69 protein-coding genes, 1 tRNA gene and 2 pseudogenes (2 of these 72 cut by a window edge) are annotated in these 53,588 nt (G+C 45.2%); 48 read left to right on the top strand and 24 right to left on the bottom strand.

The features are described 5' to 3' along the window. The 4 genes from recD to JHD45_RS13950 form a co-directional block, all read left to right on the top strand. Positions 1-99, top strand: the final stretch of a protein-coding gene (gene recD / locus JHD45_RS13965) for an exodeoxyribonuclease V subunit alpha (RefSeq protein WP_199477127.1). Its footprint begins 1,839 nt before the window's first position; the window shows 99 of its 1,938 coding nt (coding positions 1,840-1,938); its start codon lies beyond the left edge, outside the window; its stop codon occupies positions 97-99. Positions 100-243: 144 nt separating this feature from the next. Next, positions 244-1,251, top strand: coding sequence for a tryptophan--tRNA ligase (locus tag JHD45_RS13960; RefSeq protein ID WP_199477126.1), 1,008 nt, complete (start codon positions 244-246; stop codon positions 1,249-1,251). A 13-nt stretch (positions 1,252-1,264) separates the two neighbouring features. Continuing rightward, positions 1,265-2,134 carry a Tim44 domain-containing protein gene (locus JHD45_RS13955; protein WP_199477125.1) on the top strand — a complete coding sequence of 290 codons (870 nt, stop codon included), beginning with the start codon at positions 1,265-1,267 and terminating at the stop codon, positions 2,132-2,134. A 115-nt stretch (positions 2,135-2,249) separates the two neighbouring features. Next, positions 2,250-2,759 carry a chemotaxis protein CheW gene (locus tag JHD45_RS13950; protein ID WP_067014012.1) on the top strand — a complete coding sequence of 170 codons (510 nt, stop codon included), beginning with the start codon at positions 2,250-2,252 and terminating at the stop codon, positions 2,757-2,759. Positions 2,760-2,930: 171 nt separating this feature from the next. Here the strand turns inward: JHD45_RS13950 and JHD45_RS13945 are convergent, their stop codons facing one another. After that, on the bottom strand, positions 2,931-4,229 hold the full coding sequence (locus JHD45_RS13945) for an inosine/guanosine kinase (RefSeq protein ID WP_199477124.1): 1,299 nt from the start codon (positions 4,227-4,229) through the stop codon (positions 2,931-2,933). A 54-nt stretch (positions 4,230-4,283) separates the two neighbouring features. Here JHD45_RS13945 and JHD45_RS13940 point away from each other — a divergent pair, with 54 nt between their 5' ends. Beyond that, positions 4,284-5,027 (top strand): HesA/MoeB/ThiF family protein, encoded by a 744-nt coding sequence (locus JHD45_RS13940; protein WP_199477123.1) that lies wholly within the window; start codon positions 4,284-4,286, stop codon positions 5,025-5,027. Positions 5,028-5,161: 134 nt separating this feature from the next. Continuing rightward, positions 5,162-6,115: a thioredoxin-disulfide reductase gene (gene trxB / locus JHD45_RS13935; protein WP_067014018.1), complete on the top strand. Its 954-nt coding sequence runs from the start codon at positions 5,162-5,164 to the stop codon at positions 6,113-6,115. Between the two features lie 134 nt (positions 6,116-6,249). On the opposite strand, the gene ppa is transcribed toward trxB, so the two are convergent. Further along, positions 6,250-6,780, bottom strand: a complete 531-nt coding sequence (ppa, locus tag JHD45_RS13930; RefSeq protein ID WP_067014020.1) for an inorganic diphosphatase — start codon at positions 6,778-6,780, stop codon at positions 6,250-6,252. A 204-nt stretch (positions 6,781-6,984) separates the two neighbouring features. Between ppa and ihfB the strand changes: the two genes are divergently transcribed. The 5 genes from ihfB (at position 6,985) to JHD45_RS13905 (ending at position 10,206) form a co-directional block, all read left to right on the top strand. Further along, entirely contained in the window at positions 6,985-7,308 is a 324-nt protein-coding gene (gene ihfB / locus JHD45_RS13925; protein ID WP_325097300.1) for an integration host factor subunit beta, read from the top strand. Positions 7,309-7,383: 75 nt separating this feature from the next. Further along, positions 7,384-7,707, top strand: coding sequence for a lipopolysaccharide assembly protein LapA domain-containing protein (locus tag JHD45_RS13920; RefSeq protein WP_199477121.1), 324 nt, complete (start codon positions 7,384-7,386; stop codon positions 7,705-7,707). A gap of 5 nt (positions 7,708-7,712) precedes the next feature. Then, positions 7,713-8,891 (top strand): lipopolysaccharide assembly protein LapB, encoded by a 1,179-nt coding sequence (lapB, locus tag JHD45_RS13915; protein WP_199477120.1) that lies wholly within the window; start codon positions 7,713-7,715, stop codon positions 8,889-8,891. Between the two features lie 90 nt (positions 8,892-8,981). Then, positions 8,982-9,683, top strand: a complete 702-nt coding sequence (gene pyrF, locus JHD45_RS13910; RefSeq protein WP_199477119.1) for an orotidine-5'-phosphate decarboxylase — start codon at positions 8,982-8,984, stop codon at positions 9,681-9,683. 205 nt (positions 9,684-9,888) lie between these two features. After that, positions 9,889-10,206: a ComEA family DNA-binding protein gene (locus JHD45_RS13905; RefSeq protein WP_199477118.1), complete on the top strand. Its 318-nt coding sequence runs from the start codon at positions 9,889-9,891 to the stop codon at positions 10,204-10,206. 119 nt (positions 10,207-10,325) lie between these two features. Here the strand turns inward: JHD45_RS13905 and JHD45_RS13900 are convergent, their stop codons facing one another. After that, positions 10,326-12,068 (bottom strand): SulP family inorganic anion transporter, encoded by a 1,743-nt coding sequence (locus JHD45_RS13900; RefSeq protein WP_325097299.1) that lies wholly within the window; start codon positions 12,066-12,068, stop codon positions 10,326-10,328. A gap of 64 nt (positions 12,069-12,132) precedes the next feature. After that, positions 12,133-13,023, bottom strand: coding sequence for an MBL fold metallo-hydrolase (locus JHD45_RS13895; protein ID WP_199477117.1), 891 nt, complete (start codon positions 13,021-13,023; stop codon positions 12,133-12,135). Positions 13,024-13,210: 187 nt separating this feature from the next. Between JHD45_RS13895 and uvrB the strand changes: the two genes are divergently transcribed. The 3 genes from uvrB to JHD45_RS13880 all read left to right on the top strand — a co-directional run bounded on the left by uvrB (position 13,211) and on the right by JHD45_RS13880 (position 15,678). Next, entirely contained in the window at positions 13,211-15,241 is a 2,031-nt protein-coding gene (gene uvrB / locus JHD45_RS13890; RefSeq protein ID WP_199477116.1) for an excinuclease ABC subunit UvrB, read from the top strand. 92 nt (positions 15,242-15,333) lie between these two features. Then, the gene (locus tag JHD45_RS13885) at positions 15,334-15,516 is read left to right on the top strand and encodes a hypothetical protein (protein WP_199477115.1); all 183 of its coding nucleotides are present in this window, start codon (positions 15,334-15,336) and stop codon (positions 15,514-15,516) included. 85 nt (positions 15,517-15,601) lie between these two features. After that, positions 15,602-15,678, top strand: a tRNA-Val gene (locus JHD45_RS13880). A gap of 197 nt (positions 15,679-15,875) precedes the next feature. Here the strand turns inward: JHD45_RS13880 and JHD45_RS13875 are convergent. The 17 genes and pseudogenes from JHD45_RS13875 to JHD45_RS13800 all read right to left on the bottom strand — a co-directional run bounded on the left by JHD45_RS13875 (position 15,876) and on the right by JHD45_RS13800 (position 26,715). After that, on the bottom strand, positions 15,876-17,117 hold the full coding sequence (locus JHD45_RS13875) for a tyrosine-type recombinase/integrase (protein WP_199477114.1): 1,242 nt from the start codon (positions 17,115-17,117) through the stop codon (positions 15,876-15,878). Beyond that, positions 17,114-17,425, bottom strand: a complete 312-nt coding sequence (locus JHD45_RS13870; RefSeq protein ID WP_199477113.1) for a hypothetical protein — start codon at positions 17,423-17,425, stop codon at positions 17,114-17,116. The genes JHD45_RS13875 and JHD45_RS13870 overlap by 4 nt, the downstream gene beginning before the upstream one ends. Positions 17,426-17,472: 47 nt before the next feature. Then, positions 17,473-17,637, bottom strand: coding sequence for a hypothetical protein (locus JHD45_RS13865; RefSeq protein ID WP_199477112.1), 165 nt, complete (start codon positions 17,635-17,637; stop codon positions 17,473-17,475). Between the two features lie 9 nt (positions 17,638-17,646). Next, a complete protein-coding gene (locus JHD45_RS13860) occupies positions 17,647-19,149 on the bottom strand; it encodes a DNA cytosine methyltransferase (RefSeq protein ID WP_199477111.1) in 1,503 nt (500 codons plus the stop codon). A 2-nt stretch (positions 19,150-19,151) separates the two neighbouring features. Continuing rightward, a complete protein-coding gene (locus JHD45_RS13855; RefSeq protein WP_199477110.1) occupies positions 19,152-19,700 on the bottom strand; it encodes a hypothetical protein in 549 nt (182 codons plus the stop codon). A gap of 23 nt (positions 19,701-19,723) precedes the next feature. Beyond that, positions 19,724-20,191, bottom strand: a complete 468-nt coding sequence (locus JHD45_RS13850; protein ID WP_199477109.1) for a hypothetical protein — start codon at positions 20,189-20,191, stop codon at positions 19,724-19,726. Then, entirely contained in the window at positions 20,188-20,844 is a 657-nt protein-coding gene (locus JHD45_RS13845; protein ID WP_199477108.1) for a hypothetical protein, read from the bottom strand. The genes JHD45_RS13850 and JHD45_RS13845 overlap by 4 nt, the downstream gene beginning before the upstream one ends. Further along, positions 20,841-21,032: pseudogene (locus tag JHD45_RS22615) on the bottom strand (DNA translocase FtsK); the annotation flags it as partial. The gene JHD45_RS13845 and the pseudogene JHD45_RS22615, both read right to left, overlap by 4 nt. Before the next feature lie 66 nt (positions 21,033-21,098). Next, positions 21,099-21,989: pseudogene (locus JHD45_RS13840) on the bottom strand (recombination-associated protein RdgC); the annotation flags it as partial. Beyond that, positions 21,989-22,435 carry a hypothetical protein gene (locus JHD45_RS13835; protein WP_199477107.1) on the bottom strand — a complete coding sequence of 149 codons (447 nt, stop codon included), beginning with the start codon at positions 22,433-22,435 and terminating at the stop codon, positions 21,989-21,991. The pseudogene JHD45_RS13840 and the gene JHD45_RS13835, both read right to left, overlap by 1 nt. A gap of 10 nt (positions 22,436-22,445) precedes the next feature. Next, on the bottom strand, positions 22,446-22,889 hold the full coding sequence (locus JHD45_RS13830) for a carbon storage regulator (protein WP_199477106.1): 444 nt from the start codon (positions 22,887-22,889) through the stop codon (positions 22,446-22,448). A gap of 14 nt (positions 22,890-22,903) precedes the next feature. Continuing rightward, positions 22,904-23,287, bottom strand: a complete 384-nt coding sequence (locus JHD45_RS13825) for a hypothetical protein (RefSeq protein ID WP_199477105.1) — start codon at positions 23,285-23,287, stop codon at positions 22,904-22,906. A gap of 12 nt (positions 23,288-23,299) precedes the next feature. After that, positions 23,300-23,731: a helix-turn-helix transcriptional regulator gene (locus JHD45_RS13820; RefSeq protein WP_199477104.1), complete on the bottom strand. Its 432-nt coding sequence runs from the start codon at positions 23,729-23,731 to the stop codon at positions 23,300-23,302. Between the two features lie 141 nt (positions 23,732-23,872). After that, positions 23,873-24,184: a helix-turn-helix domain-containing protein gene (locus JHD45_RS13815; protein WP_199477103.1), complete on the bottom strand. Its 312-nt coding sequence runs from the start codon at positions 24,182-24,184 to the stop codon at positions 23,873-23,875. Positions 24,185-24,558: 374 nt separating this feature from the next. Then, positions 24,559-25,452 (bottom strand): hypothetical protein, encoded by an 894-nt coding sequence (locus JHD45_RS13810; RefSeq protein WP_199477102.1) that lies wholly within the window; start codon positions 25,450-25,452, stop codon positions 24,559-24,561. Beyond that, entirely contained in the window at positions 25,449-25,916 is a 468-nt protein-coding gene (locus JHD45_RS13805; protein WP_199477101.1) for a DUF6932 family protein, read from the bottom strand. The genes JHD45_RS13810 and JHD45_RS13805 overlap by 4 nt, the downstream gene beginning before the upstream one ends. 28 nt (positions 25,917-25,944) lie before the next feature. Then, positions 25,945-26,715: a helix-turn-helix domain-containing protein gene (locus JHD45_RS13800; protein WP_199477100.1), complete on the bottom strand. Its 771-nt coding sequence runs from the start codon at positions 26,713-26,715 to the stop codon at positions 25,945-25,947. 217 nt (positions 26,716-26,932) lie between these two features. On the opposite strand from JHD45_RS13800, the gene JHD45_RS13795 reads away from it, so the two are divergent. From JHD45_RS13795 to JHD45_RS13760, 8 genes are all read left to right on the top strand, one after another. Further along, positions 26,933-27,268 carry a MarR family transcriptional regulator gene (locus JHD45_RS13795; protein ID WP_199477099.1) on the top strand — a complete coding sequence of 112 codons (336 nt, stop codon included), beginning with the start codon at positions 26,933-26,935 and terminating at the stop codon, positions 27,266-27,268. Positions 27,269-27,462: 194 nt separating this feature from the next. After that, positions 27,463-28,497, top strand: coding sequence for a hypothetical protein (locus JHD45_RS13790; protein ID WP_199477098.1), 1,035 nt, complete (start codon positions 27,463-27,465; stop codon positions 28,495-28,497). A gap of 9 nt (positions 28,498-28,506) precedes the next feature. Further along, complete coding sequence (locus tag JHD45_RS13785) at positions 28,507-28,860, top strand: hypothetical protein (RefSeq protein ID WP_199477097.1); 354 nt, start codon at positions 28,507-28,509, stop codon at positions 28,858-28,860. A gap of 7 nt (positions 28,861-28,867) precedes the next feature. Next, positions 28,868-29,071 (top strand): hypothetical protein, encoded by a 204-nt coding sequence (locus JHD45_RS13780; protein ID WP_199477096.1) that lies wholly within the window; start codon positions 28,868-28,870, stop codon positions 29,069-29,071. Between the two features lie 38 nt (positions 29,072-29,109). Continuing rightward, positions 29,110-29,421 carry a hypothetical protein gene (locus tag JHD45_RS13775; protein WP_199477095.1) on the top strand — a complete coding sequence of 104 codons (312 nt, stop codon included), beginning with the start codon at positions 29,110-29,112 and terminating at the stop codon, positions 29,419-29,421. A 33-nt stretch (positions 29,422-29,454) separates the two neighbouring features. Continuing rightward, positions 29,455-30,327: an oligoribonuclease gene (gene orn, locus JHD45_RS13770; protein ID WP_199477094.1), complete on the top strand. Its 873-nt coding sequence runs from the start codon at positions 29,455-29,457 to the stop codon at positions 30,325-30,327. Between the two features lie 78 nt (positions 30,328-30,405). Then, the gene (locus tag JHD45_RS13765) at positions 30,406-30,906 is read left to right on the top strand and encodes a hypothetical protein (protein WP_199477093.1); all 501 of its coding nucleotides are present in this window, start codon (positions 30,406-30,408) and stop codon (positions 30,904-30,906) included. Next, the gene (locus JHD45_RS13760; protein ID WP_199477092.1) at positions 30,903-32,054 is read left to right on the top strand and encodes a tyrosine-type recombinase/integrase; all 1,152 of its coding nucleotides are present in this window, start codon (positions 30,903-30,905) and stop codon (positions 32,052-32,054) included. The genes JHD45_RS13765 and JHD45_RS13760 overlap by 4 nt, the downstream gene beginning before the upstream one ends. Positions 32,055-32,091: 37 nt before the next feature. On the opposite strand, the gene JHD45_RS13755 is transcribed toward JHD45_RS13760, so the two are convergent. Continuing rightward, on the bottom strand, positions 32,092-32,856 hold the full coding sequence (locus JHD45_RS13755; RefSeq protein WP_199477091.1) for a hypothetical protein: 765 nt from the start codon (positions 32,854-32,856) through the stop codon (positions 32,092-32,094). A gap of 115 nt (positions 32,857-32,971) precedes the next feature. Between JHD45_RS13755 and JHD45_RS13750 the strand changes: the two genes are divergently transcribed. Next, complete coding sequence (locus tag JHD45_RS13750; RefSeq protein WP_199477090.1) at positions 32,972-33,211, top strand: DUF1496 domain-containing protein; 240 nt, start codon at positions 32,972-32,974, stop codon at positions 33,209-33,211. Positions 33,212-33,535: 324 nt separating this feature from the next. Here JHD45_RS13750 and JHD45_RS13745 read toward each other — a convergent pair whose 3' ends face one another. After that, complete coding sequence (locus JHD45_RS13745; RefSeq protein ID WP_199477089.1) at positions 33,536-33,889, bottom strand: hypothetical protein; 354 nt, start codon at positions 33,887-33,889, stop codon at positions 33,536-33,538. A 79-nt stretch (positions 33,890-33,968) separates the two neighbouring features. Between JHD45_RS13745 and umuC the strand changes: the two genes are divergently transcribed. Further along, positions 33,969-35,237 carry a translesion error-prone DNA polymerase V subunit UmuC gene (gene umuC, locus JHD45_RS13740; protein WP_199477088.1) on the top strand — a complete coding sequence of 423 codons (1,269 nt, stop codon included), beginning with the start codon at positions 33,969-33,971 and terminating at the stop codon, positions 35,235-35,237. Positions 35,238-35,241: 4 nt separating this feature from the next. Here the strand turns inward: umuC and JHD45_RS13735 are convergent, their stop codons facing one another. Continuing rightward, positions 35,242-36,021, bottom strand: a complete 780-nt coding sequence (locus tag JHD45_RS13735) for a hypothetical protein (protein WP_199477087.1) — start codon at positions 36,019-36,021, stop codon at positions 35,242-35,244. 496 nt (positions 36,022-36,517) lie between these two features. On the opposite strand from JHD45_RS13735, the gene JHD45_RS13730 reads away from it, so the two are divergent. The 24 genes from JHD45_RS13730 to JHD45_RS13615 form a co-directional block, all read left to right on the top strand. Further along, positions 36,518-36,808, top strand: coding sequence for a phage holin family protein (locus JHD45_RS13730; RefSeq protein WP_199477086.1), 291 nt, complete (start codon positions 36,518-36,520; stop codon positions 36,806-36,808). Beyond that, positions 36,805-37,323: a hypothetical protein gene (locus JHD45_RS13725; RefSeq protein WP_233407838.1), complete on the top strand. Its 519-nt coding sequence runs from the start codon at positions 36,805-36,807 to the stop codon at positions 37,321-37,323. The genes JHD45_RS13730 and JHD45_RS13725 overlap by 4 nt, the downstream gene beginning before the upstream one ends. A gap of 2 nt (positions 37,324-37,325) precedes the next feature. Continuing rightward, the gene (locus tag JHD45_RS13720; RefSeq protein WP_199477085.1) at positions 37,326-37,631 is read left to right on the top strand and encodes a hypothetical protein; all 306 of its coding nucleotides are present in this window, start codon (positions 37,326-37,328) and stop codon (positions 37,629-37,631) included. Then, positions 37,624-37,842, top strand: coding sequence for a hypothetical protein (locus tag JHD45_RS13715; protein ID WP_199477084.1), 219 nt, complete (start codon positions 37,624-37,626; stop codon positions 37,840-37,842). Before JHD45_RS13720 ends, JHD45_RS13715 begins: the two co-directional genes overlap by 8 nt. Positions 37,843-38,075: 233 nt before the next feature. Then, positions 38,076-38,627, top strand: coding sequence for a terminase small subunit (locus tag JHD45_RS13710; RefSeq protein ID WP_199477083.1), 552 nt, complete (start codon positions 38,076-38,078; stop codon positions 38,625-38,627). Then, on the top strand, positions 38,578-40,569 hold the full coding sequence (locus JHD45_RS13705; RefSeq protein WP_199477082.1) for a phage terminase large subunit family protein: 1,992 nt from the start codon (positions 38,578-38,580) through the stop codon (positions 40,567-40,569). The genes JHD45_RS13710 and JHD45_RS13705 overlap by 50 nt, the downstream gene beginning before the upstream one ends. Before the next feature lie 2 nt (positions 40,570-40,571). After that, positions 40,572-40,772 (top strand): gpW family head-tail joining protein, encoded by a 201-nt coding sequence (gpW, locus tag JHD45_RS13700; RefSeq protein WP_199477081.1) that lies wholly within the window; start codon positions 40,572-40,574, stop codon positions 40,770-40,772. Next, positions 40,769-42,349 (top strand): phage portal protein, encoded by a 1,581-nt coding sequence (locus JHD45_RS13695; protein ID WP_233407837.1) that lies wholly within the window; start codon positions 40,769-40,771, stop codon positions 42,347-42,349. The genes gpW and JHD45_RS13695 overlap by 4 nt, the downstream gene beginning before the upstream one ends. Position 42,350: 1 nt before the next feature. After that, entirely contained in the window at positions 42,351-43,658 is a 1,308-nt protein-coding gene (locus JHD45_RS13690; RefSeq protein ID WP_199477080.1) for a S49 family peptidase, read from the top strand. 50 nt (positions 43,659-43,708) lie between these two features. Beyond that, positions 43,709-44,056, top strand: coding sequence for a head decoration protein (locus JHD45_RS13685; protein ID WP_199477079.1), 348 nt, complete (start codon positions 43,709-43,711; stop codon positions 44,054-44,056). 68 nt (positions 44,057-44,124) lie between these two features. After that, the gene (locus tag JHD45_RS13680; RefSeq protein ID WP_199477078.1) at positions 44,125-45,162 is read left to right on the top strand and encodes a major capsid protein; all 1,038 of its coding nucleotides are present in this window, start codon (positions 44,125-44,127) and stop codon (positions 45,160-45,162) included. Positions 45,163-45,242: 80 nt separating this feature from the next. Continuing rightward, the gene (locus JHD45_RS13675) at positions 45,243-45,713 is read left to right on the top strand and encodes a hypothetical protein (protein ID WP_199477077.1); all 471 of its coding nucleotides are present in this window, start codon (positions 45,243-45,245) and stop codon (positions 45,711-45,713) included. Positions 45,714-45,715: 2 nt separating this feature from the next. Then, on the top strand, positions 45,716-46,021 hold the full coding sequence (locus JHD45_RS13670; RefSeq protein WP_199477076.1) for a hypothetical protein: 306 nt from the start codon (positions 45,716-45,718) through the stop codon (positions 46,019-46,021). A 3-nt stretch (positions 46,022-46,024) separates the two neighbouring features. Further along, positions 46,025-46,210, top strand: a complete 186-nt coding sequence (locus tag JHD45_RS13665) for a hypothetical protein (protein ID WP_199477075.1) — start codon at positions 46,025-46,027, stop codon at positions 46,208-46,210. Then, positions 46,200-46,769 carry a phage tail protein gene (locus tag JHD45_RS13660; RefSeq protein ID WP_199477074.1) on the top strand — a complete coding sequence of 190 codons (570 nt, stop codon included), beginning with the start codon at positions 46,200-46,202 and terminating at the stop codon, positions 46,767-46,769. The genes JHD45_RS13665 and JHD45_RS13660 overlap by 11 nt, the downstream gene beginning before the upstream one ends. An 11-nt stretch (positions 46,770-46,780) precedes the next feature. Continuing rightward, positions 46,781-47,164: a hypothetical protein gene (locus tag JHD45_RS13655; RefSeq protein ID WP_199477073.1), complete on the top strand. Its 384-nt coding sequence runs from the start codon at positions 46,781-46,783 to the stop codon at positions 47,162-47,164. A 13-nt stretch (positions 47,165-47,177) separates the two neighbouring features. Next, positions 47,178-47,621, top strand: coding sequence for a hypothetical protein (locus JHD45_RS13650; RefSeq protein WP_199477072.1), 444 nt, complete (start codon positions 47,178-47,180; stop codon positions 47,619-47,621). 74 nt (positions 47,622-47,695) lie between these two features. Continuing rightward, a complete protein-coding gene (locus JHD45_RS13645; protein ID WP_199477071.1) occupies positions 47,696-48,070 on the top strand; it encodes a hypothetical protein in 375 nt (124 codons plus the stop codon). A gap of 187 nt (positions 48,071-48,257) precedes the next feature. Continuing rightward, positions 48,258-50,615 (top strand): phage tail length tape measure family protein, encoded by a 2,358-nt coding sequence (locus JHD45_RS13640; RefSeq protein ID WP_199477070.1) that lies wholly within the window; start codon positions 48,258-48,260, stop codon positions 50,613-50,615. A gap of 9 nt (positions 50,616-50,624) precedes the next feature. After that, positions 50,625-51,176, top strand: coding sequence for a hypothetical protein (locus tag JHD45_RS13635; protein WP_199477069.1), 552 nt, complete (start codon positions 50,625-50,627; stop codon positions 51,174-51,176). Positions 51,177-51,442: 266 nt separating this feature from the next. Then, on the top strand, positions 51,443-51,844 hold the full coding sequence (locus tag JHD45_RS13630) for a hypothetical protein (protein WP_199477068.1): 402 nt from the start codon (positions 51,443-51,445) through the stop codon (positions 51,842-51,844). Positions 51,845-51,847: 3 nt separating this feature from the next. Next, positions 51,848-52,594: a phage antirepressor KilAC domain-containing protein gene (locus JHD45_RS13625; protein WP_199477067.1), complete on the top strand. Its 747-nt coding sequence runs from the start codon at positions 51,848-51,850 to the stop codon at positions 52,592-52,594. A 57-nt stretch (positions 52,595-52,651) separates the two neighbouring features. Next, positions 52,652-53,041: a hypothetical protein gene (locus JHD45_RS13620; RefSeq protein WP_199477066.1), complete on the top strand. Its 390-nt coding sequence runs from the start codon at positions 52,652-52,654 to the stop codon at positions 53,039-53,041. 127 nt (positions 53,042-53,168) lie between these two features. Then, positions 53,169-53,588, top strand: the 5' portion of a protein-coding gene (locus tag JHD45_RS13615) for a hypothetical protein (protein ID WP_199477065.1). The gene runs 78 nt beyond the window's last position; only the first 420 of its 498 coding nucleotides appear in the window; the start codon lies at positions 53,169-53,171; its stop codon lies off the right edge, out of view.

Here is a 53,588-nt window from a genome sequence, read left to right as displayed (position 1 = left end):
TTTTCCTTGTGGGGCGCCGCCAGCCTAGTGATGGCGGCGGCTCAAACGCGTATTGAGCGAAACTCTGGATTGCCAGAAGAACTTTGGTCGCATGCTTGATATTGGAAAAAACAACTCCATTATCTGGTTAATGTCCTCGGTTTTAGGCGTGTATAACCGAGTTTGAGATTGAGCGCTAACGTTCTTGATATCACCTTTTTATGATAGGGTTAGCGCAATTTTTAACATGATTGAGTAGGAACAATGGCAAAAGAAATCGTTTTAACAGGTATCACAACTTCCGGCACTCCACACCTAGGTAACTATGTTGGTGCTATCCGACCTGCGATTGAAGCAAGCCGTCAAGAAGACACCGATGCTTACTTTTTTTTGGCTGACTATCACGCTTTGATTAAGTGTCAGGATCCAGCACGTGTTCAGCAATCTCGCCAAGAAATTGCCGCTACTTGGCTAGCATGCGGTTTGGACCCAGAGAAGGTAACGTTTTACCGCCAATCCGATGTGCCAGAAATTGCCGAACTGAATTGGCTACTCACTTGTGTTACGGCGAAAGGCTTGATGAATCGCGCTCACGCTTATAAAGGCGCGGTGGATGCAAACGCAGCAGATAATCAAGATCCTGACTTTGGTATCACAATGGGATTGTTCTGCTATCCTATACTTATGGCGGCCGATATTTTGGCCTTTAATGCCAATAAAGTGCCAGTGGGGCGTGACCAAATCCAACATATTGAAATGGCTCGTGATATTGCAGGACGTTTTAATCATTTATTTGGTGAGCATTTTGTGTTGCCTGAAGCGGTAGTGGGCGAAGAAGGGTCCATACTAAAAGGTTTGGATGGCCGCAAAATGAGTAAGAGTTATAACAATACGATTCCACTGTTTGAAACAGAGAAAAAATTACAAAAAGGCATTAATAAAATCAAAACGAATTTATTAATGCCTGGTGAGCCAAAAGATCCAAACGACTCGACGGTGTTTGATATTTATAAGGCCTTCGCGACCCCTGAACAAACAGAGCAAATGCGTAAGCATTTTGCGGAAGGGATTGCGTGGGGCGAAGCGAAGAAAGAGTTGTTTAAGCTTGTGAATGATCAATTGGCTGAACCGCGTGAAAAGTATTTAGAGCTGATGGCAAACCCTGCTCACGTAGAGCAAGTGTTGCAAGCGGGTGGAGAGAAGGCGCGTGTCCATGCACGCAAGCGTATCGCCGATTTGCGAAATGCCGTTGGTTTAGTGAATTTTAAATAACCGGAGAAGTTCCATGAAAACATCTGTATATGCCTTATTGATGGCATTTGTTCTGGCATTAGGCGTCGGTGGCTTTAGCGCCGACGCAAATGCCAAAAAATTTGGTGGCGGGGGAAGTTTTGGTAAAAGCTTTTCCAGTTCTAAATTTAAAAGTAGTAAAAATTCAGACGGAGCCTTTAGCAGTAACAAATCAACCAGCAATACCCAACAAGGTAAACGCGGTGGCTTTTTAGGTGGCCTTGGTGGTGGCTTGTTAGGCGGTTTATTGGTAGGTGGTTTGTTTGCGTCTATCTTCGGCGGCGCCTTTCACGGCATCTCCTTTGGCGATATTCTGCTGTTTGCCTTGATCGGCTTTTTGATTTACAAGTTTTTTATTGCGCCCAAACGTCGTGCTGCACAAGAATCAGCAGGCAACGGCATGTACCGTGATGCCTATAATGGCTCACAAGATGGCGTTCAACCAGGCCCTGGTGCTATGGGGGCAGGCTTTTCTGGTGAACCAGAGATCCAATTGCCACCAGGTTTTAATGAACAGGCGTTTGTGGCAGAAGCCAAAAACCACTATATTATTTTACAAAAAGCGTGGGATGATAATAACTTCAATACAATACTGGATTATGTCAGCCCTGAAATTTACAACATGTTGGTTAAAGAAAGGGCTAAATACGGCGATAACAAACCTCGTACAGAGGTCGTTTCTTTGATGGTAGAGTTGGTTCGTGGCGAAATCATCGGCTCTGTAGCTTCTATTTCCTTGAGGTTTACCGGCTGGATTAAAGAAGGCGATGAAACCTCTGATACTAATGAAATTTGGCACTTAGAAAAAAACATGTCAGATGCGAAAAGCAATTGGACGATTGTTGGTATCCAACAAGATCACTAAACAAGATAACCAATTGTTACATGAATCTGCACGAAAACCTCAGCCGATGTGTCTAAACTGGTCATATCGGTTGTTTCGTTTACTATCTTAATTTAATTGTATATGGATGTGAGCCATGTCTGAATTAGCGCCTATTAAAGAGTCCGGCAAAAACATTGCAGTGGAAGGAAAGAAAGGGGAATTACTACAGTACCTTACCTTTAAGCTTATTGACGAGACCTATGGTATTAACGTCATGCAGATTAAAGAAGTACTTCGTTACAGTGAAATTGCACCGGTACCAGGCGCACCCTCCTATGTACTTGGTATTGTGAATTTACGTGGTAACGTTGTAACGGTGGTTGATACCCGTGTTCGTTTCAGTTTGCCAGAATGTACCATTACAGATGACACGCGTATTATTATCGTTGAACACGATGGTGAGCAGATTGGTCTTCTGGTGGATGCCGTTCAAGAAGTCTTTTATTTATACCAAGGGGAAATCGAGCAAAGCCCAAGTGTGGGTAACGATGAAGCCTTAATGTTTATTCAGGGGGTTTACCAAAAAGATGAAGAATTGGTGATCTTGCTGGAATTGGATCGTATGTTTGAACGCAATGATGCCCTTGGCATCGAAGCCATGTAATAACACAGCGGTTAGACACAGAGTTCACGTCATATTGCGTGACATAGAAACCATGCTGACCAAGCATGGTTTTTTTATGTCAGACGTTTATGTGAGTGGTACCGTTTTCCGCGTTCGCTTTATTCGATCACATCGATTCTATATGTGTTCACATAGCCTATTGGGAACGACTTAACGTTCCCAATAGGCTTCTTCTAAGCTGTCTTCTCTTTCTGGTAAACCACGTGATAAGCGCGGCGCGTTTTGCGCCAAAATCTCATAGCTGACTCGGTTGGAATATTTACAAATTTGCGCAAACGATGAATACGCTAAGAAGGGCGCGGTGTGTTTGCTGGAATTGGGCAAGGTTTCTCGATGGAAATGATTGGCTGAGATATCGTGCAATAAGGCAGATAACGCGCCGTCTCCTGCGCCGTTAGTGTTACGTATTTTTTCGGGCCCACCCATGTATGGGTCAATGTGTGAAAAGACCTTAACTGGGTTCTTACAGGCTTTTAACGGCATCGGACGGCTGAATTCCCAGCGATTAAAATCCGCTATGCTGCCAGATTTTATGGGGTTAGTGGTTTCGCGCTTCAAATCGCTTTCTGTATGACCACATAGATATAAACCCTCAGGTCCCGCTGTGAGCAAGACAATATCGACGTAATCCAGAATCGCATCAGCGGCTTTGAGCGGATCAGAAAAGCCGGTGAGGGCTTCCGCTTCTAATTCATTCATGGCAAGAACATTAACGTACTTTTTGATGATCTCAAGCAGTTCATCGTGATGATCGACCACCACATGCTTCGTCCCTAAGGTTAGCACGGTGGGTATATGGTGACGATGGGCATACTCTAAGGCGGTTAACATGGCTTGTTTAATGGGCTTGCCATCATGACGTAGAGGGTAAGCACAGCTCACAAAGGCCGCCGCCCCTGCAATAATTTGCTCAGGGATATGGTCTGCGTCTAGCTCATCCATATCACCAGGAGCTATCGCGAAGGTGCGTTCTCCATCTGGGGTAATCAAGGTAATACCGCCACCAATGTTGCCAGGCACGCCTTGAAGATGGTTCATGTCTACTTTGCTGCTGGTATGACAAATATAATGGTAGGCGGGAGAGCCAAGTTTGATATTGGATGACATCACGCCTAATAAGACAGACTTATCATCCGCAAGGACCGAGTAGTTGTGAATGGTGTTGCCGATGGTGCCGCCAGCAAAATGATCTGAAATGCATTTCTTTTCAGTCAACTCGTGGTAGATAGCCGTTGCCGTTTTTTCATCCACAAGGTTGGATAATCCCTTGTGGATATTAAATTTGTCTAGGAATTCGTCTGTAACATTGGCAATAACGTCGACAATGGTTTCATCTAGCCCGACAATATAGGTATCTTTGTCGGGACGCACCTCGGAAGTAGGCAAGACGGGTTTGGTTTCAGAAACGGGAAAGTAGTGTTTGATCTTGCGTCTGCCAGGAAATTTCATTTAGGTGTCCGATGGTTAAATAAGCCCATAATTTTAGCAAAGAGTAAGGGAAAAATGAACGAATCTCAGCTTGAACGCTACAGTCGACAGTTACTATTGAGCAATTTTGACGTGGAAGGGCAGATGGCTCTTTTTGAATCGACCATTTTAGTGATTGGTCTTGGTGGATTGGGGAACATTGCAGCTACCTATTTGGCCAGTGCCGGTGTCAAAGAATTGATATTAGCGGATGGCGATACGCTTGAGTCCAGCAATTTGCCTCGTCAGGTACTCTATGCTGATACGCAACTAGGGTTAAACAAGGCGGCGGCAGCCAAGGCTCAGTTGGCGGCGAAAAATACTGATGTGACGCTTACCGTTTTACCCGATCGCTTGGAAGGTGAACCGTTACATCAAGCGATTGAACGGGCCAATGTGGTACTGGATTGTACGGATAATTACACTGCACGACAGGCCATTCACCGTGCTTGTTTAGCCGCTAAAAAACCACTAGTGAGCGCCGCGGCGATTCGCTGGGAAGGGCAGTTAGTGAGTTTTTTATACCATCAGAACAAGTTTCCTTGCTATGAGTGCTTGTATCCAGATATGTCAGACGCCCAGCTCAATTGTAGTCAAAGTGGAGTAATTGGCCCTGTAGTTGGTTCCCTTGGGGTGCTGCAAGCCTTGGATGCACTAAAAATAGCCAGTGGTTGTGGCCGTGTTGAGCATGGTTTATTGAAGATATTCGATGGTTTTGCAGGGCACTGGCGTGAAATGCGATTGACAAAAGATCCGCAATGCCAGACATGCCAATCTTGAAAACACATAGAACGCCCCTATGTTAGTTATTAACAATTTTTGCTAATAGTTTTGTTCTATATTGGTTAGAATTCGTCACATGAAAAGATGCTGGTTCAATAGCTAGCAGGATGTCCGTTTACAGGAGCAATGAAATGAGCGATGTGAAACACGCTAAGTTAATGATTTTGGGTTCCGGCCCAGCAGGCTATACGGCCGCAGTATACGCAGCACGTGCGAATTTAAACCCTGTAATGATCACTGGTATGCAAATGGGTGGGCAATTAACCACCACAACAGAAGTAGACAATTGGCCAGGTGATGATCAAGGTGTTCAAGGCCCTGAGCTAATGGAACGCATGCGCAAACACGCAGAACGTTTTGAAACAGAAATTATTTTTGATCATGTGAATAAAGTCGATCTGAAAAACCGTCCTTTCCGTTTAGAAGGTGACAGCGGCGTTTACACTTGTGACGCACTGATTATTGCCACCGGAGCAAGTGCTCAGTATCTGGGTATGGAAAGTGAAGCGAAATTCATGGGGCAAGGTGTATCGGCCTGTGCAACGTGTGATGGTTTTTTCTATCGTAATCAAGATGTGGCGGTCGTCGGTGGTGGTAATACAGCGGTTGAAGAAGCGCTATATTTAGCCAATATTGCGAAGACAGTGACGGTGATTCACCGTCGTGACAAGTTCCGCTCTGAGAAGATCTTGTCTGACAAACTGTTGGAAAAGGCCAAGAATGGTAATGTGAAAATTGAATGGTACTCTGAACTGGATGAAGTACTAGGTGATGATGCTGGTGTTACTGGTGTTCGCATTAAGAATAACCAAACAGGCGAAAAGAAAGAGTTGAATGTCGCTGGTTTGTTTGTTGCCATTGGTCACAAACCTAACACAGACATCTTTGAAGGCCAGCTGGACATGAAAGACGGCTACATCAAGGTACAAACGGGTTCTCACGGTAATGCCACTCAGACGAGCGTAGAGGGCGTTTTTGCGGCGGGTGATGTGTCTGATCATATTTACCGTCAAGCCATTACATCCGCTGGTACTGGCTGTATGGCAGCATTAGATGCCGAGCGTTTCTTAGATTCGCAAGCCTAATACGGCTTTTTTGCACACCCTGATGGGCTATGTCTTTGTCATGTTGTGTGTTGAGACCTAATGAAGCGTAAGCACTGAGCATAAAAAAACCGATCTTGAGATCGGTTTTTTTGTTTTAGCATTGTAAAAGCAAATTACTTAGCGTTAAACGCTTCGATGCCTTCAACAATGGCTTTTTTCGCTTCTTCGATGCCAGCCCAACCTTCAACTTTTACCCACTTGCCTTTTTCAAGGGTTTTGTAGTTTTCGAAGAAATGTTCGATTTGGTCGCGAAGCAGTTGAGGAATGTCTTGTACGTCTTGGATATGACCGTACTCTTTGCTTAGTTTCTCGTGAGGAACCGCAACCAATTTAGCATCCATACCTGCTTCGTCAGACATGTTTAGCACACCAACTGGACGGCAGCGAATAACAGAACCTGCTACCACTGGGTAAGGAGTGATAACCAACACGTCAACTGGGTCGCCATCATCTGACAAGGTGTTGTTGATATAGCCATAGTTGGCTGGGTAAAACATAGGTGCCGTCATAAAGCGGTCTACCACCAAAGCGTCCATATCGTGGTCCACTTCGTATTTTACAGGTGTGCTTTGAGCAGGAATTTCGACGATCACATTGATGTCATTTGGGGCATCTTTGCCCGCAGGAATTGTATTGTAGCTCATTGTTTTATCTTCCAATGGTTGTAAAAATGGTTGTAACTATGTCCGGCATTATAAAAGCTCACTATGTAGGATGCCAGTTATCAAATCCCCAGACTCGATAAATATTTGCCCAATATTGCAAAAAAAGCGCATTAATTGCCCTTTGATCTCTTTAAGTGATTGCTTTCTTTCTAAATTTAGCTAGTCTTACTATGTGATCAAAATATAGTCGCGGAGACGAGAATGACGAAATCTGAGCTGATAGAGTTGTTAATCGATCAGCAATCACATTTGCCAGTGAAGGATGTAGAGCAAGCCATTAAAACTATGCTTGATCATATGTCCGATTCTTTGGCGAATGGTGAGCGCATCGAGATCAGAGGTTTTGGTAGTTTTTCCTTGCACTACCGTGCACCTCGAATAGGTCGAAACCCGAAGACTGGAGAGTCTGTTGAGTTATCTGCTAAGTATGTCCCTCACTTTAAACCGGGAAAAGAATTGCGAGAGTTGGTAAACTCCCCGGATGATGGTGTTAACGAACTCAACTAAATTTACATCTTTATACCTCGAATTTTCTTAGCTATGACGGCATAATGTCGCCATTCTAATTTAGTAGGTTGCTTTATGCTTAAATGGCTGAAAAGGGTTGTATTAATCATTCTGATTGTCTTTTTTCTGGCTGTCGGTGTGTTTTTTGCCATCCGAAATCCACAGCTTATTCGCCTTGACCTTGTTTTTTGGCAAGGGCCAGAGTTGAGTGTTGCGCTTTATTCGATTTTATCTTTCTCTTTTGGGGCTTGTGTTGCCTTGTTGGTAAGTTCGATTAGTTATTTACGTTCAGAGCGTCAGGTTCGTTTGCTGAGCAAGCGCCTTGATAAGGCAACTAAGGAATTGGATCAATTACGCAAAGCGTCCATTACCCAAGAATTGTCTTCAGGGAAGGAGTAGCGGCGTTGACCGAAGTTGGGTTATTTATTGTTCTATTTGTCGCGCTTTTTATCGGCTGGGCAATGGGGCGAAAAAATCCGGCGAAAAAGCCAAAGCGTGAAAAGAAAAACGTTCCACCTGATTATTTCCGAGGCCTGAATCACCTTTTAAATGACCAGCAATCCGAAGCCATCGATGCGTTTGTTGAGTCGTTAGAAATTAACTCCGATACGTTTGATATTCATTTAACGTTGGGTAGTTTGTTTCGCAAAAAAGGTGAGATACAAAAAGCCATTAATGTTCATCAAAGTTTGTTAGCGCGTCCTGAAATATCGTCGCGAGAAATGCGCATGGTGCAATTAGAACTGGCCAGTGATTTTATGTCGGCGGGTCTATTGGATCGTGCCAGTCGATTATTGCTCAACATGGCAACTGCCTCTCGTAAAAGTGAGTTTCATCCCAAAATTTTAACCCTGCTGGTGGATCTATACGAATTTGAGCAAAGCTGGGATAAGGCTATTCAAATTGGTACCGAACTGGTCAAAGACTCGCCGAATAAAAAAGAAATCAAACGCTTGGCGCACTTTCATTGTGAGATGGCGCAAACGTTGTTTAAAAAAGATCAGCCAAAAGAAGCTTATCAACATTATAAACAAGCCTTGGGAGTAGACCCCAGTTGTGTTCGGGCAAGTATTGGAGCCGCTGATGTACTGAGTAGTCAGCGACGTTACCGAGATGCCATTAAAGAGCTAAAGCAAGTGGCTGAACAGGATGCGGAATACATTTCTGTGGTGATCCCTAAGCTAAAAGATTGTTATCAACGGGTGTGGGGCAGTAGTGGTTTTGTGAAGTTTCTACAAGAGCAAAACCAGAAAAAGCCTTCAGCGGCGCTTATCTTAGCATTGGCTGAACATTACATGGTAGACGACAAAGAATATGCCGAAATGTTTATGGTTGAGCAAATGCGCTCCCATCCCACGGTAAAAGGCTTTAAAGCGCTTATCAGCTTGCAAATGGATTTATCCCGTGGGCAGAATCAACAGCACCTTGAAGTATTGTATGAGCTGATTGACCAGCTTGCTAATTCCAAGCCGCAATACCAATGTCGTCAATGTGGTTTTTCTGGTTATCAACTGCATTGGCAATGCCCTAGTTGTAAAAACTGGGGGACGGTAAAGCCCATACACGGTTTGGAAGGCGAATAATTTTATTAAAAATGGGCGGATTTTACTGTTTGTCGCCAATCAATTAACAGACATTGAACCAATATCTAGTCGTAAAAAAGAGGATGATAAATGAGCTGCCAATCCCCGATAGTGGTTGCCCTAGACTACCCAACCATGGCGCAATCTCTTGAGATGGCGAAACGCCTCGACCCAAGCCAATGTCGAGTGAAAGTGGGCAAGGAACTGTTTACCACAGCAGGCCCTGCCATCTTAGACGAACTCCATAAACTGGGGTTTGAGATTTTCTTAGATCTGAAATTTCACGATATTCCAAATACCGTGGCTAATGCCGTGTGTGTAGCAGCAAAAGCGGGGGTTTGGATGGTCAACGTCCATGCTTCTGGTGGTCGCCGTATGATGGAAGCCTCAGCCAATGCCTTGCAAAAATTGGATCATAAAACCTTGCTGATTGCAGTGACTGTCCTGACTAGCATGGATCAGTCTGATTTAATCGAAGTGGGGATTGATCTAACGCCTGAGCAACATGTGAAACGTCTCGCAAGGCTGGCTCAGTCGTCCGGTATGGATGGTGTGGTTTGCTCAGCCCAAGAGTCTTCTATCTTATCATCAGAGCTTGGCAAGGACTTTGTGTTAGTGACACCAGGCATTCGTCCAGCGGGTTCCGAGCAGGGAGACCAAAAGCGCATTATGACCCCCACGCAAGCCATGGCAGCGGGAAGTCATTATTTAGTAATGGGACGACCTATTACTCAAGCAGCGGATCCGGTTGCGGTATTAACACAAGTCAACCGTGAGCTTGGTGTTTGTTAATATAGGTTGTGAATAATACATAACGCCTGTCTTGTCATCTTAGTGGTAAGACGAGGATTATAGAAAAGGGGCGGCATATTGCCCCTTGAATTGAATGAAAAAAGCTTTTACCCTAAAAACGATCCGGACGTTTCATCACGTTCAGGATCGTTTTTTTATTTTATTGGCTGGATGCCGAATATTAACCAACAAAAAGGATGTTATTATGACCTCGTTGTCTTTTTTACGCGCGCTACTTTTCCGTTCTCTGCTTCTGCTTGCTTTGTCTCCTATGGCTCTGTTTGCCGCAACCCCTTTAAATATTAACGTGGCAACGGCCGATCAACTGGCAGCCGTCATGTCTGGTGTGGGTGAGAAAAAAGCACAGGCAATTATTGATTATCGTAAAGAACACGGAGCGTTCAAATCGGTTGATCAGCTTGTGAAGGTGAAAGGTATTGGCGAGGTATTGCTAGAGCGCAATAAAGCGTTACTGCAAGTGGCGAGCCCAGCTGATACAAAAAGTGCGTCCTCTAAGCAGTAACCCATGAGGCTTTGTTGATCATTATCGACATTGCTAAAAAACCAAGCCCTGCATGGTTTGCAAATAACCGGAAGAGCTTGGTTTTTTTGTGTTGGTTAGGGCGGATAGTGTATGGGATTTTATTTGCCCTCTTGTTCATCTCCGCAGCATTTTTCTAGCTTCTGTATGGCTTGGTGTTGTGTTAAAAATACCTCACCAGTGAGAGTGTTAAGTAGCGGCGAGCCTTTTAATTTGTCCATGACTGGCCCTTTCACTTCCGATAGATGTAACTTCACCCCAGAGTCAGCTAAGCGGACGACGATTTTTTCTAAGCTTTGCATCGCACTGGCATCGATCATGTTCACAGCGTTACACATTAAGATTAAATGTTTAACGTCGGTATTTTGCGAAACGATGGTTTGTAGTCGGTCTTCTAATACGCGAGCGTTAGCAAAAAATAGATTCTCGTCGATGCGAATGGTCAGAATATGAGGGTGCTTTTCGACCGCAAAACGTTGTTCGTTACGGAAGTGTTCTGTTCCTGGCACTCGGCCGACAATGGCAATATGAGGATGGCTTGTGTGCCAAAGGAAGAACAAGAGTGATAAAACCACACCCGCGATTAAGCCCGTTTCCATGCCATCAAATAGCACAACAAAAAATGTAACCAATAAAAGAATGGCTTCTTTTTTAGAAAATCGCCAAAGGTGTTTTACATCTGCAATGCTAATCAGCTTTAACATAGAGATGGAGATAATGGCGGACAAAATCGCTGTCGGTAAGTAATAAAACAGCGGCGTTAAGAAGAGTAAAGTTAACAGAATTAATAACGCAGAAATAATCCCCGTCATCGGGCTTTTCGCCCCAGATTCTGCATTTAGTACTGTGCGTGAAAAGCCACCCGTGACGGGGAAGGCTCCGCACAGAGCTGAGCCAATATTCGCCATCCCAAGGCCCATTAACTCTTGATTCGGATCGATGTCTTGACGATATTTCGCTGCGTAGGTTTGGGCGACTGATACTGAGCCGACAAAGCCGACAATACTAATCAAAAACGCACTGGGGAGCAGCTCCTTAAGCATGCTGATATTCACTGCACTGACCTTGAGAGTGGGAATAGAGCTTGGTACCGCGCCAATAATGCTGACGCCTAATCGATCTAAAGAAAAAGCACCGACGGCAATCGTTGTACCAGCCACCACCAATATAGAGCCTGACTTACCAAAAAGCTGAACGGTTTTAGGAGAACAGCCAAGGGATTTCAGCAAGGAAGGGAAATACCGCTTCATCAGTACCAAAGAGGCAATAGAAGCAATGCTTAACACGAGTGTTGGAATATTTGTATTGTGAAGATGTTTAGCTAGGCTGCTTACGAGTGGAATGAGCGTATCGCCATAGGCATGAATACCAAGTAGATGTTTTACTTGCCCCAAGATGATTAACAGTGCGGAGGCACTAATAAAGCCTGAAATTACCGGGTGGCTCAGTAAGTTGGTTAAAAAGCCTAGTCGCAATATGCTCAATATTAATAACATCGTGCCTGATAGCAATGCCAGTAAAATGGCGATCGTGGCGTATTGATCTGTCCCGACGGTTGCAAAAGGCAATACGGCGGATGCCGTCATGACCGAGGTGATGGCAACGGGTCCAACCGCTAAGATGCGGCTCGTGCCAAAAAGGGAATACAAAATAGAGGGTAATATGCTGGCATACAATCCAGTGATCGCAGGTAGGCCAGCTAGCATGGCATACGCCAAGCTTTGTGGAATGACCATAATGGTAAAGATAATGCTGGCAATCGTATCAGCCTGCATATCTGCCGCTTTATAAGTCTTCAACCATTGCCAGGCGGGAAGTAATCGAACAAGTGTATTATTTTTCACAAAAAATATCCTTTATGGCAACGAGTGCCCTTTTTCACACTGCCTTTTTCATCAGCATTCCACACTACTGTGGGATGATGTCTTTAGGCAGATTGATCGGGATTTTTAAATAACCTATACCATTGCTTTCCTGGGGAGGCATATTGCCTGCACGCATATTGACTTGCACACTTGGCCAGATCAGTTTTGGCATATTGAGAGTGGCATCTTTTTGTTGACGCATCGTGCAAAACTCTTCCTCGGTAATCCCAGAGTGAATATGCAGATTATAGCTTTTTTGCTCAGCAACGCTGGTTTCCCAAACATACTCATGGCGGTTAGGGGCTTTGTAGTCATGGCATAAAAAGAGTCTTGTTGTATCAGGAAGGCTGAAAATCTTTTGAATAGACTGATATAAAACACGAGCATCGCCACCTGGAAAGTCACATCGTGCCGTGCCGTAATCGGGCATAAAGAGCGTATCGCCAATAAAGGCGGCGTCGCCGATTAAATAGGTCACACAAGCCGGTGTGTGGCCAGGCGTGTGCAGAACACGAATAGAATCTTGACCAAATGGAAGCATGCTGGACTCGCTAACGAGAAGGTCAAACTGCGAGCCATCATGGGCAAAGCTATCATCGGTATTTAATAGCTTAGAAAAAGTGCTCTGTACTTGGGATATGTGCTCGCCAATAACGGTTTTGCCCCCCAGTTGCTCTTTTAAATAAGAGGCGGCAGAAAAATGATCCGCATGGACATGGGTTTCTAAAATGTACGCTAGCGTGAGGTTTTTGCTCTTTATGAACGCAATGATTTTATCCGCATTAAGCGTGCTGGTATGGCCTGATGCTGGGTCAAAATCCAAGACGGAATCAATGATGGCACAGGTTTGCTGATGACGGTCTTCAACGACATAAGAAGCGGTAAAGGTGGTCTCATCAAAAAAAGCCGTAATGGTATGGGTAGAAGAGGGCATGCCTGTCTGCCTTTTTAAATATAAAGTTATTCTATAATGTTATATAAGGTTTGATAGTTAGTAAAGGGGCCGTTTGTTTAGTGTTACCCTTGAAATGAGTTACTGGAATAAATGGCATGATTTCTCGGACGACAAGGGGAAAATTTGTTAATCTAATGAGTCGTTCCCATCACGAAGGAAGAAGGTTGTGTCGCAAGAATTTGAAGTCGTTTCCTCTTATGCTCCCGCTGGTGATCAGCCAAAAGCCATTGCAAAATTAGTACAAGGGGTTGAGGCTGGCCTTGCCCACCAAACACTATTGGGGGTGACTGGGTCGGGTAAAACTTACACCATTGCCAATGTGATTTCGCAAGTTAAGCGGCCAACCATTGTTATGGCACACAACAAAACCTTAGCCGCCCAACTGTATGGCGAATTTAAAGAGTTCTTCCCGAATAATGCCGTCGAGTACTTTGTTTCTTATTATGACTATTATCAGCCAGAAGCCTATGTAGCAGCGTCCGATACCTTTATTGAGAAAGACGCCTCAGTCAATGAGCACATCGAGCAGATGCGCTTATCGGCCACCAAAGCCCTGTTAGAACGGGAAGATGTTATCATCGTGGCAACCGTCTCAGCGATATACGGTTTGGGGGACCCACAATCTTATTTAAAAATGATGCTGCACCTTGATCGGGGGGATCGTATCGACCAACGGGCTGTACTACGCCGTTTGGCAGAATTGCAATATAGTCGCAACGATATGGTGTTTGAGCGCGGTAACTTTCGTGTGCGAGGCGATGTGATCGATGTGTTTCCAGCCGATTCTGAAGACACCGCCATACGCATCGAATTGTTTGATGACGAAGTGGATAACTTATCTATGTTTGATCCGCTCACGAACAAAACGATTCGCAAAGTACCACGGGTGACGATCTATCCGAAAACCCACTATGTGACACCGCGCGAAACAGTAGAAAATGCCATTGCACGTATTAAAGTGGAGCTCGATCAACGATTAGAGCAGCTTAAGTCCATGAACAAACTGGTCGAATTACAGCGCTTAGAACAACGCACGCGATACGACTTAGAAATGATGCAAGAGCTAGGCTACTGTTCAGGCATTGAGAACTACTCACGCTATTTATCTGGCCGAGAAGAAGGCTCACCACCGCCAACTTTATTTGATTACCTCCCTGCGAATGCGCTATTGGTCATTGATGAATCCCATGTGACCGTACCGCAGATCGGTGCCATGTACAAAGGTGACCGATCACGGAAAGAGAACTTAGTGGAATATGGATTCCGCTTGCCCTCAGCTCTCGATAATCGCCCCATGCGTTTTGAAGAGTGGGAACAAATTAAACCACAAACGATCTTTGTCTCCGCGACACCTGGAAAATACGAAGAGGAGCATCAGGATTGGGTCGTTGAACAAATTGTTCGCCCAACCGGCTTGATTGACCCTATTTTAGAAGTGCGCCCTGTGGCCACACAAGTGGATGATTTGCTCTCGGAAATCAACAAGCGTGCCCCCATTGGCGAGCGCGTGTTAGTCACCACCTTGACCAAACGCATGGCCGAGGATTTAACTGATTACCTCAACGACCATGGCGTACGCGTTCGCTATTTGCATTCGGATATCGATACCGTAGAGCGTGTTGAAATCATTCGAGATCTACGTTTAGGAGAGTTCGACGTATTGGTGGGGATCAACCTATTGCGAGAAGGGCTTGATATTCCCGAGGTGAGTCTGGTTGCCATTTTGGATGCCGATAAAGAAGGCTTCCTACGCTCAGAACGCTCCTTAATTCAGACCATTGGCCGAGCCGCCCGTAACGTGAAAGGGATGGCGATTTTGTATGCAGATCGTATTACCGGTTCCATGGAGCGGGCTATCAGCGAAACCAACCGCCGTCGCGCCACCCAAGAAGCTTTTAATGCAGAGCATGGCATTGTACCAAAAGGGATTACCAAGTCCGTAGAAGATATTCTCGAAGGCGCTTACAACCCTGGCGCAGGGAAAGGCCGTGGTAAACAAACTAAGAAAGTGGCAGAAACCGCCAAAGATTATCAAGTTGAAAGCATGGAAGATGTGGCGCAAGTTCGTAAAGCCATAGTACAACTGCAAAAAGAAATGATCGTCGCCTCAGAAGAGCTTAAATTTGAATTGGCGGCGGGTTATCGCGATCAAATCCGTCAATTACAGAAAAAGCTGAAAGACGTGGGCGAAGGCTAAGGGAGAACCTGCTTGTCGCCTCTATGTATCTGAGTAAAATAGCATCAATCTGATGGCGCAAATAACAGTAACAACAAAAGAGGAAGTGGGGTATGGCGATAACATTAAGAAACTACAATATCGTTCGTGTGATCGACAACGGCGTTATCGTCAATTGCACAGTCATCAACATGTTCTACGACTACGTTACGGTTAAATTTAAAGGCCAAGAATACAAAGTGCCTTACCATTTGATTGACGAAGTGATCGGCCACGAACTACTGATCCCAGCCTAGTTTGTGTGTAAAAACAAAGATTTAAAAAAAATGAAACAAACCCTTGTCAAACCAAAAAGGCTGGGTATAATAGCCAACACTTTTTAGGACTATAGCTCAGTTGGTTAGAGCGCTACCTTGACATGGTAGAGGTCAGCAGTTCGAATCTGCTTAGTCCTACCACCGAATTTAGTAATAAAATTAAGGGCTTACATTCATTTGTAAGCCCTTTTTTGTTTTTCTTTTTCCATATATTTTCCTTAAATTTTCCAAACGCTTCCATTTTTTCTCTATGTTTTCAGTATTTTTGGCTGGATAAGCGTGTCTGTAAATTCATCTAAATTACTGTCATTTTCGTTCAGGCATAAAAAAGAGAGCGGTTAGCTCTCTTCTTCGTCGATGAGTTTGGCGAGCTCTCGGGGTATTCGATTGTCTTTCCAATTGATGTTTGTCATGTCTATTTTGCTGACGTCTAGCCCCGCCGCCACTTGCAGCGCTTCTTTTTGTTCGTGGCCGTCTATGTAGTGGTTGGTCATGTCTTCTGTCGCGTGGCCAGCCAGTGCCATGATGTATTCTTTTGGGTAACCGGCTTTAAAGTAGAGCATGATTCCGAGCGCTCGAATATCGTGGAAAGATGGGCGTTCGTTTGGCTTTAAGTGATCGTATGCGCCACTTTTGTCGCGCCACTCTCTAAATTTACGTGTTAAGTAATCCGGTAACACGGCGAATGGGTGGGGTTTTGCAGCTAGGTCGCGTCTGTCCATTCTGTTTGGCCGACAATGGATTAAGTAAGGGCAGTGTGTTGTGCTGGTGATTGCGTCGTTTACTGCGTTCCATAGCGGGTCGCCCATTGCGATATTGATATGAACAGGGGTTTTGTAGTTGCGGGTTTTGCGCTGCAATATTTTGATAGAGCGTGTTTTTATGTCGATGTCTCGCGCAATTTGAATGTCGACAAGATCACTGCGGCGCTGCAGACTATATAAAGCGATGTCCATAGCACGTTTTAGCCAGGGCGGCGCAATTTTGTAAATCTCCATATAGCTGTCGAAAGTGTGGCGTTGTCGCTTGCGAGCTTCTGGCTCTTTGGCTTTTAGCTGTTCAGCTGGGTTTAGATCACAATACCCTGCGGTGATCGCATAGCGAAATATGTCACGCATTAGCGGGACGTGTTTTTGCTGTGCGTGTGGTGTTTTTGTCTTGAGCAAGTTGTTTAGGTCAAACGTGCGAACGTCTTGTACTCGAATTTTTGACCACAGTTCCATGTATTCATCTAATTTGCTGAGTTTAATGTCTACCGTGCTTTTGCTCTGTTTTTTCGCTTCCAATGCGGCCAACAAAACAGAATGCTTATATTCATCTAGCACTTGAGACATAGGCGGGTTGCTTGGGTTGTAGTTATGCAGATCTTCAGCGCGGCGAGAAATGCGACTCACCAAGGATTCCGTATTTGTCAGTGCGATATTTAGCGCCGCAGTGGCGTCGATCGCTACGGACTCTGGAATGTTCTTCCCCAACGATTCAAGCTTGCCGTCGGGTAATCTGTAATAGTAATACGTGTCTTGCTTATGGCGTATTATCTTTAAATTACGTGCTAGCTGGTTGGGTCTTGGTGGGTTCATCGTAATTCTGTGCCTTGCTTAAGTTCGTATTTCAGTAACACTGCATCTGCAATGGGATTGCCAGTTTTTAATTGATCGATGCACTTTGATTTTGGTTTTTCCGGTGTGCTTTCGCTGTAGCCGTAGGCGGGTTGGCCATCTGGTAAAATCCAAACAAACCAAAGCTTGCCCTCTAGTTCACCAGGTAACTCGCCTTTTTTTAGCTGGCGACGAAGACGAGGGAGCTCGCGCTCTGGGTCGGTAAAGTTATTCTTTGCAAACTCTGCAAGGCGTTGCTTACGGGGCCATTTTGGTTTTATTAAGCTCATTGTGCTTTCCTTTTTCAATGATGATATTTATGGATTGATTGCTGTACTCAGTGGGTCTTACTGTTTTCCTCAATAATTTTTTTGATACAGGTTTGGCAGAGATGGCGCTGTTTGCCGTTTTCATCGATCCAGATCGATGTTGTACCGTCGTGTTCTGTCGTTGCCTGACAGCCTGGCGTTTCACATGGTATTGGTTTGGCTTCATTATTCATGGGTTCTCCTTATGCCACTTTCGCGCGCTTGGCGATTTGTGGTGTTGTGGTGTTTGCTCTCACCAGTGCAGCGCCAAGTTTTGGACAAACTGAGTTGCCACACATACGAACTTGTGCGGCTTTTGAAAGCTTGGTGCCGTCGCTGAGCTGGTCGATGATGTATGTATCTGGAAAGCTCTGAGCGCGGTAAAGTTCGCGGGGTGAAAGCATACGCATGCCGATATCAACAATCTGATAGTCTTCGCCGTGGATCGTGACAAGCCCGAAACGGTCTTTTGTGGTCACGGTGTGCAATGGCTCATCGATGGCGCAGCCTTCGCCTGTTCCGTAGTACTTCACTAGGAACGCGCGAACCTCGCCTATGTGATTGCCGCCAGCGGTGATGGTTGGCACTGGATCGGTAACAGGTGAGCCGTAATTGTTGTTGCGCAGCTTGATTAGGTGAGTTGTAACAATTCCTTGAGTATTCGCAGTGCCTGGTCTTTTTTGCTCTCCGCCAGCCGTAATAGTGTGTACTGGACTGCAAGCCTCATATCCAACACTGCCACTTCGAAATTTGGTTAAAAAAGCTGTTACCAGCCCAAAATGACCGCCTTTTACTTGAGCACAGATAGTGCGCAGTGGCTCGTCTATAGACATGTTGCGTTGATTGCTGGCGTTAGCATGCTCAGTGATAAATGATGGCACGATGAACGGCTTATCAGATTCAATAACAAAGCGCTGCAAGCCCTTGGCAATACGTTTTAATGTATTTTCAGCAAGAGGGCGCTTGCGTTCAAAAATACTAGGGCATGGCAATGACCAATCAATAATGTCAGCGGCAGTTTTCCACGGCTTTAAAAGCCCGGATTGAACCTCTAATGATTTAGGGTCTCCGTGGGTTGGCGTTGGCCAGCAAATTGGATTTCCATCACAGCGAGCAATTAGAAAGAAACGCTTGCGGGTTGTTGGTACGCCAAATTCAAACGCTTTTAATTCTTTCCATTCCACCTGGTAACCTAACTTGATCAGCTCTTTGACGAAGTTTTTAAAGGTTTTGCCTTTTTGACTTTCGCCTTTCTGATTTAAAGCCGGTTCACCGTCTTTTACTGGTCCCCATGTTTTAAATTCTTCGACATTTTCCAGCATGATAACTCTAGGGCGAACGGTTGCGGCCCAGCGAACGGCAACCCATGCAAGGCCGCGAATATTTTTGTCTACGGGCTTGCCACCTTTCGCTTTTGAAAAGTGCTTGCAATCAGGGCTGAACCACGCGATCGCAACAGGGCGACCTTTGCATACTTCAACAGGGTTTATATCCCATACTGACTCACAATAGTGCTCAGTATCAGGGTGGTTAGCTGCATGAAGACGAATGGCTTCTGGGTCGTGGTTGATGGCGATATCAACTGGACGACCTAACGCCATTTCTAAGCCTGTAGAGGCGCCACCGCCGCCTGCAAAGTTATCGACGATCAATTCTTGTGGTAGGTGCAAATCAAGCTGACCGTTTTGAGCGTTGAAAAAATGCATGGTTACTCTCCCTGTTTTTCAGTAAGCGACTGAATCCAGTTTCTCAGTTGCTTTGTTTCTTCTGCTAAATACAAAGAAACTCCATAGGTAAAGACTTCTGCGCTTTCGTGGTATCGGCTTGCGATAGCAAGAGCTTCTTTTTCTGTGAAGCATGTGTGCAGAACGACATCAATTTGTTGTACGGCAAGCTTTTTTATTTCGTCGTGAAAGTCTTCGATATCTTCAGATAGGTCGAATTTTTCTTGAAATAGCTCTTCAGAATCTCGGCCATCATTTAGCTCATCTTCGTGGTTTTGTGCCAACCAATCAGCACAAGCTTCTTCGTAAAAATCCAAGAGATAGTCTTTTGCTTCTTCTTCGTCTCCTGTGTCGCTGCGGAAGAATTCACCGTCGTCATCTGCAAGAATAAAGTGATGCTCGTTGTAGCCTTCCTCGGTGACAAAGTATTGATGTTGTTTAACTTCGTAGATGACATCAGACGTGCTGCGATTGTCTTGATTGTTCATCTGCTCTGACATATGAATTAAAAAATCTGGTAATTCAACGTTCATAATGACTCTCCCTGTTGGCCTTATTAGGCCGCTTGTTCTTTGTTTTGTTGTAGTACGGACATGGCGAGTTCGAAGCCGTGGAAGCCTTTAATAAAGACGTTTCTTTGGTCGGTTTTTAGGTCGCCATGTTCGTTGCGTGGGTTGGCCCAGCTGTGAGGGTTTGCATAGATAGCGAGGGCGGATAGCGCCGCGTCGTTTTGTATATTGGCATGTTCAGCAAGCAAGTTGCTGATGCGAGCGTATGTATTGTTTAACGCGCTTTCTAATGCGGCAATTTCACGCTGTTGTGATTCGCAGCGCATTGCCATGCGGTGGTTTTCCGCTGCCTGACGAGCGAGTGAATCGCGCATGTCGGGTGACAGTTTGGCGATGGCTTCAATGGCTTGAAAGCCCTCAATCGCTGCAACTAATTCGCGTACGCTGATTTCGTTGCCGTGTTTATCATGGCCAGCAAGGCCGCTTAAATTCCAATCGATTGATAGCGTGTTCATGCTGCTTGCTCCATTTTTTTACCGTTTAGCTCAATGATTTTGAATTCGACTACCCATGCCCACTGGTTGTTTTGATCAGGGTTCGGGTAAAGCTTTTCCCATGTTTCAATAAAAGCTTCTTTTGTTTTAAATCCTTCGGCCTTTGCGTCTTTTTCGGTGATGTCTTGTATGCGCTCTAAGCGAACGTTGGTAATTTCTAGAACAAGACGGCATGCCCAGCGAGGCATGTGGATTGATGGTTTCCATTTCATAGCCTCTGAATCGTCTGGCGCGTTATGCCAGCCTGCAGGGTGTGATTCGCTGTCTGATGGCGTTGCTCGATAGTCAACCCATTTGCCTCCGCCAAACTCAGTATCATCTACAGGGCAAAACGTCTCACGCACCCATAGGTGGTCGCCTGGCATTCCGTACGGTGAAACCTCTATGTCTGCTTCTGGAAAGTCAGTGCCAACCCTACGGCGCACAAACGCACCAAACTTACCTTTTTTCGGGTGGCTGGAAGTGATTCGTCCAAAAGCTCCGCCAGATTCCGCGCCTTCAAACGCCCAGCCATTTGATGGCTGGCTTTTCACTGGTCGGCGCGTTTGGGTTTTGCGGCCATCGAGGATGGCTTTCACCATGTCGGTGTTGAATAAGATAGGGCGCTCTTTCATGCTGCGTCTCCTTTCAGTACTTCGCGTTGGCCGTTTTGCGCCATGGCTGAAACTACGCCTTGTTTTTCCATTTCTTCTATTAATCTTGCGGCGCGGTTATAGCCAATTTTTAGACGGCGCTGAATGCGAGATATTGAGGCGATGCCTGCTTCTATGACGATTTTTACGGCCTCTGAATAAAGGTGGTCGAGTCCTAATTCCGCTTTAGGTGGTTCCTTATAATTCTCTTGGTTATCTTCCTGTTGTTCAGTTTTGCTCATGATGTCAAACCAGCTTGATAGGCTGTTGAATAGCTCGCGCATGGTGAGGGAAGCTATAGCGAAGTTGGCGTCTAGGTCTGACAAGGCGCCGCCGTCTGAATCGCTGAAAGCCGCCTCTTTGATGGCGTCGTCCCATTTGATTTTTCGAATGGTTAGGTCATCGTTAAGCACGAATGAAAGCTTGTCGCTGTAGCGTAGGGCTAGGCTTTTTACTGACATGCCTTGGTCAAGATGCCGTGTTACGTCTTCACTTAGGGGCTCTAGTGATTTGAATGCAATGCTTGCCTTGTCTTCGCTATGATCCTGAATATCGCAGCGGTCGCCCGTCTCTAGGCTGGCTGGCAATGCATTCATCAGTAACCATTCGCTCATGATGAATGAGGGGTTGGTTTGTGCTTGTAGTGGTGTCATTGGAAAGCGGCCGAGCATGGTTTGCAGGTGCTTGAACGCATGCTCGATCATGCTGGCTGTTGTGGTGTAGATAACAAGTAGGCCAGCGTTGTTGTCGATGTGCATCCACACGTCGGTGCGCTTGGCGTAGGCAGTTGGGCGCATGGTAAAGATCAGCTCGTCTTTGATGTCGGCTTTTTCTTTACGGCCTACTTTGCGACCTTCTAGCAGCTCGATTTCAGCGACTTTTACTTCGAGTGCTTCGCGAACAACGGAAGAGGGAAGGCTTTTTTCTTCTTTGCCGAAGCGGAATAAGCAACATTCGTCTGAACCTATCGCCCATGTGCCACTGTTGCGGATCAGCGGCAAGGCGCCAAATGTGAATTCATCGTTTGTCCCCACTTCTTTGAGGGGAAAAGCTGGAAGCGCGGCTTCCAATTCGTACAAATCGATAGGGTTTGAAAGCTGAAATAGCGTTGCGGTTTTGAAAAACATTATGCTGCTCCTTCAATCTGAGGTTGGTCTGTTAAAACAGCGTCTTCAAATTTCACGATTAAGCGGCTACTGCTTTGCGCTGTGTCGCCATTTTTAATGACTTTGTAGCGAGCTGCTTGATATTCGTAGACACCATCAATGATGCCGTCTTTGATTCTTGTGCCATTGCAAAGCGGTTGCTGTATGTTGTTTCGAGAAACCCATTCGTATTCAAGCGCTTTGAGCTTTTCTTTTGCTTCAAAGATGACCTCATCTAGTTCATCTACTGTTTCTCTGCTCGTATCCCAGTCGCAGTGTCTATCTAGATATTTTGCTAGATCATAGCCATCCATGTGGCCGCTATAGTTGTGACCTATTTCGTTGGCTTCACTCTCTGTCATGCCTTGGCTGATTGCTGCGGCGATTAATATATCGCTGGTCATTGTTGGGCGTTTTTCAGTAAACATAATTTTCTCCTTATCCTAAATCCGACCAATCAACACCGTCTTTAAGTCGCTCTGCATGCGCTTCTGGCGTTCCTGCCCATTCGATAACTTCTGCTTCAAGTGTTGGTGCGTATTTTGGATCTAGTGACTTATGGATTTCTTCGAAGTCTTTATTGAGCTTCCCTGAGCGGAATATGGCATCTGCTTTAGATGATGTAGGCAATACGCTATCAGGGCCTTTGACATGCACAGCCCAAAGTTTTTCAACTTTTTCTTGTGCGGCTTTTTGATCGCGTTCGATTAACTCATCACGCAATACTTTGACGTTGCTGCTGGCCTTGAAGCCGAGCTTTGTTTGTCGTCCAGAGACTCCCAAAGAGCACACTTGGACTTTTGTTTCTGTGGTGCTGGGTGGCACGGTAATGGTGATACCTTGCTTCGGGTTGCGGTTGAGTATTAAAAATCCTTCTGACATGGTCTTCTCCTTGGTTAACGCTGATTTCGTAATGGTTGTGTGTATTGCTGATGCTGGTTAAAGCCGTTTTGTGGCGCTGGCTGTTGAGGCGGATTGCCCCAGCTGCCGAATGATTGCGGCTGTTGGTCGTATCCCTGTGGGTAGCTTTCTTGCTGCTGGTTAGCGTCATCCCAGAAGATGAAAAGCTTTGTTGATCCGTTTAGGCCCACAGGCAGAGCGTCCAGATCAAGGCTGATTTGTGGCATGGTTGCGCCGTTTTCCGCTGGCCATGCGGTCACACGGCCAAGGGTGGCGTAGCGGTTTTTTTGTTTTGGCTGGCGGTTTTGGTCCAGTTCGTTGCTTGGGTAAGTTTCTGCAACGTAAGCCAAACGGCCGCGAGCTAATGGTTGTCTTGCCATGGTGGTGTTCTCCTAAACGATTTGGATATCAAGAAAATCGCGCTTTACGCCTCTCGAGCCTTTATGGCCCTTGACGTGTCTGCCAGCGCGAGAAAGTACGTGGTCTATGTCACCCACAAACGGGGTATCTTCGTAACAAGAAATGCCCGTCATGAGTAAGAAGGCAATGGCGCCGCAGCGCAGTGTGTTTGTGTAGTTGCTGACTGACTTGAATTTGATGTCACCGCGCGCCACAGCAATGGCCACGGCGTGAGTGGTGTTGCGTGCGTTGTAATGGTGACGCGCTGATACAAGATGGTGATTGATTGTTGGGTCGGCTTTTCCGAGTTGGTGCGAAATCGTTTTTACTGGAAAACCCTGAGCAAACAGAACCAATGGCTCTAATTGCGTGCTGTTTAGCGTGGCTTTTTTGGATGCATAAAACGTTATGTTTGTAGATGACATTCTTGTCTCTCCTGCGTTGATTTATTGAATATATACCTAAAAGATATTTTTACGCAATAGAGTTATAGAAAATAATAAAAAAAGCATTACTGTTTATTTATACAGTAATGCTTGTGTATTATAGAGGTCGAATGGTTATAGTTAGCTGATGAGATGGGTAATATTTTCTATTAGCGCAATGGCATGTTGACGCTTTTGGTTGGGTAATTTCTGAATGGCGCAGGTCAAAGAGCCAATCAGTTTTGCATGGCTAAGTGAGGTTGGGTTAGAAAAATAGCCTCGTTCTAGATGAAAAAATTGCTCAATTTTAGCGATAGTGAGTTCATCAGGTTTGTGTCGATCTAGCTCCCACGATTTAACTGTATGTACTGATCGCTTGATGTGTTTTGCGAATTCGCTCCGTGAAATGTGTGCGGCGTTCCGTGCGGCTTTTAGGTTTTTGCCGAACGTCATAGAGTGATTCTTTTTTAGTGAGTGACAAACCAATATTAACCGTTTGGTGTGTTTTTGGCTGTTACAAAATTGTTTATTCGTTGAGTGTGGATAGTGAGACTCTCCGCTTGTTGTGTAAATTGGGTAGTCTTTTGTCTCTAACGTGTAGGGAAAATGTCATATTGTTGTAATTTCTAATGAAAGGGCATAAAAACAGGGGCAGGAGGAAAGCCCACATGGAAAGAATGGAAATAAGTGAAATAGAGGAGCGCATTAGGCACTTCACGTGCCTGCTAATGCGCGCGAAAAACGACGGAATGCTCGGTATGGTGGTTTATTATCAGGTGATGATTGATGAGTTAATGGTTAATAGAGTGATGAAATATAGCAATACTTCACTCAAGCGAAGTAATGCTATTTAGATTCAGTTCTATTTTGTGAGTTTTAGTCTTTGATTTCTTTTTTCTGGCTTGGCATACAAATTTTGCATATTCACCCAGTCTAAGTTTTTTTATGTCGGCGATTTTGTCTGAGCCAACGTAAATAATAGTGGTCTCGTCAGAGATGTCTTTAACTTCAATTTTTCTTTCAGATATCAGTGATATAGATCCGAAAATCTCTTTCGGATCAGCTGGGCTTTCTTCTAGCTTGCTTAAAGTTTTGATTAATGTTCTAAGCTTGTCTTTGCTTGCTGTCCATCGTCTTTTTGGCCCAAATGGTGATCGCCAAACCATTTCAAGATCTGCCTTTTCTTGGGCTGATGCTCTGAATATTTCAAGCAGTGCAGTAGATGCACCAGATCCAAGTTTGCTGATTTCTTCAACTGAACCCATATGGGAAAAGACAGACTCTAAAGCTACAGACGCTATATTATGCTCAAACAGATCAGGTGAGGCTTTTGCTGAAATTATTAGTTTTGATGAGCCTGGCTGTAGAGCATTTAATCTTAGGTCAAGACCTTTTTCAATGTTAGCAAACAGTCCTTTCTTGTTGCTCTGAGTGTCTATTGTACTTAGGGCTGCTTCTAATATCAGCTTTTTAGTCGCTTTAGTCAGCCTGGCGACAAGGCTTAGTGGTGTTGATCCATCCGTTAAGTGCTCGGCGCTTAAGCGAAAATCTAAGAATTGGAGATCTGTCTCTTTAAATTCTGCAAGTGATTGGGCTTGAAGGTCTTCAACATGCTGTTTAAATGACATGAGGGTAATAACGTCCGCAAAGCTTCCGTCAGATTGTTTTTCCAGTCTTGCTAGCTCTTCATGCGCGCCTTTGAGTCTGATTAATGTACTCATACAGGCTCCTCCATGGTTAATTTTATAATGCCTTTGGCGTTATCTTTTCGGTCAAATCCATACCAGCCGCGCCAATAAGACATCATTTCTTGGTCACCTTTAGACACCCAATATACATCACAACTATAAAGTGATGAAAAACCTTTATTCGCTATAAGTTGCTTTAAGTCTTTTTGGTTGTTCTGGCTCATAGCATTTGCGCTGTCTTTATCGAATACTACAAGTATATCAATGTCTGCTGGGTTCTCTTTAACTGTAGTATAGGAGCCATCTATCCAAATTGTATCAGGCTTAACATGTAATTTATTGATAAGATGGTCAAGAAATAATGAAAATTTATTAAATAAAATGAGTCTAGTTTGAGAAAGTGGAAATGCATCTACCAGCTCACTTTTTATCTGACCAAGCGTTTTGACGTGGAAACCGCCATTATATAGCGGCTCAAAGGTTTCTTTCTGTGACATGAAGTCCCTTTCTTGATTAGTCGTTAAATTAAAACTTCCACAACCCTTCTTTCATTTTGAGCTGCATGGTGAGTTGATCAAATATGGTCTGAAATTGTGCGGCGTCGGTTTCTGGGTCGAAGCCGTCTCGCACTGCTACGCGGGCATTGTATAGCTGAACCACTGCGGTGAGGTATGGTACAAGCAGTTCGCTGTCGACATCGAACCCCGCTTGTTTGACGGCGCCTAATAACTGGCTGCTGGTTTTGCTGATTAGGTCGGTGTTAACTTGCTGGCCCTTTGGTGGGGATAGTGGCTTTCTGTCTAGCCATTCTTCGGGTAAGTCTAATCGTTGCTCTAGTACTCTACAGACACGGCCAATCAGCTTGGCTTTTCCAGACAAAACTCGACTTAACCATGCTTGGCTATATCCGCATTTTTCGGCAATATTCACTTGTGTATAGCCTTTGTCTGCTTCTAAGTGCGCAATATGTTTTGCGAAGTTTTGGCGACGCCATTGAAAGATCCATGCATTTTGGAACTCTTCATCTGACATATCGGCAATTTTTAGTGCATCGGTTAAAGGAATATCGACAAGCTTACAAATCATCAACGCTTCTTCTAGTGCAAACGATATAATGCCCCGCATTCTCTTATCCAGTGACTGAGTTGAGATACCTAAAAACTCTGCTACATCGCTCTTCTCATAGCGAGAGGCGTTGATAATGCGTTGCATAGCCAGCGAACAGGCAGCGGCAGTGCTGTTCTTTTCTTCTATGTTGCTTCTTGATGTTTTCGTTTTATCACCGCTATCGATCACTATCACACTCCGGTTACGCAAAAATATCGAATTAAGTAGTATTTTGGTATGACGAAAACTGCACAACAAAAATATTTTCTGTATACGTTGACTAAAAGTATTAGCATTATGCTATATTTAGGTATAATGTGACGGCTTAAACAATGATCAAGTTTGATCATATCAGGTTTGCTTTGTCTCCCGCTGTGAAGCGCCAGGCAAAGTTTTAGGAGGGGCGATGTCTTACCAGCTTACCACATTAGATCACAAAGTCATGGGGGTTTTGTTAGAAGCCCGTGGCGGTGTTGCGCTCCAAGTTTTGGTGCGTCGGTCTAAGACGACAAAATCTAGGGCGTTGAAGTCGATTGATAAATTGATGGCGCTAGGTTTTATTTGTCGCTGTGTTGAGGATGGCACGTCGCCTCTTTTTTCTGTTGTTCTGGGTTGTTCTTACTTTCCGCCCGTGTCTGATGTCGCGACGCGGGAGGGGTTGGATTGGGACGACGAGGAGTTGAATTCTCTCGTAGAGACGTTGGAGCCGGTATTAACTGGAACTGGCCAACAAGGTAGCTAATTTTTAAACTAATTTTCGAAGGATGTCGAAAACACGAATGTTTTTTGCTCATAGAATGTGAGCGATGTTCTTTATCTGTTTGACAGGTATAGAGCAATGATTAAACGTGATGGGAATCACACGAAACTTGGTTCGTTTAACCTCCTTGATGCAGTGGCACGTCACTGTGAGTATACGGATATTGGAGGTGATGTATGAGTATCACCCAAACTGTGGCGGCTATTGGTCGCCTTGGTTTCACTGGTAATGTGACGCCTAAAATTTGGTACAAGCAGATTTCTCTGCCTTCTGGTCGTCCTGACCATAAAGCGATTACGTTGTTGTCTGAAATCCTCTACTGGTATCGACCCACTGAAATTCGTGATGAATACACGGGGCAGGTTATTGGTCATCGTAAAAAGTTTTCAGAGGATAAGCTGCAGCGCTCTTATCAGTCGTTTGCTGATGATTTTGGTATGACTAAGCGAGAGGTTCAGGATTCTTTAAAGCGTTTGCGTCATGCGGGTTTGATTACGCTGGAACTTCGCTCTAAAACCGTTGGCGGGAACTATATCGCGAATCTTCTTTATATCGAACCTGTTGTCTTTGAGATTGATCGAATCACTTTTCCTGTTGCCGAGTTTGAACCTAACCCAGAAAGGGAACCTCTTACGTCTAACTGTAGGACTACCTCCGAAAATTCGGAGGTAGTCCTACAAAAAATTGTAGATGCTCCTACGCCGAAACGGGGGACGTATACAGAGATTACTACAAAGACTTCTACAGAGACTAAGAACTTAGATCTCTTGTCCGATTCGGTCGAATCGAACGTGCCTGCCGTGATTGATGATTCAGATAAATTTGATACGAAAGCCAAAACCGAGATGCTGAATCAGGCGTTTGAGCAGTTTTGGGAGCAGTATCAAAAAAAGACAGGTCGAAAGACCGCACTAAAATCCTTTCTAAAAATCAAATTGCCGAGAGATCGACCGACGGCGCTGGCGTTTTTACAAAACGTTATCGACCAGGCGAGGCGTTGGGGGGATTTGTTCGCCTCGGCCCCCGCTGACCAAAAACAATTTCAACCGCACCCAGCGACGTGGATCAATCACGAGCGCTGGAACGATGAGGAATTGCCGACGATTCGACGGCCACCCGCTTTTGATGGGGCGCAAGTACCTGCGATTACTGGAAACCACCGCGAGGGTGTTAACGATGCTCTTGGTAATATTCATGATACGGATTGGTAGGAGGCTGCCATGTTTGAAAACGATTTGTTTAACGAATTTCCAACGATGGCAGAGGCTTATCTCGAAGCGGCGAACCATGCCCATGATGTGGGTAGCTGGAAGCCTAGCCATTCGGTGGTGATGGAAGCGGCGCGGCGTGTGGGTTTTCAGGCATTACGCCGCCGTGATACGGGGGCGGGTAAACGTGCGTTTGGCAAACATTACAACGAGGTTTGTAAGGCCTATTTGCGCGGCGAACGATTTAAGCCCGTTATGATTGATAAGCCGAAATTCGCGGAAAAGCTAAGTGAGCATGAGTTGCTTGAGCGGCGAGTTATTGGTCGTGCTAGAGTTAGTGATTTGAAGCAGTTGTTAAGGGGTTAAAACGGTTATGACTAGTAAAAGTATTAATGAAGCAGTGAAAAGTGTGTCGGTAACAGATCTTGAGCAAGCGATCTCTCGCGCTGTTGCTGATCTCGTAAAAATAGGTGTAGAAGTTGAAATTTCATCCTTGGATTTGTCGTCGCACGGTATGGTTACGCTATCGATGACTCTAGGTGAGCCGTTCCTCATTGATCAAGATAATAGGTATTAAAAATTTCTTAAATCATCGCTGTGAAGCGAGGAGGTTTTATGATGAATATTCAAACGCCATCGGCGAAAGCTGGTGATCCAGAAACCAGCTATTTAGCGGCGGACGCTGTCACTAAAAGCGGCGCCCGTCAGGCTCAGATAGAGCGTGTCGTTGCCATGGTCCATAAGACCAATGGTTTAACATCTCGTGAGTTGGCCAGCAAGCACGGAGAAGATCGTTATATGGTTGCTCGTCGCATGAGCGAAGCGGAAACCGCGCAAGAAGTCGAAAAAGGCCCCGTTCGTATTTGTGAAATCGGCAAGTGCAAGGCTGTAACCTGGTGGGTAAAAGGGTCGGTTCCAAAGGTTTAATTTTAATCACTGTTGATAAATAGAGAGGGTTTTATGTCAAAAGTTATGTTGGTTGGGTGTGATTTGGAAACAGGCGGCTTGAATGGCTACGAGACGTTAGCGAGCGGTGAGCGGGTGCATGGGGCGGCGTATTACCCGATCCTTGAAATGGCATTTGTTGTCTGTGACGAACAGCTTAATGAAGGGTTTTCTTTCTCGGTTGGTATCTGGAATGAGTCGTTTTTAGAGCGTATGGGTCCATGGGCACTTGAGGCGCACACCAAATCAGGCTTGATTGATCAGTTGCGCAATCACTCTGGTAAGCATGATGCTGTGTTCTCTAATAATGCTGATGCTGAGCGTTTTGTTATTGAAAAACTGCAGGCTCTTGGCGTAACTAAGTACGATCGCAAGGCCAAAACAGGTGCGGTGATATTTGGTAATAGCATTGGGTTTGATGCGTCGTATCTCGATGCGCAAATGCCAGAGCTTAAAGACTTCTTTCATTACCGCACTATTGATGTGTCGAGCATTGACCTGCTTCGTCAAACGGCTTGGGCTCAATTTTGCTTGCCAAAAGCTGAGAAGCAATACAGCCATACCGCAATGTCTGACATTTATGAAACGCTTCTTGAATTGAGGGGATATACGGATTATTTGGAACGTCCTTCTGCAGATGTGTTGATGAGTCGCGATAATCCACTCGGTTGGAAGATGGAAGAGTTGCTTGGGAAAGTCGCGGCAGAGCTGGCAGTCAAAACTAAGCGACTGGAAGAATCTTTGGCGGGTGATTTGGCTGATGAAGTGATTCGCAATAATCTAAGAATTAGAGAGTCTCTTTTGAAAGCTCAGTCAATTCAGTTTTCTACTATGAAAAGTTTTGAAAAATTGGGCCCAGATCGCGGACCATCTAGCCCGCGCATTTAGTTTTCATTCTAAAGGGCGTTCGTTGAGCGTCTTTCGGAATGTAAACACTATCAACGTCGTGATGACGTGGAGGACATTATGCGCTGGAAAGATCGTAATAAAATGGGGTCGTTGGGTTGGTTGTCGTGGGCGATCATCAATAAGCACGTTGATACACTGGTGTCGTCGTCTGCGGATGCAGGCTGGGCTGGGGTCAGTAATACGGGCAAGATTTGCGATATGTTGGAGTCGGGCGTGGTGCCTGAGTTCGGCGGCGGTGGTGAATCTAACGCTAAGATGATTCGTGCGATTGAGTCGTTGACAGCTAAGTCGAGCGGCTATGGCTATTTGTTTGAGTCGTTGTCGCCTATGCAGCGTTTATGTTTGTTCGCTGCGGTGCTGTCGGATGGGCGCAAAGATGCGCGCGGTGTTGCTCCATCCAATAAAGCCATTGTTGGCTCCCTGCCTTTGTATGCGGCTGAGCTTCGGCTAAAGGCGCAGCATTTCAAGTTAACTGAAAATCGGTTTGAGAAGCACGTTGCCGAGGGGAAATCTCGGTTTGTGCATGCGTTAGCGGCGGCTTTGGGGGCCGCTGTATGACAAAACGCATTACTGATACTTCAATTAAGCAGTTTTTGGCAACGAGTGACAAAGAGTGGTGTTTTGATTCTCGTCGTGTTGAATTTCGTGCCAATAAGCTGCGAACGGGTGGGACGTTTTACGATGTGGTGTATAAGGGGCATCGTAAGATACGAACGCCACTGGGGAAGTGGCCAGCGCTGAAAGCGTCCGACTTGTTTAAGCGGTTGAGCGAGATTCGAGCGCAAGTGATGGCTGGGGAGCGAACGGGTAAGAAGTTTGACACGGTGACCGATTGCGGCGCGTTGCTGCTTTGGTTTGTTGAGCATATTCAGCATGATAAGACGTTTAGTCATGGCTATATAGAGACGGCGCATTCGTTAATTAGTAATCATCTTTTGGGGTGTTTTGAGGGGCTTACGGTTCGTAGTTTAACGCGCAATGCGGTGTATAGGCGTTTTTATAAGGAAAAGATGCTCTGTTTGGAGTTGTCTTCTATTCGTACGGCATGGGCGGTGTTAAAGCGCGCCTGTTCGCTGGCGGCAAAGCTGGAAGTGATTGCGGTGGACCCGCTGTCGGGTGTGGGCTGGAAGGATTTTTCTAGTGCAAGTGAAAAGCCTAAGTCGGGGCGTTTAAAAGTGGATGATTTACCCACTTTGGCGGCTGAGATTAATAGGGCGCAGTTTAACCGGCGTTTGTTTTTCACGCTGCAGTTGTGCCATGCAACACGCATTAATGAAACATGCCTAGCGAAGTGGTCGAATTTGTATTTGGATCGGGGTGAATGGGTCATTCCAGCGGAGGACACGAAAACAGGGGTTGAGTTGCGTTTGCCGCTGGCGACAATGGTGGTTGATCTGTTGCGCCAGGCGAAAGCAAGAGCGCGAGGTGTTTTTGTGTTTAGTCGGTGCGGCAAGAAGCCGATTGCGATGGCGACTGCGAGCGGCTGGTATAAAGATTTACGTAATAATATGGATGTGTATTTTACGTCTCATGACATGCGTAAGTTGGCGAACGATTATTGGATGCAAAGCGGGGTGGATAGCACTGTTCGTAAAATGCTGCTTAATCACTCGCGTGGCAATTTGGAAGGGCGCTATGAGAGTGAGTATGCATGGCCTCTAATGAAAGAGGCCGTGGAGCGGTTGGCGGGTGAGGTAGTTTTGTAGGTATGGAGTTAATAAAAAGCCCTCGCGAGGAGGGCTTTTATAAATTACAAAGCCCATACATCCATTGTTTTTCTATGACTTCATGCTGTGCTTTGCATGATGAACATGTGAAAATGTATCCGATATCGACTTTAGAAGAATTTATATACTCTTTTTGCTCGCATTGTTGACATGTGAACATGACATTATCGATTATTAATTGTGTACCATCGCCTCCTGGCTTCTTTTTGTATACAGCTTCGCAGGATGGGTTTGGGCAAACAAACTCATGAATGTTTTTGGTCCCTTCCTCATTATAGTGAATTGGGGTACTGCATTTTTTGCACTCGAACGCAATAGTTAACGCCAAATCTGACATTAAGGTGCTTTGGTTTACTCTTGTTAAATCGCTTAAAGCTGAATTTAATAATTTCTTCAATTTATTGAGATCGGTATCGTTTCTGTAGTGCAAATATGACCCTAACTTGTGGAAGTAATCTGTTGTCGATTTTAAGCTTAGCGACTCGTGTTTGCCTAAACTAATCCAGTTTTTCTCCTCTGTATCTTGCCCTTCTCTAGAAATCATTAGCTCATACGATTGATCTGCTTGAGGCTCTATTTGTTTTAGGAGCTTAATTGCTTTGTTAGGTTGCCAATGCTTATTGAGTAATTTCGTGTTGTATCGTTTGCAATAAAAATCGATTTTCTTTTTGGATACTATTTCTATTGCCATTCTGCATTCGAGCACCGCATAAATTAAGGCGTCTTCAGAATCTTCTTTGATTAAGTCTTCAATCTTTTTAATTTTGTTTGTTAATTCCATTCTGAGAAGCTACTCCTTATTGGGTTTATGAGTTTAATTATACGATAAATACCGTTACCATGCCTTCACTATGTGTGAATGGACACGCATGTTAACCAATGGATAAGGACTATTTATGTTTAAAGAACTCGTTTTAGCTGGTGTTGCGATGATTTCTGTTAGTGCGTTTGCTGATACGTCTAGTCAAGCTAGTCATGAGCCACGCTATGATGCAAAGTCGTTTTGCACGTACGAAAATGAAGCGTATAGCATTGGTGCTAAGATTAAAGTGGATAGTGGCGATACGCTAGAGTGTTTCAAGCCTGAATGGGGGAAAAGTGGCACCGGTAATATTAAAACCGCTCACTGGGAGTAGTCTTTAAAACCGCTTGTATAAATAGGGGCTTGGCATTTCCTGTTTAAAAAAGGGTATTTTTGCTAAAAATACACAAAGCTCTTTAACAATCAAAGAGTGAATGCTACTTTTATCTACTTGACCGCCGAACAGGCGGCTTAGAAAATATTCTCATAGTTTCGATATGACGTTTAGATCTTAACCGCCGAACAGGCGGCTTAGAAATGAGATAATTTGTGAGCAATACTACTATTTTCCTTCACCGCCGAACAGGCGGCTTAGAAATAAGATCCATTAAGCTGTACTCGCTCAGTGAAAATAGCGTCTATTGGGCGCTATTTTTGCTCATCGAACTCTGTAGTGTTTTTTATGGTAAGCAAGTAGGTCATTGGATAGGTGTTTTGTTACTTTTCCCTGACTGCGTAAGGTATTTTCGTAGTTTCGAATCGTGTGATCTTTAAGTCTTCTTGACCACCATTTCACCTCACATAACATTCTTGATGCTTTAGCGCGTTGGTTATCTGCGTTTTTAGATACCGCTGTTAGCGAGCATTGGGGCGGATCAATGCCTTGTTGGGTGCAGTAATCAATACCTGCTTTTAGTCCTTTGTCATTAATCAGTTTAACGCAATTTCCTGCGTGTGTTTCTGCTGCCTTGATGGCTTCTTTTACGGCATTTTCGACGTCTTCTAATGACATGATGTCAACCTCTCCCTGTTGTTGGTGATTTGTATTATACTGTATATATATACAGTATTTTTCAAGGGCTATTTTTCTCATGAGTGTCTTTGCTTTAGTTGATTGTAATAATTTTTACGCAAGTTGCGAGAAGTTGTTCCGTCCTGACTTGGCGCATGCGCCTGTTGTTGTGTTGTCTAATAACGATGGTTGTGTGGTTGCACGGTCGCGTGAGGTGAAAGCGCTGGGTATTAAAATGGGTGTGCCTGTTTTTCAGTTAAAAGATGAAATCGTCAAGCATGGGATTGTGTGTTTTTCGTCAAACTATGCCTTGTACGCGGATATGTCTAGCCGGGTAATGAATATTCTGGAAGAAGAAGCGCCAAGGCTGGAAGTGTATTCCATCGATGAGGCATTTATGGATTTAACTGGCGTTGATCATGTCACGGATTTGTTGACGTTTGGTAAGCAAGTAAAGGCGAAGGTTGATAAGTGGACGGGTATTACGGTGGGCGTGGGAATTGCGCCAACAAAGACGCTGGCGAAACTGGCCAATCATGCTGCAAAAAAGTACCCCGCAACGGGTTCGGTCGTGGATTTGATGGACCCTAATCGACAAAGGCGTTTGTTGGCATTGGTCGAGGTGGGTGATGTGTGGGGTGTTGGCCGTCGGATCTCTGAGAAACTACGATCAAGGGGAATCAATACGGCGTTGGATTTGGCGAATGCGAATCCTAAAGCCATTCGAAGTGAGTTTTCTGTGGTGTTAGAGCGGACGGTGCAGGAGTTGAATGGGGTGTCTTGCCTTGATCTTGGGTGTGTGCGGCCCACGAAACAGCAGATCATTTGCAGTCGGTCGTTTGGTCATCGTATTACAGAAAAGCAGGAATTACGGGAGGCGATTGCTAAGTATACGACCCGCGCGGCCGAGAAACTACGTGGGGAAAAACGCCTTTGCCGTGTGGTGAATGTGTTCATTCGCACCAGTCCACACGCTAAAGACGAGCCGCATTATGCGAATTCTTTGTCTGTTGAATTGCCTAATCCCACTGACGACACGCGGGATTTGTTGGAAGTCACCGAGGTGTTGTTTCGTCGCATCTGGCGTGCTGGTTTTCGTTATATGAAAGCGGGGGTAATGTTGGCTGATTTCTACGAACACGGCACATATCAACAGGATCTATTTCGAGCAGATGGTATGAAAGCCAATTCAAAAGTGTTGATGAGCGTTGTGGATCAAATCAACCACAGTGGCCTTGGTAACGTTTTCTTTGCTTCGCAGGGTGTGTCACCACAATGGTCAATGAAACGCGAACATTTATCGCCTGCTTATACGACCAGGTGGGAAGACTTGCCTGTGGTGAAGTGAGTAGTCATTTTTGAGTATTATCGATACCATTCAGAGTTAACATTAAAAATTCAATTTCTTTGCGTTGTTCGATCATAAGCTCTTCGTAATTGATAAAATCTTTTTCAGTCATCGACTTTCTATTGTCAATTACTTGATGAAAGCTGATATTGGAAAAGTCCTTATAAAAGCCGAGCTCGTAACATATTGATTCGATTTTATGAGTAAATGTTATTAATTTTTCTTTCGCTTGAAATTTTAAGGAAAAGCTATCTCTTGCAATTTTATTGTATTGTTCTGCTTTTTCTTGGACTTGCTTTGCTTCATTAATTAAATCTTTTTCTTCTTTAATAATTAGTAATCCTTGCTCTTCAGGGTAAATACCGTATGATCCACTTCCAAAGGTTTGGATTTCTCTGTGCAATTCAAGTGCTTTACTTTGTAATACCTCAACATCTCTTATAAAACTTTCAGCTTCCTTAGATCTGAAATTGATTTCTCTATTCAATTGCATAATTTTGTTGTCAATATCATGAGCGCTATATATAGCTTCTTTTAGACGTTTTTTTACTTCCTCAGTGACTTGCGCGTTATGTTGTTCTCTCCACTGCCCGTATGAATATACTGCTAAGGCGAAGACTCCTAGGCTAGCCAAGGACGTAATAACATCAGTAAATTTTATACCTGAAAAATTATTATCGATTGCTAAGCCTATTCCAAGGATAAATGAAAAAAATAAATAAAATATCTGAAACCCAATGTCAGTTTTTGGTGGTTTTGATTGGTATTTCCTGTGTTTGAGCATTTCTTTATCCTAAAATATCCGTCACCATACCGTCACTGTATGGTATTTTATAGTGAGTTAAAAGCCTTATTTTTTAATGGTTTAAATGATGTTACGTTACTTTTCTAATAAGAAAATAAAGTTAGCTTTTCGCGCGCGCAAGGCTTGCGAGAGGGGAAGTTAGGAGGTACATTTTGTTCATGCTCTGAGTTTTGCGCTTGGAGACAACACATTATCAAGAACCCGCCAGTATTTCGTATTGAGCGGGTTTTTTTCGTTTCTGGGGTTTGGAGGTTGTCATGGGTGATTAGCGATTAGTGTTGCTATAGCGTGTTAGGTCGCACGTTTTATCAGTTAGTACCGCATGTGATTTCGACGTATCCCGCATGAGAGCGCCAATTGAGGTAGGGATTAGGTAGGGTTCGCGCCCCTTTAGTGAATAAGTTAGCGTTATTTATCTATTTTTTAGAGCCTCGCATTCGCGGGGCTTTCTTGTTTCTGGAAAGGATCGTTGCTTATGAAACCGTTGCCAGACGATCTTTTGCAGCTTTTGACGTTGGTGGCGGTTGGCGTGATCGGTGGTGCTGTGAAGTATCTAAGAGGGATAGAGCAGGGCGTCAAGAAGTTTACCGCAAGTCATTTGTTTATAGCTGTTTTCACTGGCGGCTTTCTTGGAATGCTCACGATGTTTTTGTGTCGGTCGGCAGGCGTTGACGGCAACTTGACTGGGTTCATGGCGGGCGTTGCTGGGTTGATGGGTGATGAGGCTATTAAGCTGTTTATTAATAGATTTAAACGGGGGCTATGATGAGCGGTTTAAACCTTTCTCAATTCCGTGAATACGTTGTGATGCCTGCGTTACAGCAGATCGGCGCGTACTCATTAGCGGCTGATCAGTTGGTAATGGGGACGCTGTCTCAAGAGTCACACGGCACATACATCAAACAGCTTGGGAAAGGCCCAGCTATGGGGCTGTTTCAGATGGAGCCATTCACTCATAAAGATTTGTGGCTCAAATTTATTAAATACAAGCCTGCATTGTGTGACGCGCTGCTTAATATGACGTCTGACAGTGTTGATGAGAATTACGATGCCTGCGGCTGGCCAGACCATAACGCGTTGGTTTGGAACAATCGATACGCTGCTGCAATGTGTCGTACGCACTATTTAAGAGTGCCGGAAGTATTGCCTAATGCTAATGATATCAGCGGCTTAGCGAGCTATTGGAAACGATTTTATAACACTATCCATGGCGCTGGTGCTATTGACGAGTTCATTAAAAACTTCCCGTACGAACTGTATGGGCTAGAGAGAGAGGTGTGATTATGCGTGTATACCGTATGTTTGTGGAAATGATTGTCATGTTGTTTTTTATGCCGTTTGCTGCTTATGCAGCGGATGCCGTGGCAACCGATAATGGCGGTGTTATCGCCATGATTGTTGGCGCCTTACCTTCACTGGTTGAAATGCTGCCCGCTTGGGTTGGTGTGGTGATTGGTGTGCTGTATGCGGTGGCTCACGCTGTTGCGATGTTGCCCAAGCGCTTTACAGATAGTTGGCCTAATTGGTTGAAAGCATTGATTAATTTGTTAGCCGCTAACTATGGCAAGGCTAAGAATAAAGATGGTTAGTTGGCTGAAATTTCTACTCATTTTGGTTGAATGGGGTGTGCAGTTAAAGAGGCGTGATGATGAAGCACAGAAGCAAGAGCGACTCAATCAAGCGCGCACTGATCCTGCTAACTATCTGCGCCAGTTTGGGCGGGTGCGGCGTAAGCCCGACGAATCAAAGGCAGACATGCACGACAGTGGAGCCAGCGCTGATCAACACGACAGTCAATGACGTGGCGTTCACTGTCCCGATCGATGAGATGGGGCAGTTAACGGCGTATATCGAGCAACTGAGGCAGTGTGCGGGGATTTCTCTACCCTAGTTTAAAAAATAGGTTCTTCTGAGCTAATCAACTGTGTACGGGTCAACTGCGCGCGGGCTTTCTGTATTTACGAAATTTCTGAAAGCTGAAGTTGTTGTTTAGTCGGATTTTTAGTCAGGTTGGTGAAGTTGGTATATTTGGTATGTCGAGCAAGAAAAAAGAGCTTGGGCTCATTAATAAATCAACGCTTGTTGCCAGCCTTGGTATTAGCTCACAAGCCTTTGACAAATGGGGTGTAGAACCCAGAGAGAAACGGGGTCGAGAGAATTTTTACTCTATTCACGATGTTGTGCAAAATCGTGTCGACAATGCCCTTTCTAATGTGTCTAAACCCGGTGTTAAAAAGCCATCTAAAAACCCATCAATAGACCAACTTGGAGAAGAAGTTTTACGCACTGAAAAGCTGGCGGAAGAAGTCAGAGCCCTTAAGTTAAAGAACGATATTTTAGAGGCTCGGTCTATTCCTGTTGATATCGCTGTTGGCGTGTTAACTGGCATCATTTCAGAGCAAGTTACCATCTTAGAAACCATTCCATTGTTAGTAAAACGGCATAATCCAGATATGCCGAGTCACGCTATTGATCAGATTCAGCGTGATATTTCAAAAATAAGCAACATCGCGGCTACTCTCGGAGACAAACTAGATGACACAATCGCTAGTCTTATCGCCGATGCAGAGGGCAAGGTTAAGTAGCGAGTTACGTCGTTCATTAAGCTTTCTGAGAATGAAAGAACCGCTTACGGCGGTTGAATGGGCAGACAGGTATTTTTATCTATCAGCTGAATCCAGCTACATAAAAGGCAAGTGGACAACTCGCCCGTATCAAATCGCCATTTTGAACGCGATGGGCCACTCAGACATTGAGGAGGTGAACTGGGAAAAATCTGCACGGGTTGGTTACACAAAGTTGATTGTTGCGGTGATCGGTTATTTCATCGAGCACAAAGCGCGAAACATTGCACTTTGGCAACCAGATGATGGCGCAAGGGATTCATTTAGTAAAAAACATGTCGACTCGATGATTCGAGACGTTAAACCAGTTCGAGCGATTTTTCCTTGGTTTAACGCAAAGCACAAAAACAACACAATCGCGTCCAAAGTATTCGAGACGCAAAACCAAATTTATTTACTCGGTGGTAAAGCGGCTAAGAATTACCGCGAAATATCCGTCGATGTTGGTATTTACGACGAGCTCTCTAAGTTCGACAACGATGTCGAAAAAGAAGGTTCGCCCTTATCACTAGGTGATAAGCGTCTTGAAGGGTCGGTGTTTAGAAAATCGATAAGAGGCAGTACACCAGGTGAGCATGTCAGTGATGAAGTGCCGTGTCTGATTCATGAAGCAGCAAGCAAAGCCGCGCACTACATGCGCCGTTATATTCCTTGTCCTCATTGCAATGTATTTCAGACTCTAAGTTTTGGTGGTAAAAGCAAAGACTTTGGCCTGATATTTGATGATGAAGGAACGGTTGAGCACAAAGCATCTTCAACACGTTATCGCTGTTCTAGCTGCAAGCAAGACTTCCATTATAAAGATTACATAAAAGCAGATGAAAATGGCTTTTGGGCGAGTGAAGAGGGTCTAAAAACCTACGATGGAATCATCTACTTTGATGATAATGGTGAAGTGGTCCCCGCTCCGCGCTCCATCTCATTCCATTGTTGGTCGGCTTATTCCCACGATTCGCCGTGGTCGCAAATTGTCCGCGACTGGGTGCGTTATCACGGCACCCGTGAAGGTCTTAAGTCCTTTGTAAACACAACACTTGGCGAGGTGTGGGTAGAGGATCAAGGCGGGCTTGAGCCTAATGACTTGTACCGTCGCCGTGAGCATTATGCTGCACAAGTGCCATTTGATGAGTGCATCATCACGCAATCGGTTGATACCCAAGATGATCGTTTTGAGATTGAGACAGTAGCTTGGATAGAAGGCGAAGAGCGATATAGCGTTAAGTTCGAAAAACTCTATGGGGATTTGACTCAGCCGTTTATCTGGAAACAGCTGTATAAGCGCCTTACAGAGCAGTTTAGAACGCCCAACAACTCGATCATTGAACCTACCATTAGTTTTATAGATTCAGGCGGTCATTATACAGACCAAGTTTATGCGTTTTGTAAGCGCAATGGTCCACGGCGTTTCGTTGCAATAAAAGGGGCAAGTACAAAAGGCCGTGCCATCGTCACTTTCCCCAAAAAGCGCAATGAACACGGCGTTTATCTTGCTCTCATTGGCACCGATACGGCGAAAGATACGCTTTATTCTCGACTTATTCAGACGCTCGAAACAGACTCGGCTCATGCAGCAGGCATGTTTCATTGGCCGATTAACGACGAATACAGCTTGCAGTTCTTCGAGCAACTCACGAATGAAAAGCGCAAGCTTAAATATGTCAAAGGTCGTCCTGAAATTGTTTGGGATGCTGGCGGTCGACGTAATGAACCGTGGGATTTGGCGGTTTATAACCTCGCAGCAATTCGCTATTTGCAACAGCGTAAAGGCATTGATCTTTCGCAATACAAAAACACTCAGCGCGTCGATTCCGACGACGAGCAAGACGAAATCGAAGAAACCACTCCGAAGCAATCTGGGCGCTCGCTCAAAGAGATTGCTGCTAGCATGAAAAATAGAGGCTAACCATGACAGTAGACGAACGCATCAGTGAAGCAGAGGACGCGTTACATGAATTAATGCTGGGGCGGCGCGCTGTTACAGTCACTAGAAGTGGTAAAACGGTGACGTTTACTCAAACAAATCGTGTTGATTTGGAGTTATACATTGCCAAGTTAAAGCAATCTAAATCTGGCGCTAGACGCCGCCCAATGAGGCCGTTTCTATGAGTGAAATAAAATTACTCGACCGATACGGTAAACCGATGGCCAGCAGCTACGAAGGGGCTGGGCACGGAACAGCGGGGCAATTGCGAGACTGGCACCCGCAGGCGCGCACTGCCGATGCGGCGATATTGCCAACGCTAGCAGAGGGGAATGCTCGAGCTGACGACATCGTTCGTAATAACGCTTTTGGAGCGAATGCGGTCCAGCTACATGTTGATAACATCGTTGGGCATCTCTTTCGATTGTCTTACAAGCCAAACTCTCGCCGTCTTGGCATCAATGAAGACGATGCGCGCGACTTTGCGAAAGACGTTGAGCAGGTGTGGAAAGAGATCAGCGATGATCCAAACTGTTATCTGGATGCAGAGCGTAAGCGTACCTTTACCATGATGATTCGCGAAGGGGTTGCCACGCATACCCGCTGCGGTGAAATCATGCAAAACCCATTATGGATTGATCGCAAAGATTCGCCTGTAAAAACGGCGTTCCAGATGATCAACCCCATGCAAGTCAGTAACCCAAACGGGATGGATGATACAGACCGTATAAAAGGCGGCATCGAGCAAGATAAATATGGTGCCGCAATCGCGGCCCATGTCCAAGTCTCGTCAAGCATGGGAGTGGGAAACGGTCTTGGTTGGACGTGGCAGCGGATCCCCACTCAAACCCCGTGGGGGCGAACGGGTTTCATTCAGATTTTTGAACCCTCGGCTGCGGGTCAAACCCGTGGTGCTAACCAGTTTTTAACTGTGCTTGAGCAGATGAAAATTCTGCCAAAAATGCAAAATATTAAACTGCAAAACGCAGCGGTGGGAGCCATGTTTGCCGCCACCATTGAAAGTGCGTTGAGTCCTGAAGATGCTTTTGAAGCTCTTGGTGGCTCTGCAGATAGTCAAACATTGCAAAATATTTTGAGTCGTGTTCAGGACTATCATAGCGAAGTAGGACTAAAGCTTGGCGGGGTAACTATTCCTCATCTTTTGCCAAACGAACAGCTTAAACTTCACACATCGGGCAATGTTGATAACGGCTACACCGATCTTGAATCCAGCGTTTTGCGCTGGGGTGCTGCGGGGCTGAATGTTGCTTATGAGCCGTTTTCGAAGGACTGGAAAAACACCTCTTACTCGACTATTCGAGCATCCATTTTGGAAAACTGGCGCTACTTCATGGGGCGTCGAAAAATGATAGCGGCGCGTCTAGCGACCATCATGTTTCGTCTGGTATTTGAAGAGTTCGTACATCGTAAATTAATCACGCTACCGAAAGGGGCGCGTTTTGGTTTGTACGATGGTGGTCTTGCTGCGTGGACAAACTGCGAATGGATCGGAACAGGTCGCATTGCAATTGACGGTCTAAAAGAAGTTAAAGAGGCGGTTTTGCGTATTGAATCAGGTTTATCCAGTTACGAAAAAGAATTTGCCATTATGGGCGAAGATTATCAAGAAACCTTTGCTCAGCAAGTACGCGAAATGAAAGAGCGCAAAGAGGCGGGTTTGCCATCGGCAAGCTGGGCGGCGGCGGAGAAATTTGCACCCGCTGAGCCACAAGAAATAACACCACAAAAGGTAGGGGCGTAACATGCCAACAAACTTAACAAATATTGAGGGCAGATTTCTTAACTCTCCTCTATTTCTAGAGAGAGCAGCAGCGCGCACCTTTTTTTCAACGCTGTCTAAGCAGCTAAACATAAAGCAAATGTTGGATGAAGAAGGTGAGGTGCCGCTTGGTGAGAAGATCCACCTTGCTGCGTCTAGTTTTTCTGTTTCGAGAGAGCATGAGCGATGTTATGAAGTAGTTGATGGTGTCGCCGTTATTCCAGTGTATGGAACCCTGATTAATAAATTAGGCTTTCTAAAGCCATTTTGGGGAATGACCGGCTACGACGGCATTGTTGCGAGGTGTAAGTTCGCCTTAAGTGATGTTGATGTTAAGGGCGTCTTGCTCGATATGAACACTCATGGTGGTGAGGTATCGGGCTGCTTTGATGCTGTTGAAACAATCAAATCTATGTTTGCTGGTTCGGGTAAAGCGCTTTGGGTAATTATTGATGCTATGGCGTGTTCTGCAGGTATGGCGATTGCCAGCGCGGCAGAACGTCGTCTTATCACACAAAGCTCGAAAGCAGGCTCGGTCGGTGTGGTTATGGCGCATCATTCATACGGTGAGTATCTCAAAGAAAGCGGAATAGAAGTGACATTAATACACTCAGGTTCGCATAAAGTGGAAGGCAACCCATACGAATCTTTGCCAAAAAATGTGCTTGCTGATTTTCAAGCAAGCACAGATAAGCTACGCGATGAATTCGCTACGCTTGTTGCTGTAAACATGGGCCTTTCAAAAGAGGCTGTTTTAGCCACTGAGGCGGCGGTGTATCGCGGCCAAGAGGCCATCGATATCGGCTTTGCTGATCAACTGGTAAACGGCAACGAGGCAATAGCCATCTTTGCTGATTACTTAAAAAAACAATCTAAAACAACTTTATCAGGAGTGACTATGTCAGCCCAACCAAACGCAACACAAACAGCGGAAACGCAACCAGAATCAGCGCCAGTAGCGACGAACCCAGTGACAGAACCTGTTGCCACTGCGCCAGCCGTAGACGAAAAGGCGCGTATTGAAGGCATCCTAACGAGTGCGGAAGCCAAAGGCCGCGAAGCGCAAGCTAATCATTTGGCATTCAAAACAAGCATGAGCGTTGAGGATGCTGTATCTCTATTAGCTACCGCACCGATCGCTGCTGCTTCACCAGAAGCTCACGGCACCAAACTCGATGAGCTAATGGCATCTCATCAAAACCCAGTGATTGAGACGGGGCCAGAAGGTTCGGCAGAAGTAAGTGAGGTTGATCAAATTATGGCGGCATACAACATGGCGCGCGGAGAATAGCTTCACATTCTGATTTACTTTTTCAAACCCTTTTATTGGAGATAGTCACCATGGCTAAAGAAACTTATACACCAAACCAAGAGCTAGCAGGCTCAGAACAGCCGCACTTTGCCTCCGCAACAGTGGAAAGTGGTATCACATGTGCTCGATTGACGCCACTTGGTCAAGTTACGGCAACAGGCTCGCTAGCAATTTGGGCACCTGGGGCAAGTGATGGCTCAGAGAAAGCCGTTTATTTGGCAGGCTATGCAGTTGATACGTCAGGGGGGGCAAAACGACACAAAGTTATTAAATCCGGTCACTGGAATAGTGACGCGATTCAATGGCCAGATGGAACAACCGACTTACAAAAAGCCCTTGCCTTTGTTGGTACGCCAATCAGTCACGAAACGCTTTAATCCTCCCTTCAAATCTTACATAAACCCTTTTTTTAAATTTAATGCCGTTTGCTCGGTAGGAGACTGCTATGTCTTTATATTCTACAACAACGCTTTTAGGTGTGAAAAAAAATCAAAAGCCATTTACTAGCTTTTTTAAAACGCTCTTTTTTAGTCGCGAATCATTTTCTGATTCTGAAAAGGTCGCCATTGATGAAGTGGTGCCAAACCTTCGATTAGCCCCATTTGTATCACCAATGGTTGCGGGAAAGGTTCGCAAGCAAGACGGTTATTCGACAACCTTATATGCTCCGCCTTACTTAAAACCTAAAGATGTGGTTAACCCTAAAAAGATGCAGTCTCGTATGGCGGGTGAAGCATTGAATGGCTCAATGACCGCAGCTCAGCGTCTTAATGCCACGGTTGCGTTTTTGTTGGATGACCAAGAAAAGGCGATTGAACGTACAGAAGAAAAAATGTGCGTCGATGCTGTTCTGACAGGTAAATTCATCGTAGAAGATTCAGAAGAGCATGAAGCGATGGAGGTTGACTATAGTCGTTCGGCTAGCAACAACGTTGCTCTTGTTGGTGCTGCACGTTGGTCTCAGCTAGATAAAGACACAACGGATATGGCAACCATCATTAATGATTATGCTGAGCTGTCTAGCGGCCTAGCAAGCATCATTATTTTTGATAAAAAGGCGTTTTCTCTATTTACTAAATTCAAAGGCGTTCAAGACTCTTTAAACAAGACTGTGGCAAATGGCGATAGCGATATCATGTTAGCGCCACAGCTTAAGCGTGAAGTTCAGTTTAAGGGGCGTTATGGCGAGTATGCCATTTATGTTTATGCTGGTTACTACGAGTTAGAAAACAAAACTAAAAAGTACTTTATGCCAGACAACACCATGGTTTTGGCTCCAGCCCAGTATGATGGCGTGATGGCCTATGGCGCTATTCAAGATGTTGAGGCGGGGTCAGACGGTATGGCCATGGTTAAGCGTTGGCCGAAAAGCTGGATTACTCCAGAACCAAGCGCACGCTACTTAATGACCCAGTCTGCACCTTTGCCAATTATGCCGGATGCGGATGAATTTGTTGTGGTTACGGTCGACGGTCCAGTATAACCATCCCTAAGAATTAACACGAAAAGAGGCGCTTAATTGCGCCTTTTTCGTTTCTGTCATTTGAAAAGTTAGGAGTCACCATGACTGCGAAAAAGATAAGCGCCACAGCCAAGGCTACAGCTCAAAAAACAGCAGCAGAAATCAAGGCCGACGAAATTGCGGCCATGATGGGGGATGATATTGAAACGCCAGCCACTCAAAAGCCAACCCCACCGCCAACTCTAAAAGGTGCGGTTAAGCCCGAACTAGAAGCCGAAGAAAAGACGCCTGAAGAAACCGAAGATCAGACCGAAATAGTCGATCAAACGGGCAATGAAAGCGGTGATGAAAATGATGGCCTTGATACGGATGAAGGTGAATCCGACGATGAGCAACCTGAATTCCAGCATGCCAAAGTTGGCCACATGGTCATTCTTTCTAAAACCATTCATACCAAAGACGCCAGCGGTAATGATGTGAAATTCATCGCGTCAAAAGACCCTCAAGACCTGGGTGAGTACTCTGAAATGGCGATCAAGGCAGGTTGTGCTAAACCGCACAAAGCGGGTTAGTCATGGCTGATCCATTTTCCGAATTAGACGCTGTGATTCACGCGCAACTGGGGGCGGATTTCATTGTTGAGCGTGCGAATGCTCCTACGGGCGACACGGTGCGCATTTGCATAGATGAAAGCCCCGATGAGAACCACTACGGTGGGAACCGAGCACCAAACGTCCAAGTTATTGGTGAAATATTGCCCATCGATTATGCCAAAGTGCGCGAGGGGGATTATCTCAGTGATAGCGAAAGCCGCTACAAAATCACAGAGATCATGCCCGCTGTCGAAGGCAGTAAAGACCTCTATTTGAAAAAGGTGTAAATCATGAAAGTTAAATTACATTCCACGTCTGATGTCATCATTAATGACAAAGTAGAGACGCTAAAAGCGGGTGAGCATAACGTATCTGACCATGTTGCCCGAAAGTTAATTAAAAATGGGGTGGCAAGTGAAGTGTTGGCCACCCCAGTAAAAGCCACGAAAACCAAGGCTTCGGGCGATGAAACTTAAAGGTATCGATAAGTTTCAGCGAAAGCTAAAACGAATCGGTGGTACAGAGCTGCGACGCGCAGCGTCTTCGGCACTAAACAAAACGGGGGCACTGGCCAGAACTCGTATTATAAAAGGGGTAGCGGCGTCAGCTAAGGTGCCAGTTGGTCAAGTTCGTAAGCGTGTTTATTTGGCTCGATCAACAGCCAGAACGCTAAAAATTGTTCAAATTGGCTACGCTAGGCCCATTAGTCTCGTTGCGTTAATAAGAAACCCAATGCCGGACCAAGGGCAGCGCCGCAAACGTCAGCTAAGAGTGAATAAGAAGGCGTACCCCAACGCCTTTATTCGCCAAGGTGTTGGCGGTAAAACTCAAGTATTCGAGCGAAATGGAAAAAAAGGACGGCAAGGAAAAGGCCGCTGGGCAAAATATAAAAACTTAGAGCGATTGGACAAAGTAGGTATTGAAATACAGCCAACCGTTGAGAAGGTGCTTCCGAAAGTGCAACGACGAGTCTATAACGCCAATTTTCGGCGTCTTTTTGCTCATGAATATAATTTCCGCCTGTCTAAACTCTAAGCGAGTCCACCATGTTTGATCAGTTACAGCCAATTCGAGAGGCGTTGGTCGCCGCGATTGAAGAGCTGGGCGTTGACGTGTTCGCTCAGCGAAAAATTCCAGAAGATGACATCAAAGACGATCGATTTGTCGCCCTTAGCCTGCCTCGATCCGATGATGACAGCGATGGTGTGAGTGAATCATGGCTGATAACCATGGTTTTGGGAGTCTATATTTCCAACCCTGCGACCGATGCCGCTTTGGAATCGTTTGCTAGTCAAGTCATTGAGCAAATCAAGAATAGTGCGGCGCTTAATGCGCTGGTGTCCGGTGTTCTGTTTGCTGGACATGAATACCCAGAAGAGCAAGGTGAGGCGTTCGCCTCGCTCGATATTCAATACACCCTTTATTTATAACTAGGAGAAACTCATGATACCAACAGTAGTGAGTGAAAGAGCAAAAGTCGGTGCGGGCACAGAGCTGCAAATGAATTATGGCACACCAGAATCCCCGGAGTGGCGATTACTAAAGGGCGTCGCTTCGTCTGGCGACTGGGGATATGATCAAGACTTTCAAGACGATACGGACATCTCTGAAATTGATCACACGTACGTGCCCGGGGATGCCAAAGCAAAAGAAATTCTCGTCACTATGAAGCACATGCCAGGTGATACGGATCAAAAAGCCTTTCTTGATAAATCCAATGCGAATGAAGAAGTTCAGCTTCGTAAAGTGTATACCACGGGGTTTACGCAAACAGGCACATTTTTACTGTCTAAGCCTTATTATTCCGATCCAACCCGATCAGACTTTGGCAAAGTCTCCGTTAAAGCCACACCCCAGCTAGGGCTCACTGATGGCACCATCGTTTAATGCATTCACCTAAAGAAAAGGCCGCTGTTTGCGGCCTTTTCTTTATTCAAAGACATCCTTTTAGAGAAAATATCATGAAATCTCTCGATACACTTAAACGCATTTCAATTAAGCGAAGCACGGAAATTGAGGGGCAAGTCTTTCCCATGCACGAATTTGTGGCTTCGGAATGGGATTTGATCGTACAGCCTGTTCGTTACCCAAAAAGTGATATGGAAATTGAAGAAATGATAGAAGCGGGTCTCAACGTCATTATTGTGGGTATGGAAGGCCAAGGCTATGTACCAACGCAAGAAGATCGAGACGCACTGAACAAAATTCTATCAAAAGGCGTTTTGCGCGAATACATGCACCGCCTCTGTCAGTTAAATGATTTTGGTATTGATACGGTGCGAGAAGCGGAAAAAAACTACGCAGCAGCCCAATCAAGCGCTACGAAACAGAGCTAGCCATTCGATTGGGCTGCACGCCAAGACAAATCAATACCATTTTAACAGCAAGTGAAAAGGCCGAAATGATCGCGCATATCATGATGGATAACGGTGGCACATTAGACCCTGACATCATTGAGCAAATGGAACTAGAAGAACATGAGCAAGCAGCGAAAGCGCATTTTGGTATGAATTAGAGGTCAATATGGGTGCAGCAATAGACAAAATTCAAGCCGAGATTACCCTCAATGACAACGGCTTTCTTGATGCAATTGATAGAGTAGATAAGCGAACCGTTAAATACAAAAAAGCCGCGAACGATGCCAAGGTAGGAAATGAAGCGCTTGCGGGGTCCTTTCGCAGTGTGGCGCAGGGTATTGCGGTAGTAGATGGCCCCTTTGGTGGTGTTGCTTCTCGTGTTTCCTCTGTCAGCAGTCTAATAAATGGGACGACGCTGGCGGTTGTAGGCTTTGGTGCGGCATTGGCTGCTACGGGTGTGATCGCAGCGAAAGCCATTAGTGCAGGCCAAGATTTGGAGCAGCAGCTTTACAAGCAGCAGGCCATACTAAGAGCAACCGGCTTTGCGGCAGGCTGGAATGCTGAGCAGCTTGATCAAATGGCACGACAAACGGCTTTTGCAACGTTGGCCAGCGTAAAAGACATTCGAGAAGCGCAAAACGTCATGCTGACGTTTAAAAGTGTGCAGAAAAGTGTCTTTGTCGAAGCGGTAAATCTTTCTCAAGATCTTGCTGTTGTAATGGGTGGCACTGCCGCGAGTAATGCCAAAATGCTGGGGAAAGCATTAGAAGACCCTATCGCGGGTATAACCGCTATGTCTCGAGCCGGAGTATCGTTTACTCAGTCTCAAAAAGACGCCATCAAAGCCATGGTGGAAACAGGCAACAAGGCCGAAGCTCAGCGCACCATATTGGCTGAGTTGCAAAAGCAAGTGGGGGGAACGGGGGCTGGTGAAGCGTCAGGTTTGTCTGGGTCTCTTGATACACTGGGACAAAATTTTGAAACGCTTTATGAAAACATTAATAAAGCCACAGGCGCCTCAAAAGGCTTTGAAATTGTCGTTAAAGGCTGGAATGAAATTATTGCTCGTGCTGTAGACGCGACCGCAGAAGACCCAATTGGCGTCAAACTGTCTAAACTGTTTCAGAAGCGTCTAGAGTTACAGCACAAAGCGAATGATGCTCAGAATAAGCTAATGCATGATCAATACATGGAAGAATATGCGGCAGTCACTAAGCAAATGAATGCACTTGAAGCATTACAGAAAAAAAACGCCCAAAAGGGCATGGCAGAATATCAAAAAGGTGTGGAAACTCGCCGTCAACTTGAGCAGCAAGCAGCGGATAATATACGAAAAGCCAAGGAAGCGGCAGGGGCAAAATCCCTTGCTACGATTGACACTCAGCTCGCTAGTGAACAAGAGAAAATTACTAATGCATACGTGAAGCGGCGTGCCGAAGTTGATAGCTTGGTGTTATCCGAAGAAGAGGTCAAAAAGCGAGGGTATAAAAGCCTAGCAGCGCTGCGTCTGGGTTACCAAGTTAAGCTAGACGACCAGTATCAAAAAGAGCTGAATGCCCTCAACGAAAAGCTAAGCAAAGAGCAACAGGCTAAAGATGCGGCTGAACAGCGAGATAAGGAACGCTTAGCGCGTCAAAAAGAACGCTCGTTAGCGTATTTCAGCAAAATTGATGATCAGTATGCTCAAAGCTTTCTTTCAAAAGAAGCTTATGAGAATCGAGATTATCAAAAAACGCTGGATAAAATGGCGAGTGAGCGTCAGGCGCTGGTTGATCAAAATGCCTGGTCAGCGGCGGATCAAGCAAGCTATGACAAAACTGCAGAAAATGCGAAATCTCTGCATGAGAAAAAACTGACTGACATTCAAAAAGCAGAGCATCAGGAACGGATTGATGCGCAGCGTGACTTTGCTAATATCTTTGTGGGAATGGCAGACAGCAAGAACAAAGAGCTCGCAGCGATCGGTAAAGCGGCAGCTATATATAATATTGGTATATCGACTGCTGAGGGTGTTATGGATGCGTGGGCAACTTCGATGCAGCTTGGGCCAATTGCAGGGCCAATAGTCGGCGGAATCTTATCGGCGGCACTCATTGGTTACGGTGCAGAGCAGATGGCGAATGTTAAAAGCCAAAAATACCACACTGGGGGGATCGCGGGGCAGGCGTCAGACAACTTCGGCGCCATGCTAAAGAGTGGTGAAATCAATGCCACTTTAATGCGGGGCGAGGAAATCTTAACAACGGACGACCCACGCCACCGTAATAATTTAGTGGGTGATGTTTATGAATCCAGCTCGTTAAACTCATCATCATCTAATGTTCTGAGTGTTGGCGACATCTATATCAAAATCGATGCAGCAGGGTCTCAAGACCCAAACGCCTTGGCTCAAGTCGTTGGTCAGCAAATCAATGCAACACTGAATCGGTTTGTTAACTCGTCGAGTTTTCGAAATGCTACGGTTGGCGCCGTGAGTAAATATGCTAAGCAAAATTCAGGGCGCATACCCGGTGTTAGGGTGTAAGAGAATGTTATGATTGAATCAAAAATCAGCTCGGTACAGCTTACCAGCGTGGACCCGTCTAGCCAGACGGTATCCCGCTCAGGGCGGCGCTATAGTCGCTCGCTCATGCGTCAATATTGGCGAGTGAGTGTGACATGGGTAAAAATGAAAAACCGAGAGGCTCAAGCTCTTTATGCTAAGCTTGTCTCCATGCAGGGCATGCACGGCGAATCTGTGCTTAGTCTGCCATTGGTGGGTGAACACCCAGCATTAAGCGGCACAATCGCTGTGGATGGCGTGGCAATGGCAGGCGAAAGTAAAATAACAATTAATGGTTTTGAAGGGGCTTTCTCCGTTGGTGGTGTATTCAATTTTAGCGGTCATAACAAGCTTTATATGGTTGTAGAGCACCAAGGCGGCTTATTGACGTTTGCGCCTCCGCTTCGTAAAGCGGTGAATAACGACACTATCAATTACGCTGCCCCAACGATCAAACTGCATCGCACCAAAGAAGATATGGGGTGGAAGCAAGATCGAGTTAACAGTCAGCTAACCGACGAATTTGAAGAAGTGCTGGAATAAATAAAACCTTGCAATATTAAAAAACCTTGCCTAGTATCCATCTTGAGGCGTCGAAACCTCTTGTAAGCGGATGAGTAACCAACCCCGTTAGTGTTGGCTTTTTTATGTCTGTAATTTATTACTTGCATAATCTCCTGTTAAGTCGGGAGGGCAGTAGTCATAAAATACCTTCGGGGAAAGCTACTCGCGGTGTCTTACAGCCGTTTCGAACCTCCTGACACCCAATCAGTTATTGGGTAATTCGGAAAAAATGTAAGGAGATCATAATGATCAAAAAAGCCAGAATGGCATCTTACCCAACGCGCTTTGGTTTATCTCTAGACCATGCAGGCGCCAATCTTTCTAACAGTAACTGGGCAGTAATGCCTACCTCCAACTATCGAAAAGCCAACCGCTTTGGTCGTGAAATGGCCGCACACTTCTTGCAACAGCTAAAAGACGACCCCGACAATGTGGGGGCGGGTGTGCTGGGGCATATCGCGGGGGATATCGATTTTCAAGACAAAACCGCCACAAAGGGCTATTGGGTGGGCTTTTTTAGCTATTTAGAGCGACACCTTTACCGATCTGCCAAGCGGTGCGATGTGTTTGTGGATTTGGCCTTTGTGCAGGCCGAATACGATCATAGAGCACAATATGCAACCGAACTGGCTAGAATGGAGGGATAAACGATGCAATCACTTGTTATTAAACAAAATGGATGCCCGGTGACCACTTCATTGGCCATCGCTGATGGTGTGGGTAACCCTCATGCCACGGTTATAAAATTAGTTCGACAGAATGCCGATGATTTTGAGGAGTTTGGAAGGGTTGGATTTGAAATCCGACCCTTTGAAACAAATGGCGGTATTCAACAACGAGAAATTGCAATACTCAATGAGCAGCAAGCAACACTACTGCTGACTTATATGCGCAATAATGAGACGGTAAAGGAGTTTAAAAAACGCCTGGTTAAAGCCTTCTTTGAAATGCGCGACCAGTTGCAATCAAGCGAACAGGGCGACAAGCAGTTAAGCAAGATGGACATTCTCAAGCTGGCCATGGAATCCGAAGAGCAACGTTTAAAATTGGAGCAGGTAAACCAGCAGCTTTCAGCAAAAGTAGAGCAAGACGCGCCAAAGGTGCAATTTGCCGAACGAGTATATATTTCACCTGATGCGATCAGTGTAGGGGAAGCCGCTAAGATAATCGGCACTGGCCAGCGGCGATTATTTGATTTTCTGCGCAATATTGGCTGGATTTCTCGACGAAACGAGCCATACCAACAGAAGATAGAGCAAGGCTTGCTGAATGTGAAACTTAGCAACTTTCAACATCCAGAGCACGGATTAAAACAATCTGTCACCACAGTGGTGACAGGAAAGGGCCTAACAAAGCTTAAACAGTTATGGGATAGCGAACATCCTAAGATCCATTAAGTTGTAAAAATAAACTCCCTTTTAGTACTATGACCCTTTTACTAAAAGGGAGTTTTTATGAAAATTATCATTCGGATTTTGCTTTTTCTGATAGTTATTTTAATTGTGATATGTGCAATTGGAGCGTTTTACTACCAGTCGGCAAAAAACGATAGGGATGTTTATGGCGTGGACTTGTCCAGTGACTGGACGGCTAAAGATGTATGTTTTGAGATTTATAATAGATTTAAAAACAATAAAAATCTCTCATCCTATACCAGAAAAACGCTTAAAAACTCACGTTGTGGAGTAAAGAAGCTTGATAAGGATTTGCCTGGGCTTATGTCTTTTTATAGTCCGTACGCAGTAATTTACGACAATGCCTTTGCAGCTAGAGTTACTATCAAAGATGGTAGTCTTGTGGTAGTTGGATATTCGGATGGAGGTATTCCTAAAAGCTGGCAATGATTTCCTTGAAAAGGGAAGTTAGTGGGGTTAAATTATTCATACTGCGGTTTTTGTAGCCGTTTCATCTCTTTTCTTTTAAAAGCTCGCCTCGGCGGGCTTTTTTTGTGCCTGTCAGTTGGTTTTTCTTATGTCCGATTTTATCAATCTTATTCGCATTGGTTTCCCTGAGCCGCTTTTGCTGGCGGATTGCGGCCATGATGTGACCTTCAATTCTGAGCTGTATCGAGCGGATTCAACGTTGCTGATTGAGATCGGTGATGTGACAGAGGAAAACCAGCTTAATACCACTACATTCGATGTGACGTTAGCCGGTGCGCCTGAGCTTGTTTTATTGGTTCGCACGGGGCAGTGGCTTAATTTGCCCATTACTTATTATCGCGTTTGGTACGAAAACGGGGTTCAGTCTGATGTCGATGTGGTCTTTCGGGGCCGCTTAACAGAGCAAACAGAAACAGACGGCGAGGATCAGCAAACTATTCAATTTTCTTGCTCTAGTCATTTTATTGATTGGCAGAGCAAGGGCGGTCGTGTTGCAACCAATGCCAGT

Origin of the sequence: Marinomonas spartinae, assembly GCF_016461715.1 — a bacterium.
Taxonomy (GTDB): Bacteria; Pseudomonadota; Gammaproteobacteria; order Pseudomonadales; family Marinomonadaceae; genus Marinomonas; species Marinomonas spartinae_A.
The sequence above is the reverse complement of the archived record's forward strand: the minus strand, read 5'-3'. Positions and strand labels throughout refer to the sequence as shown.

What these genes read in the sequence shown, in the direction of transcription:
- JHD45_RS13960 (WP_199477126.1), top strand. Translation starts at nt 244, where the DNA reads ATGGCAAAAGAAATCGTTTTAACAGGTATCACAACTTCCGGCACTCCA.
- JHD45_RS13955 (WP_199477125.1), top strand. Translation starts at nt 1,265, where the DNA reads ATGAAAACATCTGTATATGCCTTATTGATGGCATTTGTTCTGGCATTA.
- JHD45_RS13950 (WP_067014012.1), top strand. Translation starts at nt 2,250, where the DNA reads ATGTCTGAATTAGCGCCTATTAAAGAGTCCGGCAAAAACATTGCAGTG.
- JHD45_RS13945 (WP_199477124.1), bottom strand. Translation starts at nt 4,229, where the DNA reads ATGAAATTTCCTGGCAGACGCAAGATCAAACACTACTTTCCCGTTTCT.
- JHD45_RS13940 (WP_199477123.1), top strand. Translation starts at nt 4,284, where the DNA reads ATGAACGAATCTCAGCTTGAACGCTACAGTCGACAGTTACTATTGAGC.
- trxB (WP_067014018.1), top strand. Translation starts at nt 5,162, where the DNA reads ATGAGCGATGTGAAACACGCTAAGTTAATGATTTTGGGTTCCGGCCCA.
- ppa (WP_067014020.1), bottom strand. Translation starts at nt 6,780, where the DNA reads ATGAGCTACAATACAATTCCTGCGGGCAAAGATGCCCCAAATGACATC.
- JHD45_RS13920 (WP_199477121.1), top strand. Translation starts at nt 7,384, where the DNA reads ATGCTTAAATGGCTGAAAAGGGTTGTATTAATCATTCTGATTGTCTTT.
- pyrF (WP_199477119.1), top strand. Translation starts at nt 8,982, where the DNA reads ATGAGCTGCCAATCCCCGATAGTGGTTGCCCTAGACTACCCAACCATG.
- JHD45_RS13905 (WP_199477118.1), top strand. Translation starts at nt 9,889, where the DNA reads ATGACCTCGTTGTCTTTTTTACGCGCGCTACTTTTCCGTTCTCTGCTT.
- JHD45_RS13895 (WP_199477117.1), bottom strand. Translation starts at nt 13,023, where the DNA reads ATGCCCTCTTCTACCCATACCATTACGGCTTTTTTTGATGAGACCACC.
- JHD45_RS13885 (WP_199477115.1), top strand. Translation starts at nt 15,334, where the DNA reads ATGGCGATAACATTAAGAAACTACAATATCGTTCGTGTGATCGACAAC.
- JHD45_RS13875 (WP_199477114.1), bottom strand. Translation starts at nt 17,117, where the DNA reads ATGAACCCACCAAGACCCAACCAGCTAGCACGTAATTTAAAGATAATA.
- JHD45_RS13870 (WP_199477113.1), bottom strand. Translation starts at nt 17,425, where the DNA reads ATGAGCTTAATAAAACCAAAATGGCCCCGTAAGCAACGCCTTGCAGAG.
- JHD45_RS13865 (WP_199477112.1), bottom strand. Translation starts at nt 17,637, where the DNA reads ATGAATAATGAAGCCAAACCAATACCATGTGAAACGCCAGGCTGTCAG.
- JHD45_RS13860 (WP_199477111.1), bottom strand. Translation starts at nt 19,149, where the DNA reads ATGCATTTTTTCAACGCTCAAAACGGTCAGCTTGATTTGCACCTACCA.
- JHD45_RS13855 (WP_199477110.1), bottom strand. Translation starts at nt 19,700, where the DNA reads ATGAACGTTGAATTACCAGATTTTTTAATTCATATGTCAGAGCAGATG.
- JHD45_RS13850 (WP_199477109.1), bottom strand. Translation starts at nt 20,191, where the DNA reads ATGAACACGCTATCAATCGATTGGAATTTAAGCGGCCTTGCTGGCCAT.
- JHD45_RS13845 (WP_199477108.1), bottom strand. Translation starts at nt 20,844, where the DNA reads ATGAAAGAGCGCCCTATCTTATTCAACACCGACATGGTGAAAGCCATC.
- JHD45_RS13835 (WP_199477107.1), bottom strand. Translation starts at nt 22,435, where the DNA reads ATGTTTACTGAAAAACGCCCAACAATGACCAGCGATATATTAATCGCC.
- JHD45_RS13830 (WP_199477106.1), bottom strand. Translation starts at nt 22,889, where the DNA reads ATGTCAGAAGGATTTTTAATACTCAACCGCAACCCGAAGCAAGGTATC.
- JHD45_RS13825 (WP_199477105.1), bottom strand. Translation starts at nt 23,287, where the DNA reads ATGGCAAGACAACCATTAGCTCGCGGCCGTTTGGCTTACGTTGCAGAA.
- JHD45_RS13820 (WP_199477104.1), bottom strand. Translation starts at nt 23,731, where the DNA reads ATGTCATCTACAAACATAACGTTTTATGCATCCAAAAAAGCCACGCTA.
- JHD45_RS13815 (WP_199477103.1), bottom strand. Translation starts at nt 24,184, where the DNA reads ATGACGTTCGGCAAAAACCTAAAAGCCGCACGGAACGCCGCACACATT.
- JHD45_RS13810 (WP_199477102.1), bottom strand. Translation starts at nt 25,452, where the DNA reads ATGAGTACATTAATCAGACTCAAAGGCGCGCATGAAGAGCTAGCAAGA.
- JHD45_RS13805 (WP_199477101.1), bottom strand. Translation starts at nt 25,916, where the DNA reads ATGTCACAGAAAGAAACCTTTGAGCCGCTATATAATGGCGGTTTCCAC.
- JHD45_RS13795 (WP_199477099.1), top strand. Translation starts at nt 26,933, where the DNA reads ATGTCTTACCAGCTTACCACATTAGATCACAAAGTCATGGGGGTTTTG.
- JHD45_RS13790 (WP_199477098.1), top strand. Translation starts at nt 27,463, where the DNA reads ATGAGTATCACCCAAACTGTGGCGGCTATTGGTCGCCTTGGTTTCACT.
- JHD45_RS13785 (WP_199477097.1), top strand. Translation starts at nt 28,507, where the DNA reads ATGTTTGAAAACGATTTGTTTAACGAATTTCCAACGATGGCAGAGGCT.
- JHD45_RS13780 (WP_199477096.1), top strand. Translation starts at nt 28,868, where the DNA reads ATGACTAGTAAAAGTATTAATGAAGCAGTGAAAAGTGTGTCGGTAACA.
- JHD45_RS13775 (WP_199477095.1), top strand. Translation starts at nt 29,110, where the DNA reads ATGATGAATATTCAAACGCCATCGGCGAAAGCTGGTGATCCAGAAACC.
- orn (WP_199477094.1), top strand. Translation starts at nt 29,455, where the DNA reads ATGTCAAAAGTTATGTTGGTTGGGTGTGATTTGGAAACAGGCGGCTTG.
- JHD45_RS13765 (WP_199477093.1), top strand. Translation starts at nt 30,406, where the DNA reads ATGCGCTGGAAAGATCGTAATAAAATGGGGTCGTTGGGTTGGTTGTCG.
- JHD45_RS13760 (WP_199477092.1), top strand. Translation starts at nt 30,903, where the DNA reads ATGACAAAACGCATTACTGATACTTCAATTAAGCAGTTTTTGGCAACG.
- JHD45_RS13755 (WP_199477091.1), bottom strand. Translation starts at nt 32,856, where the DNA reads ATGGAATTAACAAACAAAATTAAAAAGATTGAAGACTTAATCAAAGAA.
- JHD45_RS13750 (WP_199477090.1), top strand. Translation starts at nt 32,972, where the DNA reads ATGTTTAAAGAACTCGTTTTAGCTGGTGTTGCGATGATTTCTGTTAGT.
- JHD45_RS13745 (WP_199477089.1), bottom strand. Translation starts at nt 33,889, where the DNA reads ATGTCATTAGAAGACGTCGAAAATGCCGTAAAAGAAGCCATCAAGGCA.
- umuC (WP_199477088.1), top strand. Translation starts at nt 33,969, where the DNA reads ATGAGTGTCTTTGCTTTAGTTGATTGTAATAATTTTTACGCAAGTTGC.
- JHD45_RS13735 (WP_199477087.1), bottom strand. Translation starts at nt 36,021, where the DNA reads ATGCTCAAACACAGGAAATACCAATCAAAACCACCAAAAACTGACATT.
- JHD45_RS13730 (WP_199477086.1), top strand. Translation starts at nt 36,518, where the DNA reads ATGAAACCGTTGCCAGACGATCTTTTGCAGCTTTTGACGTTGGTGGCG.
- JHD45_RS13725 (WP_233407838.1), top strand. Translation starts at nt 36,805, where the DNA reads ATGATGAGCGGTTTAAACCTTTCTCAATTCCGTGAATACGTTGTGATG.
- JHD45_RS13720 (WP_199477085.1), top strand. Translation starts at nt 37,326, where the DNA reads ATGCGTGTATACCGTATGTTTGTGGAAATGATTGTCATGTTGTTTTTT.
- JHD45_RS13715 (WP_199477084.1), top strand. Translation starts at nt 37,624, where the DNA reads ATGGTTAGTTGGCTGAAATTTCTACTCATTTTGGTTGAATGGGGTGTG.
- JHD45_RS13710 (WP_199477083.1), top strand. Translation starts at nt 38,076, where the DNA reads ATGTCGAGCAAGAAAAAAGAGCTTGGGCTCATTAATAAATCAACGCTT.
- JHD45_RS13705 (WP_199477082.1), top strand. Translation starts at nt 38,578, where the DNA reads ATGACACAATCGCTAGTCTTATCGCCGATGCAGAGGGCAAGGTTAAGT.
- gpW (WP_199477081.1), top strand. Translation starts at nt 40,572, where the DNA reads ATGACAGTAGACGAACGCATCAGTGAAGCAGAGGACGCGTTACATGAA.
- JHD45_RS13695 (WP_233407837.1), top strand. Translation starts at nt 40,769, where the DNA reads ATGAGTGAAATAAAATTACTCGACCGATACGGTAAACCGATGGCCAGC.
- JHD45_RS13690 (WP_199477080.1), top strand. Translation starts at nt 42,351, where the DNA reads ATGCCAACAAACTTAACAAATATTGAGGGCAGATTTCTTAACTCTCCT.
- JHD45_RS13685 (WP_199477079.1), top strand. Translation starts at nt 43,709, where the DNA reads ATGGCTAAAGAAACTTATACACCAAACCAAGAGCTAGCAGGCTCAGAA.
- JHD45_RS13680 (WP_199477078.1), top strand. Translation starts at nt 44,125, where the DNA reads ATGTCTTTATATTCTACAACAACGCTTTTAGGTGTGAAAAAAAATCAA.
- JHD45_RS13675 (WP_199477077.1), top strand. Translation starts at nt 45,243, where the DNA reads ATGACTGCGAAAAAGATAAGCGCCACAGCCAAGGCTACAGCTCAAAAA.
- JHD45_RS13670 (WP_199477076.1), top strand. Translation starts at nt 45,716, where the DNA reads ATGGCTGATCCATTTTCCGAATTAGACGCTGTGATTCACGCGCAACTG.
- JHD45_RS13665 (WP_199477075.1), top strand. Translation starts at nt 46,025, where the DNA reads ATGAAAGTTAAATTACATTCCACGTCTGATGTCATCATTAATGACAAA.
- JHD45_RS13660 (WP_199477074.1), top strand. Translation starts at nt 46,200, where the DNA reads ATGAAACTTAAAGGTATCGATAAGTTTCAGCGAAAGCTAAAACGAATC.
- JHD45_RS13655 (WP_199477073.1), top strand. Translation starts at nt 46,781, where the DNA reads ATGTTTGATCAGTTACAGCCAATTCGAGAGGCGTTGGTCGCCGCGATT.
- JHD45_RS13650 (WP_199477072.1), top strand. Translation starts at nt 47,178, where the DNA reads ATGATACCAACAGTAGTGAGTGAAAGAGCAAAAGTCGGTGCGGGCACA.
- JHD45_RS13645 (WP_199477071.1), top strand. Translation starts at nt 47,696, where the DNA reads ATGAAATCTCTCGATACACTTAAACGCATTTCAATTAAGCGAAGCACG.
- JHD45_RS13640 (WP_199477070.1), top strand. Translation starts at nt 48,258, where the DNA reads ATGGGTGCAGCAATAGACAAAATTCAAGCCGAGATTACCCTCAATGAC.
- JHD45_RS13635 (WP_199477069.1), top strand. Translation starts at nt 50,625, where the DNA reads ATGATTGAATCAAAAATCAGCTCGGTACAGCTTACCAGCGTGGACCCG.
- JHD45_RS13630 (WP_199477068.1), top strand. Translation starts at nt 51,443, where the DNA reads ATGATCAAAAAAGCCAGAATGGCATCTTACCCAACGCGCTTTGGTTTA.
- JHD45_RS13625 (WP_199477067.1), top strand. Translation starts at nt 51,848, where the DNA reads ATGCAATCACTTGTTATTAAACAAAATGGATGCCCGGTGACCACTTCA.
- JHD45_RS13620 (WP_199477066.1), top strand. Translation starts at nt 52,652, where the DNA reads ATGAAAATTATCATTCGGATTTTGCTTTTTCTGATAGTTATTTTAATT.